This window comes from Massilia sp. BSC265, assembly GCF_000740675.1.
Taxonomy (GTDB): domain Bacteria; phylum Pseudomonadota; class Gammaproteobacteria; order Burkholderiales; family Burkholderiaceae_D; genus Telluria.
In genome coordinates, this window is sequence record NZ_JPXI01000037.1 from 226569 (window position 1) to 281945 (window position 55377).

Annotated in this window: 52 protein-coding genes and 1 riboswitch (1 of these 53 cut by a window edge); of the genes, 19 read left to right on the top strand and 33 right to left on the bottom strand. The window is 65.1% G+C overall.

Annotation, left to right across the window (positions count from 1 at the left end):
* Positions 1-42: 42 nt before the first annotated feature.
* Positions 43-891, top strand: a complete 849-nt coding sequence (gene panB / locus MA09_RS17850) for a 3-methyl-2-oxobutanoate hydroxymethyltransferase (protein ID WP_036251434.1) — start codon at positions 43-45, stop codon at positions 889-891.
* A 10-nt stretch (positions 892-901) separates the two neighbouring features.
* A complete protein-coding gene (gene thpR, locus MA09_RS17855; protein ID WP_036251436.1) occupies positions 902-1417 on the top strand; it encodes an RNA 2',3'-cyclic phosphodiesterase in 516 nt (171 codons plus the stop codon).
* Here thpR and MA09_RS25475 read toward each other — a convergent pair whose 3' ends face one another.
* The 3 genes from MA09_RS25475 to MA09_RS17865 form a co-directional block, all read right to left on the bottom strand.
* Positions 1418-1546 (bottom strand): hypothetical protein, encoded by a 129-nt coding sequence (locus MA09_RS25475; protein ID WP_267872583.1) that lies wholly within the window; start codon positions 1544-1546, stop codon positions 1418-1420.
* A gap of 101 nt (positions 1547-1647) precedes the next feature.
* The gene (locus tag MA09_RS17860; protein WP_036251440.1) at positions 1648-2793 is read right to left on the bottom strand and encodes an MFS transporter; all 1146 of its coding nucleotides are present in this window, start codon (positions 2791-2793) and stop codon (positions 1648-1650) included.
* Entirely contained in the window at positions 2790-3566 is a 777-nt protein-coding gene (locus MA09_RS17865) for a DeoR/GlpR family DNA-binding transcription regulator (RefSeq protein ID WP_036251441.1), read from the bottom strand. Before MA09_RS17865 ends, MA09_RS17860 begins: the two co-directional genes overlap by 4 nt.
* A gap of 180 nt (positions 3567-3746) precedes the next feature.
* On the opposite strand from MA09_RS17865, the gene MA09_RS17870 reads away from it, so the two are divergent.
* From MA09_RS17870 to MA09_RS17880, 3 genes are all read left to right on the top strand, one after another.
* Entirely contained in the window at positions 3747-5354 is a 1608-nt protein-coding gene (locus MA09_RS17870) for a response regulator (RefSeq protein ID WP_051933562.1), read from the top strand.
* A gap of 150 nt (positions 5355-5504) precedes the next feature.
* Positions 5505-6548: a sensor histidine kinase gene (locus MA09_RS17875; protein ID WP_036251442.1), complete on the top strand. Its 1044-nt coding sequence runs from the start codon at positions 5505-5507 to the stop codon at positions 6546-6548.
* A 2-nt stretch (positions 6549-6550) separates the two neighbouring features.
* Positions 6551-7300, top strand: a complete 750-nt coding sequence (locus MA09_RS17880; protein ID WP_036251445.1) for a LytTR family DNA-binding domain-containing protein — start codon at positions 6551-6553, stop codon at positions 7298-7300.
* 17 nt (positions 7301-7317) lie between these two features.
* Here the strand turns inward: MA09_RS17880 and MA09_RS23810 are convergent, their stop codons facing one another.
* From MA09_RS23810 to MA09_RS23815, 4 genes are read right to left on the bottom strand one after another with little or no spacing between them, the layout of a single operon-like run.
* A complete protein-coding gene (locus tag MA09_RS23810; RefSeq protein WP_051933564.1) occupies positions 7318-9648 on the bottom strand; it encodes a hybrid sensor histidine kinase/response regulator in 2331 nt (776 codons plus the stop codon).
* Positions 9641-11128 carry an ATP-binding protein gene (locus tag MA09_RS17890; RefSeq protein ID WP_036251447.1) on the bottom strand — a complete coding sequence of 496 codons (1488 nt, stop codon included), beginning with the start codon at positions 11126-11128 and terminating at the stop codon, positions 9641-9643. The genes MA09_RS23810 and MA09_RS17890 overlap by 8 nt, the downstream gene beginning before the upstream one ends.
* A 10-nt stretch (positions 11129-11138) precedes the next feature.
* Positions 11139-11627, bottom strand: a complete 489-nt coding sequence (locus tag MA09_RS17895; protein WP_229440773.1) for a response regulator — start codon at positions 11625-11627, stop codon at positions 11139-11141.
* Between the two features lie 16 nt (positions 11628-11643).
* Positions 11644-14142 carry a PAS domain-containing protein gene (locus MA09_RS23815; protein ID WP_051933565.1) on the bottom strand — a complete coding sequence of 833 codons (2499 nt, stop codon included), beginning with the start codon at positions 14140-14142 and terminating at the stop codon, positions 11644-11646.
* A gap of 147 nt (positions 14143-14289) precedes the next feature.
* Between MA09_RS23815 and MA09_RS17905 the strand changes: the two genes are divergently transcribed.
* Positions 14290-14679, top strand: coding sequence for a class I SAM-dependent methyltransferase (locus tag MA09_RS17905; protein ID WP_036251449.1), 390 nt, complete (start codon positions 14290-14292; stop codon positions 14677-14679).
* Here MA09_RS17905 and MA09_RS17910 read toward each other — a convergent pair.
* Positions 14676-16163 (bottom strand): aldehyde dehydrogenase, encoded by a 1488-nt coding sequence (locus MA09_RS17910; RefSeq protein ID WP_036251451.1) that lies wholly within the window; start codon positions 16161-16163, stop codon positions 14676-14678. The two genes, MA09_RS17905 and MA09_RS17910, sit on opposite strands and share 4 nt — an antisense overlap.
* Before the next feature lie 153 nt (positions 16164-16316).
* Here MA09_RS17910 and MA09_RS17915 point away from each other — a divergent pair, with 153 nt between their 5' ends.
* Both MA09_RS17915 and MA09_RS17920 read left to right on the top strand, forming a co-directional pair.
* Positions 16317-17867, top strand: coding sequence for a catalase (locus tag MA09_RS17915; protein WP_036251454.1), 1551 nt, complete (start codon positions 16317-16319; stop codon positions 17865-17867).
* 191 nt (positions 17868-18058) lie between these two features.
* Positions 18059-19519 (top strand): sodium:solute symporter family protein, encoded by a 1461-nt coding sequence (locus MA09_RS17920; protein ID WP_036251456.1) that lies wholly within the window; start codon positions 18059-18061, stop codon positions 19517-19519.
* Positions 19520-19594: 75 nt separating this feature from the next.
* Here the strand turns inward: MA09_RS17920 and MA09_RS17925 are convergent, their stop codons facing one another.
* From MA09_RS17925 to MA09_RS17940, 4 genes are all read right to left on the bottom strand, one after another.
* On the bottom strand, positions 19595-21049 hold the full coding sequence (locus MA09_RS17925; protein ID WP_036251458.1) for an aspartate aminotransferase family protein: 1455 nt from the start codon (positions 21047-21049) through the stop codon (positions 19595-19597).
* A gap of 28 nt (positions 21050-21077) precedes the next feature.
* Positions 21078-22448, bottom strand: a complete 1371-nt coding sequence (locus MA09_RS17930) for a glutamine synthetase family protein (RefSeq protein WP_036251461.1) — start codon at positions 22446-22448, stop codon at positions 21078-21080.
* A 157-nt stretch (positions 22449-22605) separates the two neighbouring features.
* On the bottom strand, positions 22606-23379 hold the full coding sequence (locus tag MA09_RS17935; RefSeq protein WP_036251463.1) for a gamma-glutamyl-gamma-aminobutyrate hydrolase family protein: 774 nt from the start codon (positions 23377-23379) through the stop codon (positions 22606-22608).
* 281 nt (positions 23380-23660) lie between these two features.
* Positions 23661-25301 (bottom strand): S41 family peptidase, encoded by a 1641-nt coding sequence (locus tag MA09_RS17940; protein WP_229440774.1) that lies wholly within the window; start codon positions 25299-25301, stop codon positions 23661-23663.
* A gap of 237 nt (positions 25302-25538) precedes the next feature.
* Between MA09_RS17940 and MA09_RS17945 the strand changes: the two genes are divergently transcribed.
* Positions 25539-26180 carry a beta/gamma crystallin-related protein gene (locus MA09_RS17945; protein ID WP_036251466.1) on the top strand — a complete coding sequence of 214 codons (642 nt, stop codon included), beginning with the start codon at positions 25539-25541 and terminating at the stop codon, positions 26178-26180.
* 6 nt (positions 26181-26186) lie between these two features.
* On the opposite strand, the gene MA09_RS17950 is transcribed toward MA09_RS17945, so the two are convergent.
* The 7 genes from MA09_RS17950 to MA09_RS17980 all read right to left on the bottom strand — a co-directional run bounded on the left by MA09_RS17950 (position 26187) and on the right by MA09_RS17980 (position 33436).
* Complete coding sequence (locus MA09_RS17950) at positions 26187-26567, bottom strand: nucleotide pyrophosphohydrolase (RefSeq protein ID WP_036251471.1); 381 nt, start codon at positions 26565-26567, stop codon at positions 26187-26189.
* Entirely contained in the window at positions 26545-27240 is a 696-nt protein-coding gene (gene can, locus MA09_RS17955) for a carbonate dehydratase (RefSeq protein ID WP_051933566.1), read from the bottom strand. The genes MA09_RS17950 and can overlap by 23 nt, the downstream gene beginning before the upstream one ends.
* A gap of 102 nt (positions 27241-27342) precedes the next feature.
* Positions 27343-28467 carry a molecular chaperone DnaJ gene (gene dnaJ, locus MA09_RS17960; protein WP_036251473.1) on the bottom strand — a complete coding sequence of 375 codons (1125 nt, stop codon included), beginning with the start codon at positions 28465-28467 and terminating at the stop codon, positions 27343-27345.
* Positions 28468-28730: 263 nt separating this feature from the next.
* Positions 28731-30671, bottom strand: coding sequence for a molecular chaperone DnaK (gene dnaK / locus MA09_RS17965; RefSeq protein WP_036251476.1), 1941 nt, complete (start codon positions 30669-30671; stop codon positions 28731-28733).
* 106 nt (positions 30672-30777) lie between these two features.
* Positions 30778-31398, bottom strand: a complete 621-nt coding sequence (gene grpE, locus MA09_RS17970; protein ID WP_036251479.1) for a nucleotide exchange factor GrpE — start codon at positions 31396-31398, stop codon at positions 30778-30780.
* 415 nt (positions 31399-31813) lie between these two features.
* Positions 31814-32917 (bottom strand): ferrochelatase, encoded by a 1104-nt coding sequence (hemH, locus tag MA09_RS17975; protein WP_036251481.1) that lies wholly within the window; start codon positions 32915-32917, stop codon positions 31814-31816.
* A gap of 90 nt (positions 32918-33007) precedes the next feature.
* The gene (locus tag MA09_RS17980) at positions 33008-33436 is read right to left on the bottom strand and encodes an organic hydroperoxide resistance protein (RefSeq protein WP_036251482.1); all 429 of its coding nucleotides are present in this window, start codon (positions 33434-33436) and stop codon (positions 33008-33010) included.
* A gap of 367 nt (positions 33437-33803) precedes the next feature.
* Between MA09_RS17980 and MA09_RS17985 the strand changes: the two genes are divergently transcribed.
* A complete protein-coding gene (locus MA09_RS17985; RefSeq protein WP_036251484.1) occupies positions 33804-34433 on the top strand; it encodes a membrane protein insertase YidC in 630 nt (209 codons plus the stop codon).
* 29 nt (positions 34434-34462) lie between these two features.
* On the opposite strand, the gene recN is transcribed toward MA09_RS17985, so the two are convergent.
* From recN to MA09_RS18000, 3 genes are all read right to left on the bottom strand, one after another.
* On the bottom strand, positions 34463-36127 hold the full coding sequence (recN, locus tag MA09_RS17990; RefSeq protein ID WP_036251486.1) for a DNA repair protein RecN: 1665 nt from the start codon (positions 36125-36127) through the stop codon (positions 34463-34465).
* A 30-nt stretch (positions 36128-36157) separates the two neighbouring features.
* Positions 36158-37069, bottom strand: a complete 912-nt coding sequence (locus MA09_RS17995) for an NAD kinase (RefSeq protein WP_036251489.1) — start codon at positions 37067-37069, stop codon at positions 36158-36160.
* Between the two features lie 158 nt (positions 37070-37227).
* Complete coding sequence (locus tag MA09_RS18000; protein WP_036251492.1) at positions 37228-38124, bottom strand: DUF3667 domain-containing protein; 897 nt, start codon at positions 38122-38124, stop codon at positions 37228-37230.
* A gap of 162 nt (positions 38125-38286) precedes the next feature.
* Here MA09_RS18000 and MA09_RS18005 point away from each other — a divergent pair, with 162 nt between their 5' ends.
* From MA09_RS18005 to ribB, 4 genes are all read left to right on the top strand, one after another.
* Entirely contained in the window at positions 38287-38613 is a 327-nt protein-coding gene (locus MA09_RS18005) for a hypothetical protein (RefSeq protein ID WP_036251494.1), read from the top strand.
* An 8-nt stretch (positions 38614-38621) separates the two neighbouring features.
* The gene (locus MA09_RS18010; RefSeq protein WP_152594698.1) at positions 38622-39053 is read left to right on the top strand and encodes an OsmC family protein; all 432 of its coding nucleotides are present in this window, start codon (positions 38622-38624) and stop codon (positions 39051-39053) included.
* Positions 39054-39149: 96 nt separating this feature from the next.
* Positions 39150-39563 carry a lactoylglutathione lyase gene (gene gloA, locus MA09_RS18015; RefSeq protein ID WP_081897682.1) on the top strand — a complete coding sequence of 138 codons (414 nt, stop codon included), beginning with the start codon at positions 39150-39152 and terminating at the stop codon, positions 39561-39563.
* Positions 39564-39633: 70 nt separating this feature from the next.
* Positions 39634-39790: riboswitch (FMN riboswitch) on the top strand.
* Between the two features lie 100 nt (positions 39791-39890).
* On the top strand, positions 39891-40532 hold the full coding sequence (gene ribB, locus MA09_RS18020; RefSeq protein WP_036251497.1) for a 3,4-dihydroxy-2-butanone-4-phosphate synthase: 642 nt from the start codon (positions 39891-39893) through the stop codon (positions 40530-40532).
* A gap of 116 nt (positions 40533-40648) precedes the next feature.
* Here the strand turns inward: ribB and glf are convergent, their stop codons facing one another.
* From glf to MA09_RS18050, 6 genes are all read right to left on the bottom strand, one after another.
* The gene (gene glf / locus MA09_RS18025) at positions 40649-41803 is read right to left on the bottom strand and encodes a UDP-galactopyranose mutase (protein WP_036251499.1); all 1155 of its coding nucleotides are present in this window, start codon (positions 41801-41803) and stop codon (positions 40649-40651) included.
* A 255-nt stretch (positions 41804-42058) separates the two neighbouring features.
* Positions 42059-43432, bottom strand: a complete 1374-nt coding sequence (locus MA09_RS18030) for a TolC family outer membrane protein (RefSeq protein ID WP_036251501.1) — start codon at positions 43430-43432, stop codon at positions 42059-42061.
* 53 nt (positions 43433-43485) lie between these two features.
* On the bottom strand, positions 43486-43818 hold the full coding sequence (locus MA09_RS18035; protein ID WP_036251504.1) for a rhodanese-like domain-containing protein: 333 nt from the start codon (positions 43816-43818) through the stop codon (positions 43486-43488).
* A gap of 7 nt (positions 43819-43825) precedes the next feature.
* The gene (locus MA09_RS18040) at positions 43826-44479 is read right to left on the bottom strand and encodes a protein-L-isoaspartate O-methyltransferase (protein WP_036251506.1); all 654 of its coding nucleotides are present in this window, start codon (positions 44477-44479) and stop codon (positions 43826-43828) included.
* Between the two features lie 269 nt (positions 44480-44748).
* Positions 44749-45396 carry a TetR/AcrR family transcriptional regulator gene (locus tag MA09_RS18045; RefSeq protein ID WP_036251508.1) on the bottom strand — a complete coding sequence of 216 codons (648 nt, stop codon included), beginning with the start codon at positions 45394-45396 and terminating at the stop codon, positions 44749-44751.
* Positions 45397-45517: 121 nt separating this feature from the next.
* Positions 45518-46402 carry an SDR family oxidoreductase gene (locus MA09_RS18050; RefSeq protein WP_036251510.1) on the bottom strand — a complete coding sequence of 295 codons (885 nt, stop codon included), beginning with the start codon at positions 46400-46402 and terminating at the stop codon, positions 45518-45520.
* A gap of 123 nt (positions 46403-46525) precedes the next feature.
* On the opposite strand from MA09_RS18050, the gene MA09_RS24240 reads away from it, so the two are divergent.
* Complete coding sequence (locus MA09_RS24240; RefSeq protein WP_081897669.1) at positions 46526-46819, top strand: YkgJ family cysteine cluster protein; 294 nt, start codon at positions 46526-46528, stop codon at positions 46817-46819.
* Here the strand turns inward: MA09_RS24240 and MA09_RS18055 are convergent.
* Positions 46782-46991, bottom strand: a complete 210-nt coding sequence (locus MA09_RS18055) for a hypothetical protein (protein ID WP_036251851.1) — start codon at positions 46989-46991, stop codon at positions 46782-46784. The genes MA09_RS24240 and MA09_RS18055 overlap by 38 nt on opposite strands.
* Before the next feature lie 96 nt (positions 46992-47087).
* On the bottom strand, positions 47088-47510 hold the full coding sequence (locus MA09_RS18060) for a hypothetical protein (protein WP_036251511.1): 423 nt from the start codon (positions 47508-47510) through the stop codon (positions 47088-47090).
* 241 nt (positions 47511-47751) lie between these two features.
* Between MA09_RS18060 and MA09_RS18065 the strand changes: the two genes are divergently transcribed.
* The 3 genes from MA09_RS18065 to MA09_RS18075 are packed head-to-tail and all read left to right on the top strand — an operon-like array spanning position 47752 to position 51810.
* Positions 47752-48585 (top strand): undecaprenyl-diphosphate phosphatase, encoded by an 834-nt coding sequence (locus MA09_RS18065; RefSeq protein WP_036251513.1) that lies wholly within the window; start codon positions 47752-47754, stop codon positions 48583-48585.
* A 37-nt stretch (positions 48586-48622) separates the two neighbouring features.
* Positions 48623-50464 (top strand): DNA helicase RecQ, encoded by a 1842-nt coding sequence (gene recQ / locus MA09_RS18070; protein WP_036251514.1) that lies wholly within the window; start codon positions 48623-48625, stop codon positions 50462-50464.
* Positions 50465-50514: 50 nt separating this feature from the next.
* Positions 50515-51810: a sugar MFS transporter gene (locus tag MA09_RS18075; protein ID WP_036251516.1), complete on the top strand. Its 1296-nt coding sequence runs from the start codon at positions 50515-50517 to the stop codon at positions 51808-51810.
* 173 nt (positions 51811-51983) lie between these two features.
* On the opposite strand, the gene trmB is transcribed toward MA09_RS18075, so the two are convergent.
* On the bottom strand, positions 51984-52664 hold the full coding sequence (gene trmB, locus MA09_RS18080; protein WP_036251518.1) for a tRNA (guanosine(46)-N7)-methyltransferase TrmB: 681 nt from the start codon (positions 52662-52664) through the stop codon (positions 51984-51986).
* A 178-nt stretch (positions 52665-52842) separates the two neighbouring features.
* On the opposite strand from trmB, the gene MA09_RS18085 reads away from it, so the two are divergent.
* Positions 52843-53958 carry a succinylglutamate desuccinylase/aspartoacylase family protein gene (locus MA09_RS18085; RefSeq protein ID WP_036251521.1) on the top strand — a complete coding sequence of 372 codons (1116 nt, stop codon included), beginning with the start codon at positions 52843-52845 and terminating at the stop codon, positions 53956-53958.
* Here the strand turns inward: MA09_RS18085 and MA09_RS18090 are convergent.
* Positions 53926-54600, bottom strand: a complete 675-nt coding sequence (locus MA09_RS18090; protein ID WP_051933567.1) for a DUF6064 family protein — start codon at positions 54598-54600, stop codon at positions 53926-53928. The two genes, MA09_RS18085 and MA09_RS18090, sit on opposite strands and share 33 nt — an antisense overlap.
* Positions 54597-55377 carry the 3' portion of an aldo/keto reductase gene (locus tag MA09_RS18095; RefSeq protein ID WP_036251524.1) on the bottom strand. The gene runs 143 nt beyond the window's last position, so 781 of the gene's 924 nt are visible here — the last part of the coding sequence; the start codon falls outside the window, past its right edge; its stop codon occupies positions 54597-54599. The genes MA09_RS18090 and MA09_RS18095 overlap by 4 nt, the downstream gene beginning before the upstream one ends.

Consider the following 55377-nt stretch of genomic DNA (forward strand, 5'->3'; position numbering starts at 1 on the left):
TTACACTACGCGCTTCCGAACGACCGTTTTATAAGGATTTCCATGAGCGCTTACCTGCAGGGTCAGGATCCGGCTGCCAACGATGCCCCGAAACCCGTCCGCAAGGCCGTCACCGCGCCCGCGCTGCTGGCCATGCGCGCGGCCGGCGAGAAGATCGCGATGCTGACCGCCTACGACGCCAGCTTCGCCTCGCTGATGGACCGCTGCGGCGTGGACGTGCTCCTGATCGGCGACTCGCTGGGCATGGTCTGCGCCGGGTACGATTCGACCCTGCCGGTGACGGTGGCGGACGTGGCCTATCACACGGCCTCTGTCGCGCGCGGCAACAAGCTGGCCCTGGTGCTGGCCGACATGCCCTTCGGCAGCTACACGACCCCGGTCGAGGCCTACAACAACGCGGTCACGCTGATGCGCGCCGGCGCCCAGATGGTCAAGATCGAAGGCGGCGCCTGGCTGGCCGAGACCGTGCGCTTCCTGGTCGAGCGCGGCATTCCGGTGTGCGCCCACATCGGCCTGACGCCGCAGTTCGTGCACGCCTTCGGCGGCTTCAAGGTGCAGGGCAAGACCGACGCCGCGGCCGAGCAGCTCAAGGCCGACGGCCTGGCGCTGCAGGCGGCCGGCGCCTCGCTGGTGGTGCTGGAAGCGATTCCCGCGGCGCTGGGCAAGGAAGTCACCGAACTGCTGTCGATCCCGACCATCGGCATCGGCGCCGGCCCGGACTGCTCCGGCCAGGTGCTGGTGATGCACGACCTGCTGGGCGTCTTCCCAGGCCGCAAGGCACGCTTCGTGCGCAACTTCATGGAAGGCCAGACCAGCATCGATGCGGCCGTGGGCAGCTACGTGGCCGCGGTCAAGGACGGCAGCTTCCCGGCGCCGGAACACTGCTTCTGAAAGGAAGAACATGGACGAACAGGCGAAACCTCCCACCACCCGTCTGTTCCTGGCCCTGTGGCCCGATCCGGCGCTGCGCCATCTCCTGACCGGGTGGCGCGACGCATGGGTCTGGCCGAAGGGCGCCGCCCCCGTCCATGCCGACAAGCTGCACGTCACCCTGCACTTCCTCGGCGGCCTGCCGAGCGACCGCCTGCCCGAGCTGCTGGACGGCCTCAAGGTCCCGTTCGAGCCCTTCCGCCTCGACCTCATGCGCGCCGCGCTGTGGCACAACGGGATCGCCGTGCTCGAACCGGATCTGACGCCGCCCGGCCTCGCGGCCCTGCACACGCGGCTGTCGGACGCGCTCGTGGCCCTGGGCCTGCAACCGGAAGCGCGCCGCTACCGTCCGCACGTGACGATGGCGCGCCGTGCCGCCGGCGCCACCGTTCCCACGGACGGTCCGCCGGTCCTGTGGGATGTGCGCGGCTATGCGCTGGTGGAATCGAAGAACGGCGTCTATACAATGCTGCGCGATTACGCTTGATTAGTCATCGGGATCGTCCTCGGACGCATCGTCGAGCTCCTTCTCGAAGGTCTTGCGATCGTTGGCGTTGACGCGGAGGACCCAGCCGATCACGGCCAGGAGCAGGATGGAGCAAATCATTGCGCTCATCTTGGGCCTCCCCTTATTTACGCTGGCATGTCGGTCACCCTGAGCACGTTCTGGTCGATCCTCATGCGGCAGGTCGTGACAGTCTACATGCGAATGGGAGCTCAGGCCTGACGCTTGATGATCCCGGCGCTCATCGCGATCACCAGCCCGGACAGCGACAACATCCCGAGCGCCACCATGACGCTCGCATGCGAGGCGATGTAGCCCAGCACCGGCGGCGCCAGCAGCAGGCCGCCATAGCCCAGGGTCGCCACCGCCGCCACGCCCGCGCCAGCGCTCATGCCCGGGATGCGCGAGGCCGCGCCGAACAGCAGCGGCACCACGTTGGCCGCGCCGATGCCGATCAGGGCGAAGCCGGCGGCCGACAGCAGGAAGTGCGTGCTCAGCACCGCCGTGGCCAGGCCGGCGAACATCGCCAGCCCGCCCAGCACCATCACGCGCATCGCGCCGAAGCGCAGGATCATGCGGTCGCCCGCAAAGCGGCAGGCCGCCATCGCGATCGAGAAGGCCGAATAGGCCAGCGCCGCTTGCGCCGGGACGGCGCCGGTGCGTTCCTGCATCAGGAGCGCGCTCCAGTCCACCAGCGCGCCCTCCACCGCGAAGCACAGCAATGCCAGCAGGCCGAGGCTCAATGCAGCGCCGCGCGGCAGCTGAAAGTGGCTGCCCGCTTCATGCGTCGGTGCGAAGGCCATCACACGCGGCGCAGCCAGTGCCAGCCCGACGGCGGTGACGATGCCCATCACGAAAGCACCCTGGCCGTCGCCCCAGCCCTGGCTGATGAACACGCCGCCCAGCGCCGCGCCGACCAGGCCGCCGAGACTGAAAAAGCCGTGGAAGGACGACATGGTCGGGATGCCGCGCGCGGTCTCGACCTCGCTGGCATTGGCGTTCATGGCCACGTCCAGCGCCCAGTTGCTGATGCCGAATGCAAAGGCGGCCAGGAACAGCAGGCGCAGGTCGCTTACGCCCATGATCACCGCCAGCAGCGCGGCAAAGGCAAAGCCCGACAGCAGGGTCATGCGGCGCGTGCCCCAGCGCGCGGTGAAGCCGCCCATCAGCGGCATCGCCAGCAGCGCACCGGCCGCGATGGTCAAGAGGACCATCGAGAGCGTGGCCGTGTCGATGCCGGCGCGCGCCTGCACCACCGGCACGTGCGCGGCCCACAGGCCGATGCCGGCGCCGTTGAGCAGGAAGACGGTCGAGATCGACCAGCGTGCAGCGGAGAGTGAAGAGGGATTCTGATTCACGTGCGGGTCCTGGATGCAATGCGAAGATCGAGCCCTGGATGCGCCTGGCGCAGGCGGGCAATGGTGTCAGGAGGAGCGTCCGCTTCGAGCACGAGGTAATCGAGTTCGCCCAGCCGCGCGAAGGCAAACGGCGCGCTGTCCGCCAGCCGTTCGTTCAGGACGGCGGCCGCCCTGCGGGTACTGCCGGCCACCATCGCGGCCTTGATCGTCGCTTCCTCGGCGTCGGAAGCCGCCAGCCCGCGCTCGGGATCGAGCGCGCAGATGCCGACGATGCACAGGTCTGCGCGCAGCTGCTGCAGCTCGGCCAGGGTCCAGGCACCCAGCACCGCGCCGGCGGCGGCAACGTAGGTCCCGCCCAGCAGCACGATGCGGGTGCGGCGGAAGTCGCCCAGCGCCAGCGCCAATTGGGGGCTGTTGGTGACGATGGTCGCGGCTTGGCCGTCTTCCAGCAGGCGCGCCAGCGCGAGGTTGGTGGAACCGGCGTCGATCAGCACCGTGTCACCGGGACGGATGCACTCGCGCAGCGTTTGCGCCAACGTGCTCTTCCTCGCGAGGTCGCGCTCGATACGCTCGCCGAAGCTGGCTTCGCGCGTGCGCCGCATGGCGCCGCCGTGCACGCGGCGCAGCAAGCCGGCGGCGTCAAGGTCGCGCAGGTCGCGCCGGATGGTGTCTTCCGATGTGTCCAGGCGCTGGGCCAGTTCGGCGGCCAGCACCCTCCCTTCCCGCTCGACCGCTTCGAGGATGGATTGCCGTCGTTCTTCTGCTAGCTGCATGTTCGCTCCTGATGAATCCGCGTGATTCTACGCGAACATGCAAAAACACGCACAAAAACGCAAAAACACGAGAATTTACTGCCTGATTTTGCTGTCGTGCATACAACATCTTCCCTCTTCAGCCGTATGCGGGCTGCCGAGAAGTTGTTAAACTTCATTTACTTTAGTAAGAGAAACATCATGGACAAGTCCGCCTCCATTCTCATCGTCGACGACTATCTCCTGATCCGCACCCACGTGCGCCAGGTGCTGGCGGAACTCGGCTTCCTGAACGTGTTCCAGGCCGATAACGGCAAGACCGCGCAGGACCTCATGCGCAAGCAGCAGATCGACATCGTCGTCGGCGACTGGGGCATGCCGGTGATGAGCGGGATCGATCTGCTGAAGTGGATGCGGACCGACCACCGCTACGCCGGCACGCCGTTCATGATGCTCACTGCGGAGGCCAATCCGCAATCGGTGCGCACCGCCTTGCAGGCCGGCGTGAACGCCTACATGATCAAGCCGTTCACGGTACACAGCTTCGCCTGCAAGTTCATGAGCATGCTGGGCGTGCAGCTGGAGTCTGCACCGAGCCCGTTCGCGCGCCAGGGCCTGTCCGCCCCCGCCCCGGCGCCGAAGCCGGCAGCACCTGCACCGGCCGCGCCGACGCCGCGGGCCGCCTCCGCGCTGCCCGAATCGAACGTTATCGGCCTGGATGCGCCGATCGGCGAGCGGGTGAAGAAATCCACGGTGCTGATCGTCGACGACATCCCGACCAACATCGAAGTGCTGGCCGGCGTGCTGAAGGACGAATATGCGATCAAGGTCGCGATCAGCGGCAAGAAGGCGCTCGAAATCGCGGATGCCTTCCACATCGACCTGATCCTGCTCGACATCATGATGCCGGTCATGGACGGCTTCGAGACCTGCCGCCAGCTCAAGGCCAACCCAAAGACGGCGCACATCCCGATCATCTTCCTGTCGGCGCGCGACGGCACCGAGGACGTGGTGGCGGGCCTGCGCCTGGGCGCAGTGGACTACGTGTCCAAGCCGGCCGACCCGACCATCCTGAAGGCGCGCCTGTCGGCGCACCTGCTGCTGGCCACGGCCATGCAGGACATCAAGCGCCAGAACGAACTCCTGATCGAGAATGCGCGCCTGCGCGAGGACGTCGAGCGCATCACGCGCCACGACCTGAAGAGCCCGATCGCCGTGGCGCTGCACGGCAGCCAGGCCCTGCTCGTCAGCCCGCTCACGCCAAGCCAGCGCGAGCAGGCCCACATGATCGAGACCGCGGCCGAGAACGCGCTCGAGATGATCAACCGCACCCTCGACGTCTACAAGATGGAGCAGGGCACCTACCAGCCGATCATGCAGATGTTCGACCTGGGCGAGATGCTGGCGCGGGTCTGCCAGCAGGTCCAGTTCACCTTCGACAGCAGCGACGTCACGGTCAGCTACGACAAGCTGGACGACGTGATGTGCCTGGGCGAGCCTTTGCTGTGCTATTCGCTGTTCAACAACGTGCTGAAGAACGCGATCGAAGCCTCGCCGCCGGGCGGCCGTGTCACTGTGAACATCGCACCGGGCTACGGCAACCTGCACGTCATGATCGACAATGCCGGCGAGGTGCCGCCGGCGGCGCGCGAGCGCTTCTTCGAGAAGTACGCGCCATCGGACAAGATCGGCGGCAACGGCCTGGGCACCTACTCGATCCGCCTGATGGCCGAGGTGCAGGGCGGCAGCGTCAGCATGGACACGGGCCACGGCCGCACGCGACTGACGATTACCCTGCCCTGCCCTTGATGCGGGATGCACGCCATCGGCCGGCGTCGCCTATCTGCAGTTCGGACAGCGGATCCTGCAATTCGTGACACGGGAGCCCCGCTGCGGCCGCTCCCGCGCGAGACTAGCGACATGAAAACATCGCCTTTCCTCCCAACCCGGCTTGGCCTCATGTGGCGGATCTACATCGCCGCCTGGCTGGCGTACGGGATTTTCATCTCCTTTGCCGACCAGCTGGACAATCTCGCCGCGGGCCAGCTCGATACGACCCGCTATGTGCTGACCCTGGCCAGCCTGCTTCCGTCCGCGGTGCTGCTGGCACTGGCCTGGCCGCTGACCGGCGCCATGGAGCGCCGTGGCTACCGCCTGCCCAGGATCATCGGCATCCACATCGTGGCAGCCTTCGCGTTCTCGATCGTGTCGCAGACGCCCTTCTGGATGGCGTTCAGTGTCGCCAAGCCGGTCAGCTGGTACGTGTGGCCGCTGCTCTACCACGTCATGACCTACCTGCTGGGCGCGGGCATCTTCCACATGATCCGCGCCGGCGAGGCCGCGCACCGCCAGGCGCTGGCGATGAAAGACGCGCAGAACCTCCTGATCGCCTCGGAGCTGAGCGCGCTGCGCAACAAGCTCAATCCGCACTTCCTGTTCAACACGCTGCACTCGATCATCGCGCTCACCCAACGCAACCCGGCGGCCGCCGAGACCGCACTGTTCCAGTTCTCGGACATGCTGCGCTACGTGCTCGACACCGAGCGCAGCGGCAGCGACCGTGTGACGCTCGATGCGGAGCTCGATTTTGTGCGCGACTACCTCGAGCTGGAACAGCTGCGCCTGGGCGAGCGCCTGCACGTCGAATGGGACCTCGACGAGGAAGCGGGCGACCATCCGCTGCCGGCCCTGTCCCTGCAGCCGCTGGTCGAGAACAGCATCAAGCACGCCTTCAATCCGCACAGCCGGCCGGGCGTGCTGCAGATCCGCACGCGGCGCGACCCCGGTACCGGCGCGCTCACCATGACGGTACGCGACACCGGCCCGGGCGCCGACCCGGCCTCGATTGCCGCCTCGTCCGGCCTGGGCCTGCGCACCATCGAGCGGCGCCTGCAGCTGGACTACGGCAGCCGCGCCGCACTGTGCGTGCAGAGCGCGCCGGATGAGGGCTTCTGCGTGTCGGTGACCATTCCCGCGGTCCGCGAGGAGATCTACGCGTCATGAACATGAGCACGAAAACCACCTTCTTTGCCGAAGACGAGCCGCTGGCGCGCGACCTGCTGCGCGACGCCATCTATGCCCATCCGGGGCTGCGCCTGGTGGGCGAAGCGATGGATGGCGCCAGCGCCCTCACCCAGATCGAGCACCTGCGCCCCGAGGTGGTGTTCATGGACATCCAGATGCCCGAGATGACCGGGCTGGAAGTGCTGCGCCGGCTCGACTACCTGCCGAGGATCGTGTTCACCACGGCCTATGACCAGTACGCGGTGACCGCCTTCGAACTGAATGCGGTGGACTACCTGCTGAAGCCGTTCACGAAAGCGCGCTTCGCCGCCGCCGTGGAGCGGCTGCTGGAGGGCCCGGCGCATGGCCGTGAATCGCTCGGCCTTGCACTGGCACAGGCAAGCGCCAATGTCCCCCTCGCGGCCCGGCTGGAGCGCATCCTGGTGCGCGACCGCGGCCGCATCTTCCCGCTGGCGACTGGCGACATCGAATACATGAAGGCCGACTCCAAGTACACGGTGATCGCGGCGCGCGGCCAGAACTTCCTGGTCCGGATCGGCATCTCGGAGCTCGAAGCCCAGCTCGACCCGGCGCGCTTCGTACGCATCCACCGCTCGGCCCTGGTCAACCTCGACTTCGTGGAATCGATGCGGGCGGACGACCAGTCGCAGCTGCAGATCCACATGCGCGACGGGACGGTGCTGGGGGCGAACCGGGACGCCTCGAAGATCCTGCGCGACATGGCAATCTGAGGCGGCGCGGGCTGCGCCTACCTGGCCAGGTGCCGGCTGACGGCCGCTGTGACGTCCTGCGGGCTGACCGGCTTGACCAGATGGTCGTCGAATCCGGCCTCCAGCGTGGCGCTGCGGTCCTGCTGCTGACCCCAGCCCGTCACCGCGACCAGTGCCACCTTCCTGCCCCAGTCCTGCGCCCGCACCCAGCGCGCCACCTCGATGCCGTTGGCGTGCGGCATGCCGATATCGAGCACCAGCGCATCCGGCCGCCATTGCTCCGCCATCTGCATGGCCTCCCTGCCGTCGTAGGCCACCTGGACCGCATACCCCTCCAGGCGCAGCACATCCGCCAGCAGGTCGGCGGCATCGATGTTGTCGTCGGCCACCAGCAGGCGCACATGCGTGCCGGCCGCCGGGACCGCCCCCGCCGGAGCCTGCTCCTCTGCAGCGCCGGGGTCCATGCACGGCAGTTCGACGCGCACCGTGGTGCCGCGCCCGCTGCCTTCGCTGGAGGCCTGCGCCGTTCCGCCGTGCAGGTCGACGAGCTTGCGCACCACCGCCAGGCCGATGCCGAGGCCTTCCGCGCCGCCGCTGACCTTCGACTGCCCCTGCGAGAACATCTCGAACACCGATTCGAGCTGGTCCGGCGCGATGCCGGCGCCGTTGTCGCTGACGGTGACGACGGCGCGCCCCTCCCCGCAGGCGGCGCGGACCGTGATGGCGCCGTGCGCGGGCGTGAACTTGGCCGCGTTGTTCAGGATATTGCTGATGACCTGGGTCAGCCGGACCTCGTCGCCCAGCACCATGATGGGTGACGCCGGCAGGTCGAAGCGGATGTCATGGCCGAGCGATTCGATCAGGGCGCGCGTGCTTTCGTAAGCCAGTTCGATGGTGCGGCGCAGGTCGACAGGCCGGGTGTCGAGCACGATGCGGTTGAGGGTAATGCGGCTCAGGTCGAGCAGGTCGTCGAGCAGGCGGCCCATGTGGCGGGTTTGGCGGGTGATGACGTCGCGTGCCTTGCCGATGGTCGCAGGCGAGGCCACATGGCGCAGCATCTCGACCGAATAGCCGATCGCGGCCATCGGGTTGCGTAGTTCGTGCGCCAGCACCGACAGGAATTCGCTCTTTTGCCGGTTCGCCTTTTCCAGTTCGCGCTGGACGTTCTTGAGCGCGCTGACGTCCATGATGGCCGCAACCGCCCCGCGCACCCGTCCCTGCGGGTCGAACAGCGGCGCCGCATTGACCAGGATGGTGAGCGAGCGGCCGTCGGGGAACTGCACGTCGAGCTCTTCGCCGCGCACCGGCTTGCCGAGCCGCGCCGCTACCCGCATCGGCCAGTCGTCCGGCTCGATGGGCTCGCCGGCGCGCAGGTAGCGATAAGGGCGTTCCTCGGTGTCGATCCGCTCGTACCCGACACCGTGGTCGACGCCGAGCAGTGCCGAAAAATAGGGCGTGATGCTGATGTGCCGTGCTTCGGCATCGCGGCTGATGGCGATGCCGACCGGCAGCACATCGAGGATGGCCTGCAACTCTTCCTGCTGCTTGCGTTGCGCTTCCTTGGCTAGGACCTCGGCCGTCACGTCGCGCAAGGTGCCGATGACGAGGCGCTCCCGGCTGCCGTCGTGCTGCAGCAGCTTGGCGCTGCCGGCGATCCAGCGTACCTGCCCGTCCGGGCCCAGCACCCGGAACTCGGCGGCCACACGGCTGGTCCCGTCCAGGACCGTGTCCCACAGGGCTTGCAGCCGGACGGCGTCTTCGGGATGCACCTGCGCCAGCGCCTCCACCGGGCTGGCATGCACGAAGCCGGGCGGGTGGCCGAACATCGGCCCGGCTTCAATCGAGCAGGACAACTGCATCGTTGCGAGGTCGAGCTGCCAGGTGGCCATGCCCGCCGACTGCAGGGCGACCTCGAGCCTGGCCTTGGCCAGCGATTCGCGCGCCACCGATGCCTGCAGCCTGGCGCGGTTGTTGACCCGCTCGAAGCAGGCGAGCACGGCGAAGGGCACGCGCGGGTAATGCTTGGGCGTCTTGGTGATGTAGTCGTCCAGCCCCTCTTTCATGGCATCGACGGCGACTTCCTCGTTGCCGCTGCCGGTGAACATGATGACCGGCGCCGAGGGGTAGCGCCCCTTGATGTCGCGCAGCACCTCGGTGCCGACCGTCCAGCGAAGCCGGTAATCCGTCACCGCGACGTCGAAGCCGCCGGCACCGAGCGCTTCGGCCAGCGCAGCGGCATCGCTGATGTGGCGCACCTCGACCCGTTCGATGCGCAGCCTGAGCTCGCGCTCGACCAGGGCCCGGTCGTCGGGATTGTCGTCGATGAGCAGGACCCGCAACGGCCCGTGGGTGGACAGGATGTCAGGCACTTGGCAGCTCGATCCAGAAATTCGACCCGATTCCCGGCGCCGACTCGACGCCTACCGTTCCCTGCATGCGCTCCACCCCTTTCTTGACAATCGCCAGGCCGATGCCGGTGCCCGGATACGCTTCTTCGCCATGCAGGCGTTCGAACACGTTGAACACGCGCTGGCGCGCCTCGTCGGCCATGCCGATGCCGTTGTCCTGCACCTCGATGCGCACGGCACGCCCGTGGGCCCGCGCCACGATCTGTACGGCCGCGTGGGTGTCGGGCCGCACGAACTTGACGGCGTTGCCGAGCAGGTTGGCCAGGGCTTGCACCAGCACCGCCCGGTGCGCCCGCACCATCAACTCCTCGGGTATGTCCACCTGAATATCGGCCGCCAGGCAGGCCGGTTCGCCCTGCAGGGCGGCGCGCGCATCCTGGACCACGTCGCGCAGCGGCAGGACGTCGATACTGATCTCGGCGCGCGACAGCCGTGCGAACTCGAGCAGGTCCGACACCATCAGGTCGATGCGGCGGGCAATGGCATTGATGCGGTCGACGTACTGCTCGAAGTTGCTGAAGTCGCGCGCCGACAGGTCCTGGCGCAGCGCCGCCGCATAACCCTGGATGGTGCGCAGCGGCTCGCGCAGGTCGTGCGAGACCGAGAAGCCGAAGGTTTCGAGGGCCTCGTTGGCCTCCTGCAGCTGCCGGGTGCGCTCGATGATGCGCTGTTCGAGCTCGGCGTTGAGGCGGTGGATCTCGGCCCCGGCCCGGCGCAGCGAGGTAGCGTCTTCGACGATGCCGTCGATGGCATCGTGGCCGTTGACCTTGACCCGCACCAGCTTGACGACGTAGAAGCGGCCGGCCTCGTCGCTTGCGCCGAGCTCGGCCTGCAGTTCGGCGGCATCGGATACCGCTCGCAACTGCGGCAGCCGGCTCGTGACCTGGTCCAGCAGCGGATGACGCAGCGAGTCCGGAGCACTAGGGTCGCCGCCCAGCATGGTCCAGAAGGCGCGGTTGGCTTCCTCCAGCCTGCCCTCGAGCGACATGCGGAACACGCCGAGCTGGATGTTTTCCAGCAGGGTGGCCAGCCGGGTTTCGGAGCGAATCGCGCGCGCGCGGATTTCCTTGCGGTCGAGGCAGGTGCGCACGGCCACCGGCAGGCGCGCATAGTGGCGCGGGCTCTTGATGACGTAGTCGTCGAGACCGAGCTTCATCGCCTCGACCGCGATTTCCTGGGTGCCGGTGGCGGTGAACATGATGACCGGCATCTGCGCGTCGAAGGCCTTGACCTGCTTGAGGATGTCCAGGCCGGTAATCCAGCGCATCTGGAAGTCAGTGATGACGAGGTCGACGCGCAGGCCGGACTGGAGTTCGCGCTCCCAGCCGGCACGGTCGCCCACTTCGCCAATGGAGCAACCGGGCAGGTGGCGTTCCAGCTCGCGCCGCGCCAGGGCGCGGTCGTCTGGATTATCGTCGAGCAGCAGTATGTTCAGTGTCATCGTTTGCGTTTCATTGCCGTGCACCTGCCTCTGCCGGTGGCACGGTCAGGTTGTTCTTGAACCAGTACAGTTCCAGTATGCCGAGCAGCTGGACCAGGCCGTTGAAGGCCACCGGCTTTTGCAAGTAGGAGTTCGCCCCCAGCGCGTACGCCTTCTGGATATCTTCGTCCTCGCTCGACGAGGTCAGCACCACTACGGGCGTCGTATCCAGCCCGGGCTGGCTGCGTATCCAGCGCAATACCTCCAGGCCCGAACGCTTGGGCAGCTTCAGGTCGAGCAGGACCAGCTCCGGGAGCGGATGGCGCGCGCGGTCGCCGAACGGCCCGCTGCCGTCGAGGTAGGCCACGGCTTCGTCGCCATCTTCCACGACCTGCAGCGCCACGGCCAGGGCGGCCTTCTTGATGGCGCGCCGCGCCAGCAGCACGTCGTCCGGATTGTCCTCCACCAGCAGGATGACCGGCAGGCCGGCCCCGTCATCCCCATGGATCATGCTTTCCATCCGTCGCTCCTTGTCGTCAATCGGCTGCCTGCATGGTCAGCTCGAAGGTGCTGCCGCCACACTCCCGGTCGAGGATCCGTACCGTCCCATCCATGCGTTCGAGGCCCTTCTTCACGATCGCCAGGCCGATGCCGGTACCTGGATAGCGCTCGTGGCCGTGGAGGCGTTCGAACACCCCGAACACGTGTTCGCGGTGTTCCGGCGCGATCCCGATGCCATTATCGCCTATCAGGAGCCGCGCTACCGGGCCGTCGCGCGATCCGGAGATCGTGATGTGCGGCCCCACGCCCTTGTCGACGAACTTGATGGCGTTCGACACCAGATTGGCGATGACCTGGACCAGGATGGTTGCGTTGCCCTGCACCGCCGGCAGCGGCCAGGCGATGTCGAGCTGGGCGCTGCTCTCCGCGATTTGGGCTTCCAGGTCGCGCAGGACGGTCTTCACGACGGTGCCCAGGTCCACGCGCTCCAGGCGCAGCTCGGCGCGCGACAGACGGCTGTAGGCCAGCAGGTCGGTGATGAGGCGATCCATGCGCACCACGGCGGCCACGATGCGGCCGACGAACAGCTTGCCGTCCTCGGACATGCGCTCGGCCTCGTCTTCCAGCAGGGCAGTGGCGAAGCCCTCGACGTTGCGCAGCGGCGCGCGCAGGTCGTGCGCGATCGTGTGCGCGAAGGCGCGCAGCTCAGCATTGGCTTCCGCGATCTGCGCGGTACGCTCCTCGACGCGCTGCTCGAGCAGCTGGTTGGCTTCGATCAGCTTGCGCTGGGCGGTCTTGATCTGCGTGACTTCCAGCAGGGCCACCACGATGCCCTGCAGATGGTTGCCGTCGACCACGGGATAGAAGCTGGCCAGCCAGTCGCGCTGCTGCGCGGCCCCGGACGCCGGCATGCTGAACTCGACATCGGCGACCTGGCGGCATGTTTGCACGACCTGCTCGAGCACGCCGCCGACCTGCCCGTTCAAGGGTGCCGGCAACACGTCCATCGGGCGCATTCCGACCATGGCATGCTTGGGCGTGCCGCTGACTTCGGCCAACGCATCATTGAGCTCGGCCAGGCGCAGGTCGGCGTCCACCAGGCCCAGTCCAACCGGCACGGCACGGTAGATGGTCTCGATCTGGGCCAGCCTGCGGTTCAGCGCCAGCTCGGATTCCTTGCGCGCATGGATATCTTCCGTCAATCCGTACCAGGCCACGATGGCGCCCGTGTCGTCACGGCGCGGATTGGCGCGCGCCCGCACCCAGCGTACCTGGCCGTCGGCAGTATGGACACGATGCTCCACATCGTAGGGAGCGCCGCTTGCCACCGAGTCGGCCCAGACCCGGGCTACCCCCGGCCGGTCTTCGGCATGGATGACTTCCACCCAGCCGCTGCCGGTGAATGCATCGCGCGCCTGTCCCGTCAGCGCCAGCCAGCGGTCCGACAGATACTCCATCCTGCCGTCGGCCGCCGCCTTCCAGGGCATCTGCGGATTGAGTTCGATCGTGTAGCGGTAATTGGCTTCGGACTCGGCCAGGGCACGTGCGCGCGCGTTGCGCTCGGTAACGTCGCGCAGTACCATGACCGTGCCCATGGCCTCGGCGCCTTGCGGATGGATCGGCGCGGCGCTCAGTTCGATGGCGTATTCGTGCCCGTCGCCTGAAGCCAGCACGGCTTGGTCAGCGCCGTCGCCCATCGCTTCTTCCGGCGCCATCGGCCTGCCGCTGCTGCGCTCGCGCAGGCGCAGCACCTGGTCGAGCGGCATGCCGACGCCGCGGGGCTCGGGGGTCCCCGTCAACTCTTCCGCTACCGGGTTCATCAGGCCGACGGTGCCGTCCGGGTCGGTAGCGATCACGCCGTCGCCGATACTGCGCAGCGTTGCATCGAGCCGCGCCCGCTCGGCCAGCAGGCGGGCGGCGTCGCGCGACGAAATGACCCACAACAGGATCACCAGGAATACCGCCACCCCCGCCGTTGTAGCGAAGGCGGTGATCAGCTCGCGGCGTCCTGCCTCGACGCGCAGCTGCCGCTCCTGCAGCAGACGCTGCTCTTCCGAGCGGATCAGCTGCGCCTGCGCCAGGATCCGCTGCTTGAGCATCCGTCCCGATTCCAGCGTCGCCATGCTGGGTGCCTGACCGGCGCGCTTTTCGTGTACGACACGGTCCAGCAAATCCAGACGCATCCGGAGGGCTTCCTCGAAGGGTTGCAGGGCCCTCTGCTGACCCGGGTTGTCCCTGGTCAGCGTGCGCAGCTGTGCCACCTGGGGCAGCACGGCGTCGCGCGCCTGCCGGTAGCCGGCCTCGAAGGTGTCGCTCCCGGTCAGCAGGAAGCCGCGCTGCGCCGCCTCCGCCTCGCTGGTCAGCGCGATGGTGGCCTGTACGTGCTCCAGGACTTCGCGGGTGTGAACCACCCATTGCCAGGCGTCGGACTGGTTGCGGATGCCGCGTGCCAGCACGGCCAGGGCGGCGCCGAGCACCAGCAGGCTGACGATGGTGGCGATGGTGACCGGTGCGCGCAGCGTAATTTTCTTCATGGAATGCTTGGCATGCCTACCCAGCAACAGGACGGGCGGTGCCGGATCGTGGTTGGGCTAGGATACACGAGCAGCCCCCGCCAGCTTATTCCTTTTAATACGAGAAACAATGCTCTGCGCGCCTGCGTCCTGGAATGGAGACCCGCCATGTCTGACCGTATTCGCCGGTTCGTCGAAACGATGCAGATTCAGCCGAACGACCGGGTACTGGAGATCGGGTGCGGGCACGGTGTCGCTGCCACACTCGTGTGCGCCGACCTGGATGGGGGACGCTATCTGGCCATCGACCGCTCGCAAAAGATGATCGCCGCCGCGGCCACGCGGAATGCGGCGTTCGTGCAGGCAGGCGTCGCCAGGTTCATGCTGGGATCGCTCGAATCACTCGATCTCGGAGGCGAGCAATTTGACAAGGTATTTGCGATGCGTGTACGGCTCTTTATCGAAGACCCGGAACGAGCGCACGCGCTGGCCCGGCGCTGGCTCGCACCGGGCGGCAGGCTCTTTGTCGAATACGACGAGCCAAAAAAGATGTCCTAGCCGACCTGGATCCAGGTCGTCTTCAGTTCCGTGTACTTGTCGAAGGCATGCAGCGACTTGTCGCGCCCGTTGCCCGACTGTTTATAACCGCCAAAGGGCACGGTAATGTCGTCGTTGTCGTACTGGTTGACGTGCACCGTGCCGACACGCAGGGCGCGTGCCGTACGGATCGCCTTGCTCATGTCCGCCGTCCACACGGCTGCGGCCAGCCCGTAGGGCGTGGCGTTCGCCTGACGCACCGCTTCATCGAGGTCGGTAAAGGACAGGACCGACAGCACTGGCCCGAAGATCTCCTCGCGCGCGATGCGCATCCCGGGATCGACGCCATCGAACAGCGTCGGCTCGACGTAGAGGCCGCCGCTGTCCTGCCGTGCCGCATTCCCTCCCGCGAGCAGGCGCGCACCCTCGCGCTTGCCGTCCTCGATGTAGCCGAGCACCGTCTTCATCTGGACCGGGTCGACGATGGCGCCCATCGCCGTCTCTTCATCCAGCGGGTCGCCCGGCGCGTAGCGCGGCACCAGCACCATCGCTTTTTCTAGAAATGCATCCTTGATCGAAGCCTCGACGAACAGGCGCGAAGGCGCATTGCAGCTCTCGCCCTGGTTGAAGTAAATGGAGCCGATCGCGCTTTCCACCGCAGCGTCCAGGTCGGGGCAGTCGGCGCAGACGATGTTGGCGGATTTGCCGCCCAGCTCCGTCCAGGCGCGCTTCAGGTTCGATTGTCCCGCCATTTGTACGATCTGCTTGCCGGTGCGGGTCGAGCCGGTGAAGGCGATGCAGTCCACGTCCATGTGCAGGCCGAGCGCGCTGCCGGCTTCGTTGCCGTAGCCGGGCAGCACATTGAACACGCCGGGCGGCACGCCCGCCTCCAGCGCCAGCTCGGCCAGGCGTAGGCTGCTCAGGGGCGCCTTCTCGGATGGTTTCAGGATCAGGCTGTTACCGCTTGCTAACGCCGGGCCGATCTTCCAGGCCGCCATCAACATCGGATAATTCCAGGGGATGATCGCCGCGACCACGCCGACCGGCTCGCGCGTGACCAGGGCCAGGCTGTCCGCGCCGGTCGGCGCCACCTGGTCGTAGATCTTGTCGATCGCCTCGCCGTACCAACGGATGCAGTTCTGGGCCAGTTGCACGTCCACGCTCAGGCTGTAGCGGATCGGCTTGCCCATGTCGAGGGTTTCCAGCAGAGCCAGTTCGTCCCTGTGCTGCAGCATCAGGTCGGCGAAGCGAATCAGCACGCGCTTGCGATCTGCAGGCGCTATGCCCGACCAGCGGCCGTCTTCGAAGGCACGGCGGGCTGCCGCGACGGCGGCGTCGACATCCTGCGCGTCGCAACGGGCGACTTCGGCCAGCTTGCGGCCGTCGACCGGAGAGAGGCAGTCGAAGCGTTGCCCGGAGCGCGCGTCCACCCGCCAGCCGTCGATGAATGCCCGTCCATTCGCGCGCAGCGCCGCAGTGCGCTCATGCCAAGAAGATGCCCTCATGTCGTTCACCCTTTGTTATCGACGAATTCATTGTACTGCGCACAATCTTTGCGGAAAACACTATCAATTTGATAGTAATAATTAATTTTTCAAATTACATTGATGAGCCATAGTATACAACTTCAATAAACAGCAATTTGATAGATAAAATCTATGAACAAACTTTCTCTCTCTTATGGCCGCATGGCACTGTGCGCCTTGACCGTCGCTACCGGGCTGGTGGCGATGGCCAACGGCGCCTCCGCCACTCCCCAGCTCACCAAGGACAACGGCGCTCCGGTAGGCGATAACCAGCACAGCCAAACCGCCGGCCCGAACGGTCCGGTCCTGCTGCAGGATGTGCACCTGGTACAGAAACTCCAGCGCTTCGACCGCGAGCGCATTCCCGAGCGTGTCGTGCATGCGCGCGGTGCTGGCGCTCATGGCAGTTTTACCGCCACCGAAGACCTGGGCGAGCTGACCCAGGCCAAGCTGTTCACCAAGGGCAAGGTCACCCCGGTGTTCGTACGCTTCTCGACCGTGATCGGTGGCAGCGGCTCTACCGAGACCGCCCGCGACCCGCGTGGTTTCGCCACCAAGTTCTATACCGAGGAAGGCAACTGGGACCTGGTCGGTAACAACCTGCCCGTATTCTTCATCCGTGATGCAATGAAATTCCCTGACATGGTGCACTCACTCAAGCCGGACCCGGTCACCAACACCGGTGACCCGCAGCGCGCCTTCGACTTCTTCTCGCACATTCCCGAATCGACGCACATGCTGACCCGCGTCTATTCCAACTATGGCATCCCGGCCAATTACCGCGAGATGAACGGCAGCAGCGTGCACGCGCTGAAGTTCGTCAATGCCCAGGGCCGCTATACCTATGTCAAGTTCGCCTGGAAGTCGCGCCAGGGCGAGCGCAACCTGCGCCCGGCGGAAGTGGCCGCACAGCAGGCGAAAAGCACCAACCACGCCACGGCCGATCTGTATGAGGCGATCAGGAAGGGCCAGTTCCCGGCATGGGACCTGACTGTGCAACTGATCAAGCCGGAAGACTTGGGCAAGTTCGATTTCGACCCGCTCGACCCGACCAAGGTCTGGACCGGCGTGCCCGAGCGTAAGGTCGGCACCATGGTGCTGGACCGTGTGCCGGACAACTTCTTTGAGGCGAGCGAACAGGTTGCGCTGGCGCCGGGTAACCTGGTGCCGGGGATCGAGGCTTCGGAAGACCGCCTGCTGCAGGGCCGCCTGTTCTCGTACATCGACACCCAGCACCACCGCCTGGGCGCGAACTTCCAGTCGCTGCCAATCAACAAGCCACTGGTCCCGGTCGTGAACCACCAGCAGGATGGCGCCGGCAACATCAGCGGCCGCAAGGGTTCGGTGAACTACGAGCCGAGCCGCCTGGCGCCGCTCCCGGCCAGCCCACATGCCCGCAGCAGCGCCCTGCCGCTGTCCGGCGCCACCCAGCAGCAAGGCATCGCCAAGACCCTGAACTTCCGTCAGGCGGGCGAGTTCTACCGCTCGCTGGGCAAGCAGGATCAGGATGACCTGATCGCCAACCTGTCGGGCGACCTCAAGCGCGTCACCGACAAGGACATCCTGCACACCATGCTGTCGCACTTCTGGAAGGCCGACGCCGGCTATGGCCAGCGCCTGGCGAAGGCGGTCGGCGCGGATGCCGAGGCCATTGCCAAACTGGCCGCCACGCTGAAGGAATAAGCGCCGCCGCCACGGTCCGCCGCAGCTGCCGAAGCCCGCCCTGGCTCCTGCCATGGCGGGCTTTTTTCTGCCTGTTCTCATTGGAGCAACATTCATCGACAAATCCGAGCAAACTTGATCCGGTGGCTGTCTTCTGCCTTTATAATCGCGGATTTTCCGCCCGATAACTTTTCTCCCGGAGCGCCCACCGCATGAACACCACTTTGATCGTTTTCGTCGCGCTTTATCTGCTCGGCACGCTGGGGCTCGGGATGTGGGCGGGCACGCGGATCAAGAATACCGCCGACTTCGCCGTGGCCGGCCGTAGCCTGCCCCTGATCATGGTGATCACTACCACCTTCGCCACCTGGTTCGGCGCCGAGACCGTGATGGGCGTGCCGGCCAAGTTCGTGCAGGGCGGCCTGAACGCCATCATCGAGGACCCGTTCGGCGCCGGCATGTGCCTGATCCTGGTCGGCCTGTTCTTTGCCAAAAAGCTTTATAAACTCAATCTTCTCACGATCGGCGACTACTACCGCCAGCGCTACGGCAAGGGCATCGAGATCTTCTGCTCGGTGGCGATCATCCTGAGCTATCTGGGCTGGGTGGCGGCGCAGATCACCGCGCTGGGCCTGGTGTTCACGGTGCTGACGGGCGGGGCGATGGCGCCGGCCACCGGTATGGTCATCGGTACCCTGGCAGTGCTGATCTACGTGGTGGTGGGCGGCTTCCTGGCGGTGGCGATCACCGACTTCGTCCAGATGATCGTGCTGGTGGTCGGCATGGCCATCATCGCGGTCTTCGCTGCCGACCTGGCCGGCGGTGCGGACAATGTGCTGGCGATGGCGCAGCAGGCCGACCTGTGGCGCGTGCTGCCGGAGCCGACCTTCACCGACATCGCCTTCTTCGTGGGCGCGGCCGTCACCATGATGTTCGGCTCCATTCCGCAGCAGGACGTGTTCCAGCGCGTGATGTCGGCCAAGGATGCGCCGACCGCGCGTACCGGCGCCGTGATCGGCGGCGCCAGCTACATCCTGTTCGCCTTCGTGCCGATGTTCATCGTGGCCGCCGCCGTGGTCGTGATGGGCAACTCGGCGATGGAGCTCGCCCAGAACGATTACCAGCGCCTGCTGCCGACCTTCATCATGACCAAGATGCCCTTGATCATGCAGATCCTGTTCTTCGGCGCGCTGCTGTCGGCAATCAAGAGCACCTCGTCGGCGACCCTGCTGGCGCCGTCGACCAGCTTCGTGGAGAACATCCTCAAGAACCTGCGTCCTGGTATGAGCGACAGGCAGAACCTGCTGGCGATGCGCGTCACCATCGTGATCTTCGCGGCCCTGGTGCTGGCCTATGCGATCGCGATGGAAGGCACCTCGATCTACGAGCTGGTATCGAGCGCTTACCAGGTGACCCTGGTGGGCGCCTTCGTGCCGCTGGTGATGGGCCTGTACTGGAAGCGCGCGACCACCCAGGGCGCGATCCTCTCGATCGGCGCGGGCATCGTGGTGTGGATCCTGTTCTTCGAAGGCGTGACCACCTGGGGCGAGCACTTCCCGGGGCAACTGGCAGGCCTGCTGGCCGCTTTCGTGGGCATGTTCGTCGGCTCGCTGGCGCCGCAGTTGTTCCGCAATGGCGGGGACGCGACGGAGCACATTGTGACGAGTGCCTGAGTTCACACCGATCTTCCGAACATGGGGGAACAATGCCGGTGGCCTTGTTCCCCTTTGTCTTCAGTACGCCGCCAGTTAGCCCATCCATCCGCGCGCCACGACGTCTTCCAGCGTCAGATCCAGGCAATACCCGATCCGCTCCACCATCTCGTCGATCTGCGCTTTGGTGATCGACAGCGGCGGCGCCACGATCATGCGGTCGCCGACTGCGCGCATGATCACGCCGTTGTCGAACATGTGCTTCCGGCACAGCATCCCGATGGCGTGCTCCGCCGGGAAGGGCTCGCAATCATGCACGGTGGCGCCCTTGCGCCGCACCAGGTTCAGCCCGGCCGTCATGCCGCAGGTCTCGCCATGCCCGACCAGCGGATGCATCGCCAGTGACGCGAAACGCGACTTCAGGTGCGGCCCCGTCTCCAGCGCCACCCGCTCCACCAGGCCTTCGGTCTCGATGATGCGCAGGTTCTCGAGCGCCGCCGCGCAGGCCGATGGGTGGCCGGAATAGGTGAAGCCGTGGTTGAAGTCGCCGCCCTTCTCGATGAGAAGATGCGCCACGCGCCCGCCCACCAGCACGCCGCCCAGCGGCACGTAGCCCGAGGTGACGCCCTTGGCAAACGCGATCAGGTCGGGCTGGAAGCCCATCAGCTCGCAGCCGAACCAGGTGCCCAGGCGCCCGAAGCCGCAGATCACTTCGTCCGACACCAAGAGGATGTCGTACTTGCTGCAAATGCGCTGGATCTCCGGCCAGTAGGTGGAGGGCGGAATGATGACGCCGCCCGCGCCCTGCACCGGCTCGCCGATGAAGGCCGCCACCCGCTCCGGCCCTACTTCGAGGATTTTCTCTTCCAGCCAGGCGGCAGCACGCAGGCCGAATTCGGCTTCGCTCATGCCGCAGCCGTGTTCCGCATAGTTGGGCTGGCCGATGTGCACGATGCCGGGTATCGGCAGTCCGCCCTGCGCGTGCATGCCGGCCATGCCGCCCAGCGAGGCCCCGGCGAGGGTAGAGCCGTGGTAGGCGTTGCGGCGGCTGATGAGGATGTCGCGGTCCGGCTTGCCGGCCAGCTGCCAGTAGCGCCGCACCATGCGCACGATGGTGTCGTTGGCTTCCGAGCCGCTGCCGGTGAAGAAGACGTGCTGGAACGGGTTTGATCCATTGCGTGGCGCGATGCGCGCCAGCAACGCGGCCAGCTTCACCGCCGGCACGTTGGTGGTGTTGAAGAAGCTGTTATAGAAGGGCAGCTGCAGCATCTGCGCGTGCACCGCGTCGGCGATGCTGGCGCGGCCGTAGCCGGCGTTCACGCACCACAGGCCGGCCATGCCGTCGATGATCTTCTTGCCTTCGGAATCCCACAGGTAGACCTCGTCGGCGCGCACGATGACGCGGGCGCCGCGCTCCCTCAGCGCCGCGTGGTCGGTGAAGGGGTGCAGGAAGTGCGCGCTGTCGAGGCGCTGCAGTTCCTGGGTGTCATAGGTGTCATTTGCTTCGGGCGTGGTGACGCGCACCGAAGCCACCAGCGTATTGGTTGTCATGATCGGCTCCCATTGTCGTGTGGCCCGATCAGACGTGCAGCAGCAGGTGCTCCCGCTCCCACGGGCTGATGACGCGCATGAATTCCTGGTGCTCGAGGTCCTTCACCGCCGAATACACGTCGATGAAGCGATCGCCCAGCGCTTCGCGCAATCGGTCTTCGCGGCGCAGCAGGGTGATGGCCTCGGACAGGCCCTGCGGCAACTCGACCGGCATGTCGTAGGCGCTGTCTTCCACCATGCGGCTCGGCTCGATCGCGTCGAGCATGCCGAGGTAGCCGCAGGCCAGGGTGACGGCCAGTGCAAGGTAGGGATTGGCGTCGGCGCCGATCACGCGGTTCTCGATGCGCCGGTCCTGTGCGCCGGACACCGGCACGCGGAAGCCCACGGTGCGGTTGTCCATGCCCCATTGCAGGTTGATCGGGGCGGCCGAGTGGCGCACGATGCGGCGGTAGGAATTCACGTAGGGCGCGATGATGGCCATCGCCGAGGGCATGTAGCGCTGCAGGCCGCCGATGTAGTGGCGGAAGCTTGGCGACGGCGTGCCGTCGGGATTGCTGAAAATGTTGCGGCCGGTCTCGGCATCGACGACGCTCTGGTGCACGTGCATCGCCGAGCCGGGCTCGTCAGCCATCGGCTTGGCCATGAAGGTGGCGTACATCTCGTGCTTGAGGGCGGCCTCGCGCAGGGTGCGCTTGAAGTAGAAGACCTTGTCGGCCAGGCCGAGCGGGTCGCCGTGCAGGAAGTTGATTTCCATCTGGCCGGCGCCGATCTCGTGGATGAGCGTGTCGACGTCGAGGTTCATCATCTCGCAGTAGTCGTAGATGTCCTCGAACAGCGGGTCGAATTCGTTGACGGCGTCGATGCTGTAGACCTGGCGGCTGGTCTCGGCACGGCCGCTGCGGCCCACCGGTGACGTGAGCGGCAGGTTCGGGTCGATGTTCTTGGCGGTGAGGTAGAACTCGAGCTCGGGCGCCACCACCGGCTTCCAGCCGCGCTCGGCGTAGAGCTTGAGCACACGGCGCAGCACGCTGCGGGGCGCGTAATCGACCAGCTTGCCGTCGGCGAAGTAGCAGTCGTGAATGACCTGGGCGGTCGGATCGACCGCCCACGGCACCATGGTGATGGTGGTCGGGTCGGCCTTCAGGATCATGTCGCGGTCGGTGGCGGAAATGGCGCGGTTGTAGGACTCGTCGCGCTCGGGGGTATTGCCGGTGACGGTCATGCCCAGCACCACCTCGGGGATGCGCATGCCGCGGTCGTCGGTGAACTTCACGCGGGGGAGGATTTTTCCACGGGCGACGCCGGTCAGGTCGGGGACCAGGCATTCGATTTCGGTGACCCGTTTCGCGTTGAGCCACTCCTCCATGTCGGTGTAAGAAAAATTGTCGCGGATTGCCATGATTGCCTCACTGTCTGCTTCAGTTGCGTGCCTCGAATGCGGATGTCGAATACGGTGCGCACGGCGGCCTGCAGCCGGTGCGCTGCATGCATCAGGCAGGGAAGCTATGGGACGGCGCTGGTGAGCCGGTAAAAGGCCGCCCCCAAGGCAAAATCGGTCATGCGTTGCTCCGTTGCTGGTACCGCTGTTTTTGTTCCTGGTATTCGCGGCAGGCCTTGCCGAAGGCGCCGAACATCTTCATCGAATACGGGTTGTGCTGGATGCGCCACTCGGGGTGCCACTGCACCGCCAGCGTGAAGCCGGGAGAAGTGGAGACCGAGAAGGCTTCGACCAGGCCGTCCTCCGCTACAGCTTCGACTGTGAGGCCGGGAGCCAGTTCGTTGACGCCCTGCCCGTGCAGCGAGTTCACGGGGATTTCCGGCACGCCGAGCATGCGCTCGAGGCAGCCGCCGGGCGTGAGCGTGACGTTGTGGGCGTCGCCGTACTGCTCGTCCATGCCGAGCTCGGGATTCTCGCGGTGGTCGAACTTGCCGGCCACGCTCTGGACCGCCTGGTGCAGGCTGCCCCCCAGCGCCACGTTCATCTCCTGGAAGCCGCGGCAGATCGCGATGATCGGGATGCCGCGCTTGACCGCTTCGCGGATCAGGGGCAGCGTGGTCTGGTCGCGCGCCGGGTCCTGGGGCAGCGAAGGGTCGAGCACTTCCTCGGAATAGTAGCTGGGGTGGACGTTCGAGGCCGAGCCGGTCAGCATGATGCCGTCGCACAGGGCCAGCATGGTTTCCAGGTCCAGCGAGGCGCCCAGCGAGGGCAGGATCATGGGGGCGCAATCGGCGCCGAGGACGACGGCGTCGACATACTTGTGCTGGGCTGCGTGATAAGGATGTTCGCCGAAATCACGCGTGCATGCGGGGACGATGACGATGGGGCGCATGGTCTCTACCTTGTCGTGAAGCGCACGAGACCATGATACGACTATTCCGGTCCGGGCGCGAAGGTCTATGACTCAGATCAACTGCGCCAGATCAATGTGGCGCGGCCGGAGCATGCTTCCTTCCTGCTGATCTGCCTGGGGAGTGAATCCCATAGCAAAAGCTTAACGGTAACTGGGGAAGCATGCCAACACGGTAAGGCAGGCGGGAGCGGCGAAATACTATTTCATATAGCGTGCTTCCATGAAATTTTATTTCGCCTAAGGAAATCTAGGCTGGATGCCTACTTCTTCAGCGCAGGCTTCAGTGCGGCCAGCGCCGCTTCCAGCACGGTATCGCGACCGCGCCGCAGGTCTGCCACCGTCGGCGCCGCCTTGATGCTCGGCTGGATGCCATGGCCGACCCAGGCGCGCCCGTCCGGATAGGTGTCGGCCTTGGTGCAGATGCGCGCCACGCCGCCGCCCGGCAGGTTGACGAACAGCGGCTGGCCGGTGCTGCCGCCGGTCGCCTCGCCCACGATCGGTCCGCGCTTCATTCCTTCATACGCCACCATGAAGTCTTCCGCCGCCGAGTAGGTGGCGCCGGATGTCAGTACCGCCACCGGGCCTTTGTAGAAGCGCTTGCCGTCGGGCTGCCAGGAGCCAGGCTTGCCTTCGAAATCCGGCATCGGACGCTTCCATGCCCGGTAGGTCGGCAGGTACTGGCGCGTCGTCCACTTGCCGGTGGCGAAGGGCTTGTCGGTGAGCGTGGCCAGCACCCGGTAGCCTTCGCTCGAATTGCCGCCGCCGTTGTTGCGCACGTCGATGATGAGCGCCGCGCTCGTGGCGATCTGGTCGAACGCCGCCAGGAAGGCATCGGCGGCCTTGCGGTCGCCGAAGCCGTTCAGTGCCACGTAGGTCACGTTCCCCGGCAGCTTGCGCAGCTCGAACGGCGCCTTGGCGGCTGCCGCCTTGCCGAAGGTCTCCCAGTCGACGCGCTTCGCCTCCAGCACGAAGGGCTTGCCGGCGGCATTGCGGAAGGTGACGCGCGGAGTCTTGCTATTGGAACCCATCAGGAACTGGTAGCCGTAGACGCGGCGCTCCAGGTCCTGCGGCGTGGACGCGCTCACGTAGGGTGCGATCTCGCGCTGCGCGTAGGCCTTGACCGGCTCGCCGTCGACCTCGACGATCTCGGTGCCGGGAGCGACGCCGCCGGCCTTCAGTGCCGGATCGAACACTTCGCGCACCAGTACCCTGCCTTCGACCAGGTGCGTGGTCAGGAGGGGCCGCGTCATTGCACTGCGCAGCTCGGCGCCCGGATAGACATTGGTATGCCCGTCCTGCAGCTTCGCGCACAGTTCCATCAGCACGAGGTAGTACTCGGCGGTGGAGCTGGTGGCGCGCACCTTCGGGATGTATTCGAGATACAGCCTGTCCCAGTCAAGCTCCTTGAGCTTCTCGACATACACGAAGTTGTACTTCACTTCGGACCAGAACTTCGACAGGCCCGCCAGCTTCTCGTCCTCGCTGATGTTCTTGCGGTAGGGCGTGGCCAGCGCCGTCGACTCGAACAGCCTTGCATCGCGCGCCTGCTTCTCCGCCATCGCCACGAGCAAGGGTTGCCAGCGCGTGTCGCTGCGCAGCGCGGCCAGGTCCGGGTCCTTGTCGGCGTGGGCCGCGTTGATCCAGCCGCCGGCCATCGCCTCGCGCAGCGCGCGGAACGCATTCTCGACGTCGCCCGCCAACGCATGCGAACAGGCGGCGTCGTACAGCAGGCCCGCGTTGCGCTCGCGCTCCCAGGCTTGCCGGTACAGCGTGGCCGAGCGCGCATACTCCTTGGCCTCGTAGGCCTGGCGTCCCTGTTCCTGCAGGTCGACCGGGCCCTGGGCCAGGCAGGGGCCGGAGAAGGCCGCGAACAAGGCGGCGGCGATGATGTGGCGTGTCATGAAGCTCCCCTCTGATTGGATGGGGGCGATTGTACGAAGCGGGGCGCGGAGATTGAAGCCGCGTGCGACAGGCGGCAAAAAACGCGGAGCAGACTGCGCTGCCTCTTGTCCTTCTGTTTTTTCACCGCATACGGTAGCAATCTGTTACAGCTCGGCGTGCACCGTCTTCAGGCGCATTGCGTTATGGAAGGAAAGCCGGGTGCGCGTCGCGCCCGCGCTGCATCTCATGGAGAAACTATGAAACCCCTGCTTGCCGTTTTCGCCTTGCTGGCATCGCTGAACCATGCCGCCGCCGGCGAGATCTCGCTGTTTACGGATGCGGACTTCCGCGGTCGTCCGCTGACGGTGCGTGGTCCGATCACGAACCTGGACGGGATCGGGTTCAACGACCGCGCGTCGTCGGCCATCGTCCATTCGGGCAGCTGGGAGATCTGCGAGCACAAGGATTTCGGCGGCCGCTGCATCGTGCTGGAGCCGGGCGAATACCGGATGTTCGACGGTTTCAACGACGTGGCTTCCTCGGTGCGTGAATTGGAGCGCGGACGCGGACGCGGTGGATACCGTGACAGGGAGCGGCGCCACGACGATGGCGCTTGGGGAGGGCGCGGGCCCAGGGGCGACGATCGGCGCGGGCCGCCGGTCGAGCTGTTCGCCGACCGCCATTTCGGCGGCGAGGGCATCATGCTGGGAAGCGATGTGCACTCCCTGCGCTCACGCAGTTTCAACGACCGCGCGGGCTCGATGATCGTACGCGAAGGCGAATGGCAAGTCTGCGAGCATGACGATTACCGCGGGCGCTGTATCGTCTACGGACCGGGCCGCTATCCATCCCTGCGAGGCCTGGACGGCATGGCGTCGTCGGTGCGAAGGGTGCGCTGATACCGGCTACTTCTTGTACTCGCGCTTGTACTCATGGTATTTGCGCGCGTCGCCGCGCACCTGCTCGGCCGGGTACTTGGCCCGGTTGAGCACCATCTTCTCCTGCACGGCTGCAAAGAGATCGACGTCGAGCTTGTCGGCCAGCCGCACCAGGTACACCAGCACGTCGGCCATCTCGTGGCGCACCTCGACCAGCTTGTCCGGGCCGAGTTCTTCAGCCCGCCCGTGCTGGAGCCACTGGAAGTGCTCCAGCAGCTCGGCCGCCTCGACCGTCAGGGCCGAGGCGAGATTCTTCGGCGTATGGAACTGGTCCCAGTCGCGCTCGTCCACAAACGTGCGGACGAGGTCGCGCAAGCGCGTTAGATCACTGTCCGCGGCGTTCGTCACGAACCTGGTCCCCGTCCATGTAGCCTTGCAGCACGCGCTCGAGCTTGGGCGCGATCTCTTCGAAGCTGCTGACCGTGATGCCGAGGTCGCGCAGCAGGCCGTCGTGCACGCCGTAGACCCAGCTGTGGATGGTCAGCGGCTGGCCGCGTTCCCAGGCGTCGCGCACGATGGTGGTCTGGGCCACGTTGATCACCTGCTCGGCCACGTTCAGCTCGACCAGGCGGTTGACCGCCGCGCGGCCGGCCACGTTGCCGAGGTACTTGCCGTGCTTGTCGCGCACGTCGCGCACGTGGCCGAGCCAGTTGTCGGCCAGGCCCACGCGCGCGCCGGTCAGGGCCGCGCCCACGCCCGAGCAGCCGTAATGGCCGCACAGGATGATGTGTTTCACCTTCAGCACGTCGATCGCGAACTGCAGCACGCTCAGGGCGTTCAGGTCCGAGTGGGCGACCACGTTGGCGATGTTCCGGTGCACGAACAGCTCGCCCGGCAGCATGCCCAGCAGCTCGTTGGCGGGCACGCGGCTGTCGGAGCAGCCGATCCACAGGTATTCCGGGGCCTGCTGGTCGGACAGCGCCTTGAAGAAGTTCGGGTCTTCGGCCACCATCGAGGCGGCCCATTTGCGGTTGCGTGCGAAGAGGTCTTCGGCGGTCACGCCCGTCGTCTTGTTATCCAATTTTTCTCCCTGTTGATGCGTGCTGAATAGGCAAAGTATACCAGCAGGCCGAAAAAAAACCGCCGAGGGCTTTCGCCGTCAGCGGTTTCTTGAAGCGGCTTCTTACTCGAAGAAGTCTTTCACCTTGTCCATCCAGCCCTTGCTCTGCGGGCTGTGCTTGGCGCCACCTTCGGTGGTCGAGCGCTCGAACTCGCGCAACAGGTCCTTCTGCTTCTCGGTCAGCTTGACCGGGGTCTCGACGACCACGTGGCAGAACAGGTCGCCGGTGTAGCCCGAACGCACGCCCTTGACGCCCTTGCCCTTGAGGCGGAAGGTCTTGCCGGTCTGGGTGCCTTCGGGCACCGTGAACGACACCTTGCCGGTCAGGGTCGGCACCTCGATCTCGCCGCCCAGGGCAGCCTTGGCGAAGGAGATCGGCATCTCGCAATGCAGGTCGTCGCCTTCGCGCTGGAACACCGGGTGCGGCTTGATGTGGATCTCCACGTACAGGTCGCCCGACGGCCCGCCGTTCGTGCCCGGCTCGCCGTTGCCGGTCGAGCGGATGCGCATGCCGTTGTCGATGCCGGCCGGAATCTTCACTTCCAGCGTCTTGTTGCGCTTGATGCGTCCGGCGCCGCCGCAGGCTGCGCACGGTTCTGGGATGATCTTGCCGCTGCCGTGGCACTTCGGGCAGGTCTGCTGGATGCTGAAGAAGCCCTGCTGCATGCGCACCTGGCCGTGGCCCGCGCAGGTGGTGCAGGTCACCGGTTGGGTGCCCGGCTTGGCGCCGCTGCCGTGGCAGGTGTCGCACTTGTCCCAGCTCGGCACGCGGATGGTTGTCTCGTAGCCGTGGGCCGCCTGCTCCAGGGTGATCTCGAGGTTGTAGCGCAGGTCGGCGCCGCGGTAGACCTGGGGTCCGCCGCCGCGGCCGCCGCGGCCGCCGCCGAAGATGTCGCCGAAGATGTCGCCGAAGGCATCGCCGAAACCTCCGGCGCCGAAGCCGCCGCCGCCGCCCATGTTTGGATCCACGCCGGCATGACCGTAGCGGTCATAGGCCTCGCGCTTCTCCGGATTGGTCAGCATCTCGTAGGCTTCCTTGACCTCCTTGAACTTCTCTTCCGCTTCCTTGTTGTCGGGGTTGCGGTCAGGGTGGTACTTCATCGCCAGCTTGCGATAAGCCTTCTTGATGTCGTCTTCCGACGCATTCTTCGCGACCCCGAGGATCTCGTAAAAATCACGCTTTGCCATTGGCGGCACCTTGCTTGTTGATCTGGTAATACAGGCACCTCGAAAAACCGTCGCGAGCGGCAGCAATGGTGGTCGAGAAGCGCAGCTGTACCGGGCGTACAGCGAGCATCGCAGACCGCCAGTGCAACGCGCAGCAGGTTTTTCGAGGTGCCCTGCGGTGTGTGAAAAAAACCGAGCCGGAGCACCAAACGGTCGCAGCGGCTCGGCGTGTCCCGGTCAGGGAACGGACGAGTGTAACCCAGCTCGTCCGTCCCTGGTAGGGATTACTTCGCGTCTTTCACTTCCTTGAAGTCCGCGTCCACGACGTCGTCCTGCTGCGGCTGCTGTTCGCCGCCGGCAGCCTGGGCACCGCCCGCGCCGGCGGCGCCGGCCTGCTGCGCCTGCATGTCGGCGTACATCTTCTCGCCCAGCTTCTGGGCCGCGCTCGACAGGGCCGCGGTCTTGGCGTCGATGTCCGACTTGTCGCCGCTCTTCAGCGCGCCTTCCAGGTCGGTGATCGCCGCTTCGATCTTCTCCTTCTCGCCGGCGTCCAGCTTGTCGCCGTACTCGGTCAGGGACTTGCGGGTCGAGTGCACCAGCGCGTCGCCCTGGTTGCGGGCTTCGGCCAGTTCCTTGACCTTCTTGTCCTCTTCGGCGTTCAGCTCGGCGTCCTTCACCATCTTCTGGATTTCTTCTTCCGACAGGCCCGAGTTGGCCTTGATGGTGATCTTGTTTTCCTTGCCGGTGGCCTTGTCCTTCGCGCCCACGTGCAGGATGCCGTTGGCGTCGATGTCGAAGGTCACTTCGATCTGCGGGGTGCCGCGCGGTGCCGGCGGGATGCCCTCGAGGTTGAACTCGCCCAGGCTCTTGTTGCCCGCTGCGATCTCACGCTCGCCCTGGTAGACCTTGATGGTCACGGCCGGCTGGTTGTCGTCGGCGGTCGAGAACACCTGCGAGAACTTGGTCGGGATCGTGGTGTTCTTGTGGATCATCTTGGTCATCACGCCGCCCAGGGTTTCGATACCCAGCGACAGCGGAGTCACGTCGAGCAGCAGCAGGTCCTTGCGGTCGCCCGACAGCACCGAGCCCTGGATGGCAGCGCCGACAGCGACGGCCTCGTCCGGGTTGACGTCCTTGCGCGGATCCTTGCCGAAGAACTCCTTCACCTTTTCCTGCACCTTCGGCATGCGGGTCATGCCGCCGACCAGGATGATGTCGTCGATGTCCGAGACCTTCACGCCGGCATCCTTGATCGCGACGCGGCACGGCTCGATGGTGCGGTCGATCAGTTCCTCGACCAGCGCTTCCAGCTTGGCGCGGGTGATCTTCAGGTTCAGGTGGACCGGCGCGCCGTTCGCCATGGCGATGTACGGCTCGTTGATCTCGGTCTGCTGCGAGGACGACAGCTCGATCTTCGCGCGCTCGGCCGAAGCCTTGATGCGCTGCAGGGCGATCGGGTCCTTCGACAGGTCGAGGCCGTTGATCTTCTTGAACTCGTCGATGATGTAGTCGATCACGCGCTGGTCGAAGTCTTCGCCGCCCAGGAAGGTGTCGCCGTTGGTCGACAGCACTTCGAACTGCTTCTCGCCGTCCACGTCGGCGATCTCGATGATCGAGACGTCGAAGGTGCCGCCGCCGAGGTCGTACACGGCGATCTTGCGGTCGCCCTTGTCGGTCTTGTCCAGGCCGAATGCCAGCGCGGCCGCGGTCGGCTCGTTGATGATGCGCTTGACGTCCAGGCCCGCGATGCGGCCGGCGTCCTTGGTTGCCTGGCGCTGCGAGTCGTTGAAGTAGGCCGGCACGGTGATGACGGCTTCGGTCACTTCTTCGCCGAGGTAGTCTTCGGCGGTCTTCTTCATCTTGCGCAGCACTTCAGCCGAGATCTGCGGCGGAGCCAGCTTCTTGTCGCGCACGCCGACCCATGCGTCGCCGTTGTCGGCTTGCAGGATCTGGTAAGGCATCAGCGAGATGTCTTTCTGGACTTCCTTTTCCTGGAACTTGCGGCCGATCAGGCGCTTCACCGCGAACAGGGTGTTCTTCGGGTTGGTGACGGCCTGGCGCTTGGCCGGCGCACCGACGAGGATCTCGCCGTCTTCCTGGTAAGCGATGATCGACGGCGTGGTACGCGCGCCTTCAGCGTTTTCGATGACCTTCGGCTGGCCATTTTCCATGATCGCGACGCAGGAGTTGGTGGTTCCCAGGTCAATACCGATGATCTTGCCCATAGTTGTTTTCCTTTTAAATGCTGTAGTTTCGGATGGATTCAATATTGGGAAATACTGCGTGCTTTCAAGGGCATACCCTTAACAAGGCGCAGCGTCCAGCTCCTGCTTACTTCGGCGCTGCCGCCGTCACGATGGCCGGACGCAGCAGGCGGTCGGCGATCATGTAGCCCTTTTGCAGCACGGTGACCACGGTATTGGCCTCCTGCTCGGACGGCACCACGGCGACGGCCTGGTGCTTGTTGGGGTCGAGCTTGTCGCCCGGCTGCGGCATCACTTCGACCAGGCGGTTCTTTTCGAACGCGGCGGTCAGCTGCTTGAGCGTCATTTCGACGCCTTCGCGGATGGCTTCCACAGTCTGGGTTTCTACCTTCAGCGCCATTTCCAGGCTGTCGCGCACCGGCACCATGGCCTCGGCGAAGCTTTCGATGGCGAATTTGTGGGCCTTGCTGACGTCTTCCTGGGCGCGGCGGCGGATATTTTCCGCATCGGCTTTCGCGCGCATGAAGGCGTCGTGCATTTCGGCCAGCTTGGCTTCAGTGGCGCTCAGCTGGGCTTCCAGGTCGGACTGGGCGGTGCCCACCGCCTCGGTCGGCGGTACGCCTGCCTGGCCGGCGCTGGCCTGTGCAGCCTCGTTCGTGGCGGCAGTAGCCTGATCGGCGCCGTTCGCGCCCGTCTGTGCTGCGCCGCTGCCCTGCTGGGACAGCTCTTGGTTTTCTTGGTCTTGCATCGAAAAAACTCCTAGAATCAAGGACTTGGCTGATTTGGTAACGTGTCCTGCCTGACACACAGGGCCCTACATGAGGCGATGTCCTACATTTTCAAGGGGAATTTTGGACAGCCTGATAAAAATGTAGAAATCATTTGTTACAAGATTTACGCTTTCCCTGAATCATTTCTCAAAGAAAAGTTTTAACCTTTCTGTCAAGGTTGCGGTATGGGACCGCAGACACCTGGGACAGGACATCATGAGACTTCAACTGATCAGTGGCGCCGTCGTGCTGTACACCCTCGCGGTGCTGGCATGGCTGTGCTACGTCGGTATCGGTGCAACACCCTGGCACGCGTAGGGTGGACGGGGAACGCGCCCACCCTACGCGGATCGGCTATTTTAGCAGGTTGGCAAGGGCTGTCCGCGACGCACGTCAGGCGCCCAGCTGGGCCGCGTGCTGCGCACCGACCTGGGCATCGCGGCGCTGGGCCGCGCGCTGGGCCGGGGTGAGGATGGTCGGCCAGCCGATCAGGTGCTGTTCGGCGATCTCGGCCAGGCCCGTGATCCAGGCCGGCGACTCGTTCAGGCAGGGGATGTAGTGGTATTCCTTGCCGCCCGCGGCCTCGAAGTCGTGCCGCACTTCCATATTGATCTCTTCCAGGGTTTCCAGGCAGTCGCTGGTAAAGCCGGGGCAGATCACGTCGATCCGCTCCACACCCTGGCGCGCCAGTTCCTGCACGGTCGGCGCGGTGTAGGGTTGCAGCCACTCCGCCTTGCCGAAGCGCGACTGGAAGGTGACGATGTATTCGTCGGCGCCCATGCCCAGTGCCGCCGCCAGCAGGCGCGCGGTCTTCTGGCATTCGCAGAAGTACGGGTCGCCCAGCATCAGGGTGCGCTTGGGCGTGCCGTGGAAGCTCATCACCAGCTTCTGGCCGCGGCCGTGGGCCTCCCAATACGATTCGACCTGCACGCGCAGCGCCTCGATATAGCCTTCGTGGTCGTGGTAGTGACGCACCAGGCGCAACTCGGGGATGTTGCGCACCCGGGCATAGTGGGCATAGACGGCGTCCCAGACCGAGGCGGTGGTGGTGCCGGAGTACTGGGGATAAGCCGGCAGGACCACGATGCGCTGGCAGTGCTCGGCCTGCAGGCGCTCCAGCACCTCGGGCAGCGAAGGCGAGCCGTAGCGCATCGCCATCGCCACCTTCACGCCTTCGTGGCCACGCTCGGCAAGGGTCTTTTCCAGCAGCGCCGCCTGCTTCCGGGTGTGCACCTTGAGCGGCGAGCCTTCCTTGGTCCAGATGGTGCGGTACTTGGCCGCCGACTGGCCCGAACGGAAAGGCAGGATGAACAGGTTCAGGATGAACCACCAGATCCTGGCCGGGATCTCGACCACGCGTGGATCGGAAAGGAACTGCTTCAGGTAGCGGCGGACGGCCTTGCGGGTGGGCTCGTCCGGTGTGCCGAGGTTGACCAGCACGATGGCGCTGGAGGGCACGGTACCGTGGGAGAAAGGCGGTTCTTTTCGGAAGGGCATGTGTGATGGTGGTTGAGGGAACGCCCGCTATTATAAGTGGCGCCCCCTTGCCTGACGTGTCTACGGCCGACAACAGCGGTTCAGTTTCAATCAGGTGGACGTGTGCAGGCGCACGTCGATGTTGTTGCGGGTGGCGTTCGAGTACGGGCAGACGATGTGGGCCTTGTGGACCAGATCCGAAAGCTGGGCCTGGTCCATGCCGGGCGCCTTGATGCTGAGGTCCACCTCGATGCCGAAGCCGGTCGGGATCTGGCCGATGCCGACGTCGCCGGTCACGGTCAGGTCCGGCGGCAGCGTTATCTGCTCCTTGCTTGCCACAAATTTCAGCGCGCCGAGGAAGCAGGCCGAATAGCCGGCCGCGAACAATTGCTCGGGATTGGTGCCTGAACCGCCACCGCCGCCGAGTTCTTTCGGGGTGCTCAGCTTCAGGTCAAGCACGTTGTCGGAACTCTTCGAGCTGCCTTCACGGCCGCCTTGCGAGGTAGCCTGGGCGCGGTACAGCACGTTTTCGATGCTCATTCGAACTTCTCCTGTGGTGGTTTGGACGTCTCCGCGGGGGCGGAACGTTTATTACTTTGCCACAGAATGATGAAGGCGGGATGACGCTTGGATAGTAGGGCTCATGCGACCCGCATTGAATATCACCGCCGGCGCCCCCCCCCTACTCGAGCGTCCATTTGTAGGTCAGTTTCGCCCACCCACGCACCGGAATGCCGTCTTGCGTTGCGGCCTTGAACTTGCATCTGGCAAGTCCGGTGCGGGCCGCTTCGTCCAGGTCTTCTTTCTGAAAAACGGAAGTCATGCATCGGGAAAGGCTGGTTTTATTTGAGAAATCTCTCAGTAGAATGACGTTTGGTATTTCTTTGTCAACCAGTGAAAGAACGCAATGAACGACTCCCTGGCATTCGCCATGACGCAGCTTGCAAGCCTGTTCGACGGGAACATGGGCTGGACCATCCTGGCCCTCGCGGTGCTGGTCCGCCTGGCCCTGTTCCCGCTCACCCTGCGTCTCGCGCGCAACATGCTGGCAAACCAGAAGAAGATGAAGGCCCTGCAGCCGCAGGTCGATGCGATCAAGGCGCGCCATGCAGATGATCCGAAAACGATGTTCGCGGCGATCTCGGCGCTGTACAAGGAGAACGGCGCGCGCATGATCGACCGCTCCAGCCTGCTGGGCGCACTGATCCAATTGCCGGTATTCGGCCTGCTGTACCGCGCGATCACCACCGCCAGCACAGGCGCCTTCCTGTGGATGCGCAACCTGGCCTCGCCCGACATCGTGTTGGCGGGCATCGTGCTCGTGCTGACGGCCATTGCGACCTATTACTCACCGACCACGGCGGGCGAGACGGCAATGCTCCTGATGGCCGTGCAAGTGGTCGTGATCGCCTTCGTCCTCTGGAAGGTAGCGGCGGGCGTCGGCCTGTACTGGGCGGTGTCGGCCTTTGCCAGTGTCGTGCAGAACCTCGTGCTGCGCGTCGAGGAGCGCCGCCTTGTACGCATGACCCCGACCTGAGCGGCCGGCTCCGGCCACGATGCCGGCGACTACGAGGCCAGCAGCTCCCGCGCATGCTTGCGCGTGGTCTCGGTGATCTCGATTCCGCCCAGCATGCGCGCCACTTCCTCCACGCGCGCCCGGGTGTCGAGCACGTCGATGCGCGACACCGTACGGCCGTCGACGGTCGTGCCCTTGGCCACCTGGAAGTGCTGGTTGGCCTGGCTCGCCACCTGCGGCAGGTGGGTCACGCACAGCACCTGGCGCTGCTGGCCCAGGCGCTTGAGCAGGCGGCCCACCACCTCGGCCACGCCGCCGCCGATGCCGGTATCGACCTCGTCGAAGATCAGGGTCGGCGTGGTGGTGGCGTGCGCGGTGATCACGGCGATCGCCAGCGAGATGCGCGCCAGCTCGCCGCCCGAGGCCACCTTGGCCAGCGGCCGCGCCGCCACGCCGGTATGGCCGGCCACCAGGAACTCGACCTGTTCCAGGCCGTGCGCGCCCGGCTCGCCGGCATTCAACGCAACCTCGAAGCGGCCGCCGCTCATGCTCAGTTCTTGCATGGCGCTGGTGACTCCCTTGCCCAGCTCCACGGCCGCAGCGGCGCGCCGCTTCGACAGGCGCTGCGCTACCTCCATATAGGCGGCCTTCGCCTTCTCCTCCTGCTTGCGCAGGCCTTCGATGTCGCTGGCGTCGGCCAGCTGGCGCAGGCGGGCGGCCAGGGCGGCGTGCTCTTCGTGCAGTTCTTCCGGCGTGACGTGGTACTTGCGCGCGGCGCTGTGCAGCGCCTCCATGCGCGCGTCCACTTCGCGCAGGCGCGCAGGGTCGAGTTCGACCTTGTCGATGTAGTTGTTGAGCGCGTACACCGCTTCCTGCAGCTGGATGCGCGCCGGCTCCATGCAGTCGAGCACTGCCTGCAGCTCGGCGTCCACGCTCACCAGCTTGCCCAGCTTGGTGTTCAGCGAGGAGAGCTGCGACAGGATCGGGTGGTCAGCCTCGGAAATCGCCTGCAGCGCCTCCTGTGCGCCTTCGAGCAGGCTGGCCGCGTGCGACAGGCGGCTGTGCTCGTTGCTGATCTCGGCCCACTCGCCGGCCTTCGGGGCCAGCTTGTCGAGCTCGCTTACCTGCCACTCCAGGCGCTCGCGCTCGAGCAGGACGTTGCGTGCGTCGTTCTCGAATTCCTCGCGCTGGCGCACCAGCGCCTTCCACGCCTTGTAGGCGAGCGCCACGGCCTGCACCTCTTCGCTGGCAGCCGGGTCGCGCACCGCGATCTGGTTGTCGAGCAGGGCACGCTGGGCATCAAGCTTGAGCAGCGACTGGTGCGCATGCTGGCCATGGATGTCGACCAGCATGTCCCCCAGTTCGCGCAGCTGGGCCGCGGTGGCGCTGATGCCGTTGATATAGGCCTTGGAACGGCCGGCATTGTCGATCACGCGGCGCAGCAGCGCGCCGCCCTCTTCGGCACTGAATTCGTTCTGTGCCAGCCAGGCGCCAGCGGCCTCCGTCACCGCGAAATCGGCCGTGATGTCGGCCTTGGCCGTCCCCTCGCGCACCATGCTCGCGTCGCCGCGCCCGCCGAGCGCCAGCTGCAGCGCGTCGATCAGGATCGACTTGCCGGCGCCGGTCTCGCCGGTGAACACCGTGAAGCCGTTCGAGAACTCGAGTTCGATCGTGTCGACAATGACGAAATCACGGATGGTAAGTGTGCGCAGCATGAAAAATCGGGTCTCCTGTGTTTGACGAGATTACGTCAGCTTGCCTTCGTTGGTCGGGTATTCGTTCCAGTGCAGCTTTTCGCGCAGCGTATGGTAATAGCTCCAGCCGCGCGGATGCAGGAAGGTGATCGTGTGCGGCGAGCGCGAGATGACGATGCGGTCGCCGAGTTGCAGGCTGGTGAAGGTCTGCATGTCGAAGTTGACGCTGATGTCGCGCCCGGCCACCAGTTCCACCACGATCTCGCTCGACTCGGGCACGACAATCGGCCGGTTCGACAAGGCATGCGGCGCGATCGGCACCAGCACGATGCCTTGCAGACTCGGGTGCAGTAGCGGGCCGCCGGCCGACAGCGCATATGCGGTGGAGCCGGTGGGGGTGGAGACGATCAGGCCGTCCGCGCGCTGGTTGTACATGAACTCGTCGTCCACCGAAACGCTGAGCTCGACCATGCCGGCGCCGGTGCCGCGCGCCACGACCACATCGTTGAACGCGACGCCGCAGAAGATCTGCTGGTCGTCGCGCATCACGCGCGCTTCCAGCAGGCTGCGTTCCTCGATCCGGGCCTGGCCCTGCAGGATCTCGTGCAGCGCCGGGACCATGTGGTCGAGCGGGATGTCGGTGATGAAGCCCAGCCGGCCCGAGTTGATGCCGATGAGCGGAATGTCGTACTTGGCGAGCCGGCGCGCGATCCCGAGCATGGTGCCGTCGCCGCCCATGACCACGGCGTAATTGGCTTGCTCGCCGATCTCGGTCACGGTCATCGATTCGATGACCTCGATGCCCAGGGTAGCCAGGTAAGCAGCGGTATCGGCCTCGAACACTACCCGGTAACCCGCGCCGGACAGGAATGCCGTGAGTTGCCTGGCCGGCTCTTCGATGCCGGGCGTGTTCTGCCGTACCACGAGCGCAATGATTTGTTGCTTTTCAGGCGACACTGACATGGGTCTTGGACGGTTGGGTAGGGACTAGGAGATTAACCGATTATCCCCGCGTCTGCTATAGATGGGCCACTGCGGAGCCACGGCGGCTTGCCCTGCAGGCGCTCGCAAATGGCTGTACAAATAAACAGTATAACGGGCGCCGCTCGCTTCCGGCAAGATCAGAGCAGCAGCCCGACCGCTACCGCCAGCGAGACCGCCGTCACCAGGGTGAACAGGTGCAGCACCATCAGGACGGTCCAGCGCAGCGCCGTCATGATCCGCCCGCCGCCATAGACGCGCCGCATCGCCGTCGGCAGGTAGAACACCAGCCAGGCCAGCAGTACGAAGCGGACGAAGTTCCAGCCGTCCGCCAGCATGAACAAGCTCAGCATGAGGAAAGCGAAGCCGTTGCTGTGCAGGGCGAACAGGAAGTGCTCGCCGTAGCGCCGCCCCGTTCCGAGGTAGAGCAGCTTCAGGTAGAGCGCGAACACCGGCATCATCAGGAAGATCGCATACGGGGTATAGCTGAAGAACACGCGCTTGGCCGTATCGTTCCGGTCTTTCGGCGACATGGCAAAGAAGCGCCCGGCGCCCTGCTCCAGCCTTGGGCTGATGTTGCCCAGCAAGCGCTTGGTCTTGTCCTGGAGTTCCCTGAAGTCCGCGGAATCCTCGGTCTCCTTCTGCGGCTGGACGCCGGCGGGCGCGCTCAAGGCTGGCGGCGTGTCGCTGCGGCCGCCGATGTTGATGATCTCCACCCCGCTCATCTTGAACAGCGCAAAGAAGATGATGCTGAAGGTGAGATACAGGCGCAGCGGTTCGATATAGCGCACGCGGCGGCCTTCGATGTATTCCCGGCTCAGCAAACCCGGCTTGAACAGCAGCAGCTTGAGCGAGCGCCACAGCTTGCCCTCGAGCGCCACGTAGTGCGCGATGAATTCATGCAGGAATTCGCGTGCGCTCGGCACGTGCAGGTGGGTCGCCTGGCCACAGTGATGGCAATAGTTGCCGGAAGTAACAGTGTCGCAGTTCTTGCAACATTGGGCGTGCTGGTGCGTGTCGAGGGCGTTGGCAGTCAAGGTACAAGTCCGGCAATAAGGTCGAAGCCGCCATGTTATCGTTTTAGTTGCAAAAAAGCATCTCGCATTCTCACCCTCCATGCCCCAATTGCGCGACTCCATCGGCGGGGCACGGTTACGATTGAATCAACTGCAACGCACTAAGTTACCCAGGAGGCTGATATGGTGACCGAAACCAAAGACCGCTTCGTCAACACGAAAGCACCGATCGAAGAAGGCGACAACGTCAAGCGCCAGCCGCACGAGCGCGATGAAAGCCCGGACGCACAGGACCAGGAACCGCGCGGCATCATCAAGCAGGCCGCCGAAGACATGGCACAGGGCCTGGTCAACACCGACATGTACGGCACCAATGGCGAAGGCGACCTCGACCGGGCGGTAGAACCGGCCCCGGGCGCCACCGGCCAGGCCAATCCGCAGCCGGACGCCAACCGTTCGATGCGCCGGCATGACACGACCAACGACAAATCCGACGAAAACAATCTCTAGGAGAGGACATGACCATCAAACGCAACGGCAGCGCCGTCTGGAGCGGCGGCTTGAAGGACGGCAAGGGCGCCGTCTCGACCGCGAGCGGCGTGCTCAAGGATGCCCAGTACGGCTTCAATACCCGCTTCGAGGACGGCCCCGGCACCAACCCGGAAGAGCTGATCGGCGCGGCCCACGCCGGCTGCTTCACGATGGCGCTGTCGGGCCAGCTGGGCCAGGCCGGCCTGACGGCCCAGGAACTGCGCACCACCGCCACCGTCTCGATGGAAAAGGTCGAAGGCGGATTTTCGATCACGGCCGTGCACCTCGACCTGGTGGCCAAGATTCCGGGCGCCAGCCAGGAAGCCTTCGACAAGGCGGCCAACACGGCAAAGGAAAACTGTCCGGTGTCGAAGCTGCTGAACGCGAACATCACGATGACCTCGCGGCTGGAGAGCTGAAGCGCGCAAGGACGCTGCCACTGAGGCAGCGTCCGGCAGGAATCGCGGCCAGCGCATAGAATGACCGCTTTCCGTTTTTACCAGAAGGACAAGCTCATGCGCATCCTGCACACCATGCTCCGCGTCGGCGACCTGGAGCGTTCCATCGACTTCTACACCAAGGTGCTCGGCATGAAACTGCTGCGCACCAGCGACAATCCCGAGTACAAGTACAAGCTCGCCTTCCTCGGCTACGGCAGCAACCCGGACCACGCCGAACTCGAGCTGACCTACAACTACGGCGTGGACAGCTACGACATGGGCACGGCCTACGGCCACATCGCGCTTTCCACCGAAGACATCTACGCCACCTGCGACGGGGTGCGCGCCCTCGGCGGCAATATCACGCGCGAGCCGGGCCCGGTCAAGGGCGGCTCTACCGTGATCGCCTTCATTACCGATCCGGACGGCTACAAGGTCGAGCTCATCGAGCGCAAAGACGATGCCGCGGGCGCCGGCCTGAGCAGCTAAGCTCGCCTCCAGCAGGACCGGCAGCGCGCTGCTACAATCGCCGGGCCTGACAAATCAGGTATCACTTTAATGACGTCTTCGGGGCGGGGCCTGGGCGGCCCCGTGCAATTCCCCACCGGCGGTATGGCCTGCAATGGGCCGAGCCCGCGAGCGCCTGCGCAAGCAGGGTCAGCAGACCTGGTGAGAAGCCAGGGCCGACGGTATAGTCCGGATGAAAGAAGATGTGCGCTGCCACGCGCTGTCCATCCGCCTTTTGCGGCTGGATCAGCGCGCGCTTTGCTTTGCCCTGATGCGTTTTTCGCCAACTTACTGCGAGGAGCGTCTCACATGTTAGCCACCACCACCCATTCCCTCACCAGCACCGACCTGGAAGGCCGCATCGCCGCCGCCCTGGACGCCATGCGCACCGGGGTTCCCGTCATCCTGCTCGACGATTTCGACCGCGAGAACGAGGCAGACTTGATCGTCGCGGCCGACAGGCTCAGCGTCGAGACGATGGCGCTATTGATCCGCGAATGCAGCGGCATCGTGTGCCTGTGCTTATCAAGCGACAAGGTGCGCGCGCTGGAGTTGCCGCCAATGGCGGCGGAGAACGGCAGTCGCTACGGCACACCCTTCACCGTGTCGATCGAGGCGCGCCATGGCGTCACGACCGGCGTCTCGGCGGCGGATCGCGTCACCACCATCCGCACGGCGATCGCGCCGGATGCCAGGCCCGAAGACCTGGTGCGGCCGGGCCACGTGTTCCCGCTGCGCGCCACGCCGGGCGGCGTGCTCGCGCGCGCCGGGCATACCGAAGGCTCGGTCGACCTGGCGACGATGGCGGGCCTGCAGCCGGCAGCCGTGCTGTGCGAGCTGATGAATCCTGACGGGACGATGATGCGCGGGGAGCAGATCGAGCGCTTCGCCGCCTTGCACGGCTTCCCGATCCTGACGATTGCGGAAATGATCGAATGGCGCAGTCGTTAACGTAGGGTGGTCGGGTCCTCCCGAGCGCGCGTTCAAATCACATCTGAACAGACGTGAGGCGGCTGAGCATCGGCCAGTTGAACGCGCGGTCGGCGAAGCCGACCACCCTGCGAAAATCAGGCCAGCGGATCGATTGCGAAGGCCGGCATGCGCGCATTGTTCTTCGCGCACTCCAGGAACTTGTCCGCGGTGGCCAGCGCCTCGTTGATGGTCACGTCCATGTCCAGGTAGCGGTAGGTGCCGAGACGACCGACGAAGGTCACGTTCGGCTCCTCGCGTGCCACGTTCACGTAGCGTTCGAGCTGCTGCTTGTCGCGCGCCTGGCGGATCGGGTAGTACGGAATGTCCTTCTCTTCACACTGGCGGCTGTATTCCTTGTACATCAGCGTCTTCTCGTGCTTTTCCCACGGCGAGAAGTGCTTGTGCTCGGTGATGCGGGTATAGGGCTGGCTGTCGTCGCAGTAGTTGATGACGGCATTGCCCTGGTAGTCGCCGGTGTCGCGGAACACTTCGAAGTCCAGCGTGCGGTATGGCAGGCGGCCTTCGGAGTGCTTGAACCATGCGTCGATCGGGCCGCTGTAGAACACGTGCTCGTAGTCGCCCTTGTTGGCCGGATCGAACTTGGTGTTCAGGTGCAGGGTGATGCCCGGCACGTCCATGATCTTCTCGACCAGCGCGGTGTAGCCGTCTTCCGGCATGCCCTGGTACTTGTGCGCGAAGTAGTTGTCGTCGTAGTTGAAACGCACCGGCAGGCGCTTGAGGATGCTGGCAGGCAGTTCGGTCGGCTGCATGCCCCACTGCTTGACCGTGTAGGTCTTGAAGAATGCCTCGTACAGCTCGCGGCCGACGAAGCGCAGGGCCTGGTCCTCGAAGGTGATCGGGTTCTCGATCGACTTGTCGCCGAGCGAAGCCAGGAATTCCTGGGCTTCGGCCGGACGGAAGGTCTTGCCGAAGAACTGGTTGATGGTGAGCAGGTTGATCGGCAGCGTGTACACGGCGTTGTTGGTGATCGCCTTCACGCGGTTCACGTAGGGCATGAAGCGGCTGTAGCGGTTGACGAATTCCCAGACCCGCTCGATATCGGTGTGGAAGATGTGCGGACCATAGACGTGCACCATGACGCCGGTTTCGGCATCACGCTCAGAATGGCAATTGCCCGCGATGTGAGGGCGCGATTCGAAGATCTCGACTTTGTAGCCAGCCTGTGCCAGCTGGTTGGCAATGACAGCCCCGGAAAAACCGGCGCCGACAATCGCGATGTTCTTTTGCATGTTGTTTTTCCTTAGGGGATGAAGAATTCCTGACTCGGCACCTGAAGAAGGCGGGCTCTGCCGACCCTACCCGGTGGGGAGTGCATACCGTTGTCAGTTTATCAGTTTTGCAAAAAAACTCGCCTTGAATTGACTTGTCGTGCGCCAACAATCCTGTCGCTGAATCAATGATTTAGATTAGCATCAATAGAAAAAAGCCCGGACCGCAAGATCCGGGCTTTTAACACTTCCAGGCAGGCCTGGCCTGCGCTGAGATTACTTGGCCAGCAGGTTGTTCACCGCGGCCAGGTCCGATTCGCGCAGCGAGCCCGCGGCCGCCTTCAGGCGCAGGCCGTTCAGGATGGTGTTATAGCGCGCCTGCGACAGGTCGGTACGGGTCTGGTACAGCTGGCGCTGAGCGTTCAGCACGTCGATGTTGATGCGCACGCCCACCTGGTAACCCAGCTTGTTCGATTCCAGCGCCGACTGGCTCGACACTTCCGCCGCTTCCAGCGCCTTGACCTGGGCCATGCCGCTGTTCACGCCGAGGTAGGCCTGGCGCGCCTGCAGCGCGGCCTGGCGGCGCGTCGCCTCCAGATCGTTGCGCGCCTTGTCTTCCAGTGCGATGGTTTCGCGCACGCGGCTGGTGACGCCGAAGCCGCTGAAGATCGGCACCGAGAACTGCACCCCGATGCCCTTGTTGTTACCGACGCCGGAACTATTGCTGCTGCCATTGATCTCGGTGCGGGAGGAGCTCGCGACCAGGTCCAGGGTCGGATAGTGGCTGGCGCGGGTTCGCGAGATCTCACGCTTGGCCACTTCCACCTGCAGCTGCGACACGGTCACGCCATAGTTCTGGGTTTCGGCCGAGGACACCCACGGGTCAGGGTTGGCCGGCGACGGCGCCACCAGGGTGATGCCGCTCTTGAGCGGCGCCAGGTTGCTTGGTACGGTGCCGATGATTGCCTGCAGCGCATTGCGCTTGTTGTCGAGGTCGTTCACCGCCGCGAATTCCTGGGCGATCACCAGGTCATAGGCCGCCTGCGCTTCGTGGGTGTCGGTGATGGTCTGGGTGCCGACTTCGAAGTTGCGCTTGGCCGATGCCAGCTGTTCGGTCACGGCGGTCTTCTGGGCGCGGGTCGATTCCAGCTTGTCCTGGGCCGCCAGCACGTCGAAATAGGCTTGCGCCACGCGGGTGATCAGGTCCTGCTGTGCCTGGGCAAACTGCGCTTCGGAGATGGCCTGCTGCAGCTTGCTCTGCTGGTAGGTTTCCCAGCGATCCCAGCGGAACAGCGGCTGCGTCAGTGCGATCGTGTACTGGGTGGTGCGCAGGTTCGAGCCGCCACCCAGCACCGTGGTTTGCCTGCCGGTGAGCGGATCGGTGACGACAGCTCCCTCATTCCAAGGCGAGTCGTCGCGGTCGTTCTTGATGCTGCTGCCGGTGATGCCCACGGTCGGGAGAAGTCCTGCACGCCCCTGTGGAACCCGCTCCCTGCCGGCAGCCGCCGACGCACGCGCACTTGCATAGGACGCATCGTTGGCGAGTGCCTGCTGGTACACCTGGAGCAGGTCGGCCGCGCTGGCGTTCAGCGAAAAGACGGCGCCGGCAACCAGCACGGCAAGGAAAGATTTGCGCAGGGGTTTCTGCATTACATTCTCCACAGGAGTCATCAAAAGTTAAGGACAGGTCTGTACTTAGCAGGTCAGTACTTCGGCATCGAAGGGTCGACCTGTACGGCCCAGGCGTGTATCCCGCCCGTCAAATTCGTTACGTTGTCAAATCCGTTCCGCTCGAGGAAGGCAGCCACCTGCATGCTGCGTGCCCCGTGGTGGCAGATGCACACGATCTCTCGGTCATCTGGCAGTTCGCCGGCTCGGATCGGCACCAGGTGCATCGGGATCTGGGTCGAGCCTGCGATGTGGCAGGTCTCGAATTCCCAGTTCTCGCGCACGTCCAGCAGCAGCGGCTGCTCGGCTGCCCCGGCTTCAACCTGGGCAAGCCGGGCCGCCAGCTCGGGTGCGGTCATGTGTTGCATCGCAGCCTCAGAACTGGAAGCGCGACGGCGCCTGCGCACCGGTCAGCGGCTTGACGTTGGTCTCGAAGATCTTGACCGTGTCGTAACCCGTTTCCGACGTGCGGGTGATGATATTGAAGCTCATCGCCGGCGCATCGCCCACGATCGCGCCGATGCGGCCGCCCACCTTCACCTGCTTGAGCAGGGCTTCCGGCAGTACCGGCAGGCCGCCCGACACCAGGATCACATCGTAGGGTGCGCCTTTGTCCCAGCCGCTGGCGCCATTGCCTTCTTCGACCGTCACGTTGGTGACACCGGCGCGGGCCAGGTTTTCCTGCGCCAGTTTCACCGCTTCCGGCTGGATCTCCACGGTGGTCACGTGGCGCGCCTTGTGCGCCAGCAGTGCCGCCATGTAGCCCGACCCGGTGCCGATTTCGAGGACGTTTTCATGCTTCTTGACCGCCAGTTCCTGCACAATGCGCGCTTCGACCTTTGGGTTGAACATTGCTTCACCGCCCGGCAGCGGAATCTCGACATCCGCAAACGCCAGGTTCTGGTACGCGGCCGGCACGAACCCTTCGCGCTTGACGACGTGCAGCAGGTCCAGCACGTCCTGGTCGAGTACGTTCCACGGACGGATCTGCTGTTCGATCATGTTGAAGCGGGCTTGTTCGATATTCATCTGAGTTCTCAGTGGAAAAATAAATAATCCGATATTTTATCGTTGAACGGCCTCAGGACGCACATCTTAGCGACGGGCTGCCGGGACCGGGGGAAATTGCGACAGTCTGCAGTTTAGAGGGGTTGAACGCCGAAAAAACGGTGCAATGGCGCAAATGGCAATCTGGAGAGCGCCTGAAAAAGACCAAGGCAAGGCGCATCGTCGCAGCGGCGGACCGCGAAGACAGTACGCTAGTACGGCAAGACCGTGCAACGCAGCCATGGGCTTTGTCAGGCACTCTCCCGCGGAAGGAGGCCGTTCAGGGTCAGGTCGAGCAAGTTCTCGAGGAAGACCTGGGGCTGGAGTTCGCTGCAGTCGCACGGCGCCACGGCCGAGTGCCTCCACACGTTGAGCATCATCATGGGCGCGATCAGCACCTGGGTCATCCGCGGGATGTCGACACTGCGGAATTCACCCCGGCTGACGCCGCGCTCGACGATCCTCGAAATCATCTGAACGGTGCGGCTCATCACCTCTTCCCGATAGAAGGTCGCCAGTTCCGGGAAATTGACGGCTTCGGCAAGCATGAGCTTGCCCAGTCCCGAAGCCTTGCTCTGGCCGATCTGGCGCGACCAGTTCATGACCACGCTGCGCAGCAGGTCGGCGCTGTGGCCATCGAATTCGGCAACCGACAACTCGGCCTTGCCCAGGAAAGGAAGGATGCTCTCGCGCACCACGGCCTTGAACAGTTCGTCCTTGTTCGTGTAGTACAGGTAGAGCGTACCCTTGGACACGCCGGCGCGGCGCGCCACGTCTTCCAGACGGGTAGCGGCGAAGCCGTGCTCGACGAACAGATCAATGGCGGCAGCAAGGAGCTCCTGGGGGCGGGCATCCTTCCGGCGCTCCCAGCGCGGCTTGCTGTCGAGTGGACATTGCATGTTTCTGCCTAGAAACCAACTGAGGAATCACAGAATATAGACGGGGCTTGTCAAGCGGTCAAGCAATCGTTGTGTTAGTGAAACTGTCAATATAAACAGGTATTTACGCTATTCCGACAGTTCATGACGGACCGTAGATTCGGCCGTTCGCGCGGGATGCGTACAAGGCGCCGTCCGGGTTGCGCGGCGGAGCGTCCTGCTGCTGGCGCGGCACCTGGAACACCGACAGGCGGTCCGTCAGGCCGGGGGCGATCTTTTCCATCAGCACGTCGAGCTCGGCCATCATGCCAACGCGCACGGTGCGCATCGGCACCACGGCGGCATGCAGGATGGCGCCCGCCACTTCGTGCGGGTCGACCTGGGGCGAAGGCAGCTTCGGCTCGCAGTCCATGTAGTTGCGTGCATGCTCGGGCAAGGGCGTGTCGACGGCGGTGGGCTCGATCAGCGTAATCGACACCGGCGCCCCGTCCATGTGCTCGACCTCGATGCGCAGCGCATCGGTAAAACCTTTCACGGCGTGCTTGCTGGCCGAATACATGCCCTGCATCGGGATCGCCACTTCCGAAGCTTCGCTGCCGAGGTTGATCAGGGCACCGCCCTGGCGCTTGAGATGCGGCAGCGCCACCAGCGAGCCGTGCACCATACCCCAGAAATTAATGTCGAACAGGCGCCGGCTGTCTTCCTCGGATACCTGGTCGAGCCGGCCATAAATGGTGCCGCCGGCATTGTTGATCCAGGTATCGATACGGCCATAGCGCTCGATGGCGACCTGCGCGATGCGTTCGACGTCGGCACGCTCGGCGACGTCGGCCACCACGGCGACCGCATCGAAGCCGTTCTCCACCAATCCCTGCACGACCGCCTCGAGCACGTCGGCCCCGCGCGCGGCCAGCACCAGCTTCGCACCCTGCTTCCCGGCCTCGTGCGCGGTGGCCAGGCCGATGCCGCTCGACGCGCCGGTGATCACGACGACCTGGCGGTTCAGGGGTTTGAGGGGACTCGACATGGTGGCTCCTGCTCGTAAATGTGCGATGGAGACAACGTAGCAGGAAAACGGCGGGCGACGCGCCCGCTACGGGCTGTGCGGCGGTATACTCCTGCCCGTCCTTTTCGACTCCTCCCATCCACCATGCAGTGCAGAGACAACTGCGGCGCCTGCTGCACCGCGCCCTCGATCACCAGCCCGATTCCCGGCATGCCCGACGGCAAGCCGGCCGGCGTGCGCTGCGTGCAGCTGGGCGAGGACAAGCGCTGTCTTATTTTCGGCCGGCCCGAGCGTCCGGCCTTTTGCGGCGGACTGCAGCCGTCGGTGGACATGTGCGGGAGCAGCCGCGAGCAGGCGATTCGCTGGCTGGATGAATTGGAGCGGGCCACGGCCCCGACGTTCACGAATAATCATCGCGTGCCTGATCCTCAGGCATGACCAGCCCGATACGCTTTTTCTTCTTCTTGATGACAACAGCGTGCTCGACCGCCGGCTTGGTGGCGGGCGGCGGTGCGACAGGTAGTGGAAAGCCGAGGAAGGCCATCACGAAAAAAATCGGCAGCAAAACATAGAACAGCGGCCGTCTCCAGTTCAGTTTCTGTTTTAGCATGCCCGGCACATGGCGCCGTACTTACAGAAGACAAGACTGGATCCTTACCCTCACGGGGTAATCTGCGGGAATCCCTGCCCGCCCGGGCGGCGGCCGTTATACAGCCTGGACCTTGCCGCGTGCCTGCTGCACGCGCTGGAACAGCCCGCCCAGCGTCAGCCCTTCGTGCCAGATCTCGTCGAGCATCAGGCCGTAGCGCTCGCGCAGCGCCTTCGCCAGCGTGTCGAGTTCCTGCGCGTCCGGCAGCCAGCGCGTCGGGTTTTCCGCGCGGTAGATGCCGAGCACTTCGTCGTCGGGACGGAAGTGCAGTTTTTCACTTTCACGGAAAGAAAATGCGGAGACGAAAACGGACAGGAACTCGCGGATATCCTTCCGCGAGGCGGTAGGGAAGGTGCTGCGCCAGGCCCGGCCTTGGCAGGGCCGATAACGAACGGAGCGCCGCAGGGAGTTGGGCAGTTGCCAACCGTGAAATGCTGCCCAGGCAAGCGCAGCAAGGATCAGGACAACAAAAATACTCATGCGGTAGAGTCAGGAATACTCATGCGCTTGAGTGTAGCACGCGTTTGTCCTGATGGCGCACGACAGAATTTCGCGGTCGTGCTCTTGAGCTAACCCTGCCGCAACCCGGGCGCGGTACAATCTGCACCGGACACAGCCGGCGACGCCGCCTGTTGCGATCATGTTAAGATTTGCCCCCGCCGTACTCCCTCGGAACGTCCCCTAAACACCCGCATCCAGCTGAACTTACTGTTACGTATTCATGGACATCCTTCTCGCCATCAAGGCGATCATCATGGGCCTGGTCGAAGGCTTCACCGAGTTCCTTCCGATTTCCTCCACCGGCCACCTGATCCTCATGGGCAGCCTGATCGACTTCACCGGCCCGAAGTCGGTGGTGTTCAAGATCGTGATCCAGGCCGGCGCAATGCTGGCGGTGGTGTGGGAGTACCGCGACCGCATCGCCCGCATGCTCAAGGGACTGGGGGCGGATCCGGTCCAGCAGCGCTTCGCGCGCAATGTCGTGATTGCCTTCGTCCCGGCCGCCGTTGCCGGCGTGCTGTTCAGCTCGACGATTACCGAACTGCTGTTCCATCCGGTGCCGGTGGCGATCGCCCTGGTCCTCGGGGGCATGCTGATCCTGTACGTGGAGCGCCGCAACCGCCTGCGCCCGACAGCGGCGCGGGTGGAGACGGTCGACGACATGAGCGCGCTCGATGCGCTGAAGGTGGGCCTGGCCCAGTCTTTCGCCCTGATCCCCGGCACCAGCCGTTCCGGCTCGACCATCATCGGCGGCATGCTGTTCGGCCTGTCGCGCAAGGCGGCCACCGAATTCTCGTTCTTCCTTGCCATGCCGACCATGCTGGGCGCCACGGTGTACTCGGTGTACAAGGAACGCGCACTGCTGTCGGCGGCGGACCTGCCCCTGTTCGGCCTGGGCTTCTTTGCCGCCTTTCTCTCGGCCTTCCTGTGCGTGCGCTGGCTGCTGCGTTACATCAGTTCGCACGACTTCACGATCTTCGCCTGGTACCGTATCGTATTCGGTATCCTCGTACTCGTGACCGCCCATTTCGGCCTGGTCACCTGGGCCGAATAAAGAAAGAAAATAGCAAGTAAAGCAGGCAAGCAAGAGCATGACATCCGAGCCTCACGCATCCGAACTGCAGGCGCGCGCGCTGCACGTCCTCGAGACGGTCTTCGGCTATCCCGCTTTCCGCGGGCAGCAGGCCGACATCGTCGAGCACGTGGCCAGCGGCGGCGACGCACTCGTCCTGATGCCCACCGGCGGCGGCAAGTCGCTGTGCTACCAGATCCCGGCGCTGCTGCGCGACGGCGTGGGCGTGGTCGTCTCGCCGCTGATCGCGCTGATGCAGGACCAGGTCGACGCGCTCGAAGAAGTCGGCGTGCGCGCCGGCTTCCTCAACTCCACGCAAACCTTCGAGGAAACCCTGCGCATCGAGCGCCTGGTGCGCAGCGGCGAGATCGACCTCGTCTACGTGGCGCCTGAGCGCCTGCTGACGCAGCGCTGCCTGGAACTGCTCGATGCCTCGCCCATCTCGCTGTTCGCCATCGACGAGGCGCACTGCGTCTCGCAGTGGGGCCACGACTTCCGTCCGGAATACATCCGCCTGTCGGTCCTGCACGAGCGCTACCCGACCATCCCGCGCATCGCCCTCACCGCAACCGCCGACCAGCAGACCCGTGCCGAGATCGCACACCGCCTGCAGCTGGACGACGCGCGCCAGTTCGTGTCGTCCTTCGACCGCCCGAACATCCGCTATTCGATCGTGGAGAAGACCACCGGCCGCAAGCAACTGATCGACTTCATCAGCAGCGAGCACCCGCAGGATTCCGGCATCGTCTACTGCCTGTCGCGTAAGAAAGTCGAGGAAACCGCCGACTTCCTGTGCCAGCACGGCATTCGCGCCCTGCCCTACCACGCGGGCATGGAACACAGTGTGCGCGCAGCCAACCAGTCGCGCTTCTTGCGTGAAGACAACATCGTGATGGTGGCCACCATCGCCTTCGGCATGGGCATCGACAAACCGGACGTGCGCTACGTTTGCCACCTCGACCTGCCCAAGAGCATCGAGGGGTATTACCAGGAGACCGGCCGCGCCGGCCGCGATGGCCTGCCGGCCAGCGCCTGGATGGCCTATGGGCTGCAGGATGTGGTGCTGCAGCGCCGGATGATCGACGAATCCGAGGCCGACGAGACCTTCAAGCGCGTGCTGTCGATGAAGCTCGACGCCATGCTCGGCCTGTGCGAGACGCTCAGCTGCCGGCGCATGCGCCTGCTCGACTACTTCGGCGAGCGCTCCGGCCCCTGCGGCAATTGCGACACCTGCCTGATCCCGCCGATCCAGGTCGACGGCACGGTGCCGATGCAGAAGCTGCTGTCGGCCATCTACCGCGTCGACCAGCGCTTCGCCGCCGGCCACGTGATCGACGTGCTGCGCGGCGCGCAAACGGAACGCATCAGCCAGTGGCACCACGACAAGCTCACCGTGTATGGCGTCGGCGCCGACCGTTCCGAACAGGAGTGGCGCGCCATCGTACGACAGGCGATCGCGCTGGGCTTCGTCACCGTGGACCACGACGCCTTCAGCTCGCTGAAACTGACCGACGCCGCGCGCCCCGTGCTCAAGGGCGAGCAGAAGGTGCAGCTGCGCCAGTACCAGAAACCGGTCAAGGCCAAGCGGCCTTCGTCTTCTTCACGCAGCAGCGGCTACGAGGAGCTGGAACTGTCGCGCTCCGAGCAGGCCATCTTCGACCGCCTGCGCTCCTGGCGCATGGGCACCGCGCGCGAGCATGGCGTGCCGGCCTATGTGGTGTTCCAGGATGCGACCCTGCGCGAGATCGCCAAGGTCAAGCCGGGCTCGCTGGACGCGCTGCGCGGCGTGTCCGGCGTCGGCGAGAAAAAGCTGGTGTCCTACGGCGACGAAATTGTCGCCATCATCAACGAGATGATGTAGTGTCATGGGTTGAGTTCGTTCAACCCTCAGTGCAGCTTCACCTATACCCCATGGCAATCCCCTCCCCCACCAGCACCACCGTCGCGCCCGACGGCGCGGACGCTTATGTTCCTGTCAACGCTCCGGGGCTGCAAAGCTTCGTCTTCGCGCTGTTCTTCATCTTCGGCGGCATCACCAGCCTGAACGACGTCATCATCCCCAAGCTGAAGGACCTGTTCACGCTCAGCTACGCCCAGGCGATGCTGGTGCAGTCGGCCTTCTTCGCCGCCTACTTCTTCATCTCGATCCCGGCCGCCGCCATCGTGCAGCGGCTCGGCTATATGCGCTCCGCCGTGGTCGGCCTGGCCACGATGGCAATCGGCTGCCTGCTGTTCATCCCGGCCTCGTACTCGGGCATGTTCGCCACCTTCCTGCTGGCGCTGTTCGTGCTGGCCTCGGGCATCACCATCGTGCAGGTGGTGGCCAATCCCCTCATCTCGATGCTGGGCAAGCCGCAGACGGCCTCCAGCCGCCTGACCTTCGCCCAGGCCTTCAACTCGCTCGGCACCACCGTGTTCCCCTACGTGGGCGCGATCCTGATCCTGGGCTCGCTGGCGACGGTCGATCCTTCCTCCTTGAGCGGCGCGGCCCTCGACGCCTTCCGCCAGGAAGAAACCCGGGTGGTGGTCAACACCTACATCGGCCTGGCGGTCGCACTGGCCCTGCTGGGCGGCGCAGTGTGGATGAACCGCCACAAGCTGGTGGAGACGCCGGCTCCCTCGGAAAACATCCTGCAGGCCCTCGACCTGCTCAAGCAGCCGCGTTTCGCGCTGGGCGCGCTGTGCATCTTCCTGTACGTCGGCGCCGAGGTGGCGATCGGCTCGATCATCGTGAACTACCTGATGGAATCCAGCGTGCTGGGCATGGTGGAAGAAGAAGCGGGCAAGCACGTGGCCCTGTACTGGGGCGGCGCGATGGTGGGCCGCTTCATTGGCGCGGCGCTGCTGCGCGTGTTCTCGCCCGGGAAGGTGCTGGCCTGCGCGGCCTCGGTGACGATCGGGCTGCTGCTGGTCTCGGCGAATACCACGGGCGCGGTGTCGGGCTGGTCGCTGCTGGCCATCGGCCTGTTTAACTCGATCATGTTCCCGACCATCTTCACGCTGGCCTGCGAAGGGCTGGGCAAGCGCACGGCGGAAGGCTCGGGCGTGATCTGCGTGGCGATCGTGGGCGGCGCCATCGTGCCGCTGCTCATGGGCTTCGCGGCCGATGCGGTGGGGCTGAAGATGTCGCTGATCGTGCCGGCGGTATGCTATGCGGTGATCGTGTGCTTCGGGCTGTACGCGCGGCGCTCGCGAACCGCGGTCTAACGCTCCTCGTAGGGTGGGCGGGTTTTCCCGCCCACGCGGTGATACGCAAGGGATGCGCTTCCGTGCCGGATGATCTTGCTACTAACTATCACCGCGTGGGCGGCGTCAATCCCGTCTCCGCGCACCTTACCAGGTAGAGCCGCCCACCCTACGAAACCCGGCGACAGGCCGGGTTATTTTCTGGTGAATACGAGGTCCCAGACGCCATGGCCCAGCTTGAGGCCACGGTTCTCGAACTTGGTCAGCGGGCGGTATTCCGGCTGCGGCGCATAGCCTTCCGCCGTGTTCTGGAGCAGGGGCTCGTTGCCCAGCACTTCCAGCATCTGCACCGCGTAGTCTTCCCAGTCGGTGGCGCAGTGGATGTAGCCGCCCGACGCCAGCTTGTCGCACAGGACCTTCACGAAGGCTGGCTGGATCAGGCGGCGCTTGTTGTGGCGTGCCTTGTGCCACGGATCCGGGAAGAACACGTGCACGCCGGCCAGCGAGCCGTCGACGATCATGTGGTTCAGCACCTCGACCACGTCGTGCTGGATCAGGCGCAGGTTCTCGATGCCCTGTTCGCCGATCTGCTTGAGCAGGCTGCCCACGCCCGGCGTGTGCACCTCGACACCGATGAAATCCTTCTCCGGCATCAGGCGCGCGATGTGCGCGGTGGTGTCGCCCATGCCGAAACCGATCTCCAGGATGACCGGCGCCTTGCGGCCGAAAGCCTGTTCCAGGTCGAGGGTCTCCTTCCTGTACTCGATCAGGTACTTGGGACCGAGCTCCTCCAGCGCGCGCGCCTGGGCGGTCGACAGGCGGCCGGCCCGGGTAACGAAGCTGCGGATGCGGTGTTCGGTCGGATCGTAAAGCATGGACCGCGCCGGGCCGTTGGTGGGCTTTTCAGAAGACATGGGGAGTGTTAGAGAGGAAAAAACGGCTGTCATTATAGCCTAGGCCTCAGTGCGGACGAGCGCTGACGCGCTGTGCGAAGCCTCCCGGCGGAATCGCGCATAATCGTGCTTTACCACCGCCGAGCCGGAGTTCCTGCCCATGCAAGTCGTGAAACACCCGATCGCCGTCGATGAGAACGTCGCCACCGCCTACCTGACCTCTTTGCACTACGGCAGTCCGGGCGCCGGTAAAAAGGTGTACATCCAGGCCGCCGTCCACGCCGACGAGGTGCCGGCCATGCTGGTGGCGCACTTCCTGCGCCAGGAGCTGGAGCGCCTCGACGGCGAAGGCCGGATCAAGGGCGAGGTCATCCTGGTTCCGGCGGCCAATCCGCTGGGCCTGTCGCAGGTCATCCACGGCGCACCCTTCGGCCGCTACCACCTGAGCACCGGCATCAACTTCAACCGCCTGTACAAGCACGTGGCGGACGATCTCAAGAAGTCGCTCGAAGGCAAGCTTGGCAGTGACGTGGACGCCAACGTCGCCCTCATCCGCGAGGAGGCGCGCCGCCACGTGGGCCTGTGGGAACCGAAGGACGACGCCGAGACGCTCAAGAAGACCCTGCTGTCGATGGCGATCGACGCCGATATCGTGCTCGACCTGCACTGCGATAACGAAGCGCTGATGCACATGTACACCGGCACCCCGCTGGTGGAAAGCGTGGAGCCGCTGATGGCCCTGCTCGGTGCGCGTGTGCTGCTGGTAGCCAAGGCCTCCGGTGGCGAAGCCTTCGATGAAGCCTGCAGCCGCCTGTGGTGGGACCTGGCCGACCATTTCGAGGGCACGGCGATTCCGCCCTCCTGCATCGCCGTGACGGTCGAGCTGCGCGGCGAGAACGACGTGCGCTACGACTACGCGCGCCAGGACGCCGGCGCCCTGCTGCAGTACCTGGGGCACGCCGGCGTGCTCGACATCCCGCTCGCGCCGCTGCTTGATGCGCCCTGCCGCGCGACGCCGCTGAATGCCGTCGAGCCGCTGTCCGCGCCGCATGCCGGGGTACTGGTCTTCCACAAGAAGCTGGGCGACCTGGTCGAAGCGGGCGAGCCGGTGGCGGACATCGTCAATCCGGTCAGCGGCCAGGTGAGCACCTTGTGCGCCGAACACGCCGGGCTGCTGTTCGCGAGCACGGCGCACCGGCACCTGCTGCGTGGGATGCATGTGTGCAAGATCGCCGGGACCGAATCATTTCGTACCGGCGACCTGCTCTCTTCCTGATGTCGGTGCCAGGGCGGCTGCGACACCCAAGAAGGCGAGCGCCGGCAGCATCCATGGCAGCGGCGCCCGCAATTCCATGAGCGTGGCGCTGCTGGCCGCACACCACAGGAGTGGAATGATCCACAGCGGCCAGGGCGCGCGCCAGAACAGCAGGGCGCCGAGCGTTGCGGCGACCGTCGGATCGGGCGCCAGGCCGAACATTTCGGCCTGCCACCAACTGCGCCCGTTCGACGGTGCCAGCGCCGGAAAGACGACCAGGGCGACGAGGACGATGAGGATCGCGATCCTGTTTGCACGGCCGGTGGAGGGCGGCGCCTGCTTGCGCAAGGCCATCCATCCCAGCAGCCCGGCCTGGATCGAGAAGCCCGCCGCGAAATACGGTGCGCCGGTATGGATGTCGGCATAGCGCTGCAGGTGGTAGGCCCAGGCCACGCACAGCCAGGATATGCCCAGTAATAAAAACGCCATTTGTGGGCCGGCCGGGCGTGCCCGCAACATGCGGACCACGATGGCTGTGCCCGCTGTGAACGCCAACAGGTGAAGCGGCCACAGCTCGCGGTTCATCAATTCGAACTGGCGGTAATAGGTTCGCGCCGAGAACATCAGGAAATCAGACAGCGAATAGGTCCACCATTCGCTCATGCCAGCCTTTCGACGTCCTGGATGATGCGGCGGCGCAGCGCCTCGTCCGGCAGCGGGCCGGTCGCGGCCAGCATGTTCTCGCGCACGTGGACGACACTGGAAGTGGCCGGGATCGCGCAGGTCACGCTCGGGTGCGCGACGATGAACTTGAGCAGCGCCTGCGCCCAGCTGGTGCAGCCGATCTCCGCCGCCCAACCGGGCAGGCGCTTGCCGGCCAACGCCTGTGTGAGGTCGCCCTGACGGAAGGGCCGGTTGACGATCACGCCGATGCGCCGCTCGCGCGCCAGCGGCAGGATGCGCTGCTCCACTTCGCGATCCAGCACGTTGTACGAGACCTGCACGAAGTCGATCGGCTGGCTGGCCATGATTTTCTCGATCTCGCCATGCCGGCGCCCTTCGGAGGTGGTGATGCCGACGTAGCGCAGCCGCCCTTCGCGCTTCATCCGCAGCAGCATGGGCAGGTGCGCCTCCCAGGCCAACAGGTTGTGCACTTGTAAAAGGTCGAAGCGCGGGACCTGCCACAGGCGGCGCGAGGCCTCGGCCTGTGCCGGTCCTTGTGCACCTGCACCGATCCACACCTTGTCCGCCGAGAACAGTTGCGCAGGCTTGAGCTTGCCCACGGCTTCCCCGATCACCTCCTGCGCCGAGCCGTACATGGGTGAGGAATCGATGAGCCGGCCGCCGCTGGCGAAGAACTGGCGCATGACCGCAAGGCACTCGGCGCGGGCCACGGGATCGCGGCCGACGTTGAAGGTGATCCAACTGCCCAGCCCGACC

What these genes read in the sequence shown, in the direction of transcription:
- panB (WP_036251434.1), top strand. Translation starts at nt 43, where the DNA reads ATGAGCGCTTACCTGCAGGGTCAGGATCCGGCTGCCAACGATGCCCCG.
- thpR (WP_036251436.1), top strand. Translation starts at nt 902, where the DNA reads ATGGACGAACAGGCGAAACCTCCCACCACCCGTCTGTTCCTGGCCCTG.
- MA09_RS25475 (WP_267872583.1), bottom strand. Translation starts at nt 1,546, where the DNA reads ATGAGCGCAATGATTTGCTCCATCCTGCTCCTGGCCGTGATCGGCTGG.
- MA09_RS17865 (WP_036251441.1), bottom strand. Translation starts at nt 3,566, where the DNA reads ATGCAGCTAGCAGAAGAACGACGGCAATCCATCCTCGAAGCGGTCGAG.
- MA09_RS17870 (WP_051933562.1), top strand. Translation starts at nt 3,747, where the DNA reads ATGGACAAGTCCGCCTCCATTCTCATCGTCGACGACTATCTCCTGATC.
- MA09_RS17875 (WP_036251442.1), top strand. Translation starts at nt 5,505, where the DNA reads ATGTGGCGGATCTACATCGCCGCCTGGCTGGCGTACGGGATTTTCATC.
- MA09_RS17880 (WP_036251445.1), top strand. Translation starts at nt 6,551, where the DNA reads ATGAGCACGAAAACCACCTTCTTTGCCGAAGACGAGCCGCTGGCGCGC.
- MA09_RS17890 (WP_036251447.1), bottom strand. Translation starts at nt 11,128, where the DNA reads ATGACACTGAACATACTGCTGCTCGACGATAATCCAGACGACCGCGCC.
- MA09_RS17895 (WP_229440773.1), bottom strand. Translation starts at nt 11,627, where the DNA reads ATGGAAAGCATGATCCATGGGGATGACGGGGCCGGCCTGCCGGTCATC.
- MA09_RS23815 (WP_051933565.1), bottom strand. Translation starts at nt 14,142, where the DNA reads ATGAAGAAAATTACGCTGCGCGCACCGGTCACCATCGCCACCATCGTC.
- MA09_RS17905 (WP_036251449.1), top strand. Translation starts at nt 14,290, where the DNA reads ATGTCTGACCGTATTCGCCGGTTCGTCGAAACGATGCAGATTCAGCCG.
- MA09_RS17910 (WP_036251451.1), bottom strand. Translation starts at nt 16,163, where the DNA reads ATGAGGGCATCTTCTTGGCATGAGCGCACTGCGGCGCTGCGCGCGAAT.
- MA09_RS17915 (WP_036251454.1), top strand. Translation starts at nt 16,317, where the DNA reads ATGAACAAACTTTCTCTCTCTTATGGCCGCATGGCACTGTGCGCCTTG.
- MA09_RS17920 (WP_036251456.1), top strand. Translation starts at nt 18,059, where the DNA reads ATGAACACCACTTTGATCGTTTTCGTCGCGCTTTATCTGCTCGGCACG.
- MA09_RS17925 (WP_036251458.1), bottom strand. Translation starts at nt 21,049, where the DNA reads ATGACAACCAATACGCTGGTGGCTTCGGTGCGCGTCACCACGCCCGAA.
- MA09_RS17930 (WP_036251461.1), bottom strand. Translation starts at nt 22,448, where the DNA reads ATGGCAATCCGCGACAATTTTTCTTACACCGACATGGAGGAGTGGCTC.
- MA09_RS17935 (WP_036251463.1), bottom strand. Translation starts at nt 23,379, where the DNA reads ATGCGCCCCATCGTCATCGTCCCCGCATGCACGCGTGATTTCGGCGAA.
- MA09_RS17940 (WP_229440774.1), bottom strand. Translation starts at nt 25,301, where the DNA reads ATGACACGCCACATCATCGCCGCCGCCTTGTTCGCGGCCTTCTCCGGC.
- MA09_RS17945 (WP_036251466.1), top strand. Translation starts at nt 25,539, where the DNA reads ATGAAACCCCTGCTTGCCGTTTTCGCCTTGCTGGCATCGCTGAACCAT.
- dnaJ (WP_036251473.1), bottom strand. Translation starts at nt 28,467, where the DNA reads ATGGCAAAGCGTGATTTTTACGAGATCCTCGGGGTCGCGAAGAATGCG.
- dnaK (WP_036251476.1), bottom strand. Translation starts at nt 30,671, where the DNA reads ATGGGCAAGATCATCGGTATTGACCTGGGAACCACCAACTCCTGCGTC.
- grpE (WP_036251479.1), bottom strand. Translation starts at nt 31,398, where the DNA reads ATGCAAGACCAAGAAAACCAAGAGCTGTCCCAGCAGGGCAGCGGCGCA.
- hemH (WP_036251481.1), bottom strand. Translation starts at nt 32,917, where the DNA reads ATGCCCTTCCGAAAAGAACCGCCTTTCTCCCACGGTACCGTGCCCTCC.
- MA09_RS17980 (WP_036251482.1), bottom strand. Translation starts at nt 33,436, where the DNA reads ATGAGCATCGAAAACGTGCTGTACCGCGCCCAGGCTACCTCGCAAGGC.
- MA09_RS17985 (WP_036251484.1), top strand. Translation starts at nt 33,804, where the DNA reads ATGAACGACTCCCTGGCATTCGCCATGACGCAGCTTGCAAGCCTGTTC.
- recN (WP_036251486.1), bottom strand. Translation starts at nt 36,127, where the DNA reads ATGCTGCGCACACTTACCATCCGTGATTTCGTCATTGTCGACACGATC.
- MA09_RS17995 (WP_036251489.1), bottom strand. Translation starts at nt 37,069, where the DNA reads ATGTCAGTGTCGCCTGAAAAGCAACAAATCATTGCGCTCGTGGTACGG.
- MA09_RS18005 (WP_036251494.1), top strand. Translation starts at nt 38,287, where the DNA reads ATGGTGACCGAAACCAAAGACCGCTTCGTCAACACGAAAGCACCGATC.
- MA09_RS18010 (WP_152594698.1), top strand. Translation starts at nt 38,622, where the DNA reads ATGACCATCAAACGCAACGGCAGCGCCGTCTGGAGCGGCGGCTTGAAG.
- gloA (WP_081897682.1), top strand. Translation starts at nt 39,150, where the DNA reads ATGCGCATCCTGCACACCATGCTCCGCGTCGGCGACCTGGAGCGTTCC.
- ribB (WP_036251497.1), top strand. Translation starts at nt 39,891, where the DNA reads ATGTTAGCCACCACCACCCATTCCCTCACCAGCACCGACCTGGAAGGC.
- glf (WP_036251499.1), bottom strand. Translation starts at nt 41,803, where the DNA reads ATGCAAAAGAACATCGCGATTGTCGGCGCCGGTTTTTCCGGGGCTGTC.
- MA09_RS18030 (WP_036251501.1), bottom strand. Translation starts at nt 43,432, where the DNA reads ATGCAGAAACCCCTGCGCAAATCTTTCCTTGCCGTGCTGGTTGCCGGC.
- MA09_RS18035 (WP_036251504.1), bottom strand. Translation starts at nt 43,818, where the DNA reads ATGCAACACATGACCGCACCCGAGCTGGCGGCCCGGCTTGCCCAGGTT.
- MA09_RS18040 (WP_036251506.1), bottom strand. Translation starts at nt 44,479, where the DNA reads ATGAATATCGAACAAGCCCGCTTCAACATGATCGAACAGCAGATCCGT.
- MA09_RS18045 (WP_036251508.1), bottom strand. Translation starts at nt 45,396, where the DNA reads ATGCAATGTCCACTCGACAGCAAGCCGCGCTGGGAGCGCCGGAAGGAT.
- MA09_RS18050 (WP_036251510.1), bottom strand. Translation starts at nt 46,402, where the DNA reads ATGTCGAGTCCCCTCAAACCCCTGAACCGCCAGGTCGTCGTGATCACC.
- MA09_RS24240 (WP_081897669.1), top strand. Translation starts at nt 46,526, where the DNA reads ATGCAGTGCAGAGACAACTGCGGCGCCTGCTGCACCGCGCCCTCGATC.
- MA09_RS18055 (WP_036251851.1), bottom strand. Translation starts at nt 46,991, where the DNA reads ATGCTAAAACAGAAACTGAACTGGAGACGGCCGCTGTTCTATGTTTTG.
- MA09_RS18060 (WP_036251511.1), bottom strand. Translation starts at nt 47,510, where the DNA reads ATGAGTATTTTTGTTGTCCTGATCCTTGCTGCGCTTGCCTGGGCAGCA.
- MA09_RS18065 (WP_036251513.1), top strand. Translation starts at nt 47,752, where the DNA reads ATGGACATCCTTCTCGCCATCAAGGCGATCATCATGGGCCTGGTCGAA.
- recQ (WP_036251514.1), top strand. Translation starts at nt 48,623, where the DNA reads ATGACATCCGAGCCTCACGCATCCGAACTGCAGGCGCGCGCGCTGCAC.
- MA09_RS18075 (WP_036251516.1), top strand. Translation starts at nt 50,515, where the DNA reads ATGGCAATCCCCTCCCCCACCAGCACCACCGTCGCGCCCGACGGCGCG.
- trmB (WP_036251518.1), bottom strand. Translation starts at nt 52,664, where the DNA reads ATGCTTTACGATCCGACCGAACACCGCATCCGCAGCTTCGTTACCCGG.
- MA09_RS18085 (WP_036251521.1), top strand. Translation starts at nt 52,843, where the DNA reads ATGCAAGTCGTGAAACACCCGATCGCCGTCGATGAGAACGTCGCCACC.
- MA09_RS18090 (WP_051933567.1), bottom strand. Translation starts at nt 54,600, where the DNA reads ATGAGCGAATGGTGGACCTATTCGCTGTCTGATTTCCTGATGTTCTCG.